Annotated in this window: 47 protein-coding genes and 6 tRNA genes (2 of these 53 cut by a window edge); 33 read left to right on the top strand and 20 right to left on the bottom strand. The window is 47.2% G+C overall.

The window, feature by feature from the left end; translation table 11 throughout:
* On the bottom strand, window positions 1-109 hold the 5' end (the start) of the coding sequence (locus SPD80_RS03585) for a helix-turn-helix transcriptional regulator (RefSeq protein WP_320828520.1). 923 nt of this gene lie to the left of the window's left edge; the window shows 109 of its 1032 coding nt (coding positions 1-109); it begins with the start codon at window positions 107-109; the stop codon falls past the left edge of the window.
* Window positions 110-234: 125 nt separating this feature from the next.
* Here SPD80_RS03585 and SPD80_RS03590 point away from each other — a divergent pair, with 125 nt between their 5' ends.
* Window positions 235-1350, top strand: a complete 1116-nt coding sequence (locus SPD80_RS03590; protein ID WP_320828521.1) for a hypothetical protein — start codon at window positions 235-237, stop codon at window positions 1348-1350.
* Between the two features lie 135 nt (window positions 1351-1485).
* On the top strand, window positions 1486-3957 hold the full coding sequence (locus tag SPD80_RS03595; RefSeq protein ID WP_320828522.1) for a M28 family peptidase: 2472 nt from the start codon (window positions 1486-1488) through the stop codon (window positions 3955-3957).
* 49 nt (window positions 3958-4006) lie between these two features.
* Here SPD80_RS03595 and SPD80_RS03600 read toward each other — a convergent pair whose 3' ends face one another.
* Window positions 4007-7075, bottom strand: coding sequence for a VaFE repeat-containing surface-anchored protein (locus tag SPD80_RS03600; RefSeq protein ID WP_320604565.1), 3069 nt, complete (start codon window positions 7073-7075; stop codon window positions 4007-4009).
* 123 nt (window positions 7076-7198) lie between these two features.
* Between SPD80_RS03600 and SPD80_RS03605 the strand changes: the two genes are divergently transcribed.
* The 4 genes from SPD80_RS03605 to SPD80_RS03620 all read left to right on the top strand — a co-directional run bounded on the left by SPD80_RS03605 (window position 7199) and on the right by SPD80_RS03620 (window position 9336).
* Window positions 7199-7273 (top strand) — tRNA-Gly (locus SPD80_RS03605).
* A gap of 53 nt (window positions 7274-7326) precedes the next feature.
* Window positions 7327-7830, top strand: coding sequence for a hypothetical protein (locus tag SPD80_RS03610; RefSeq protein WP_320604563.1), 504 nt, complete (start codon window positions 7327-7329; stop codon window positions 7828-7830).
* Between the two features lie 125 nt (window positions 7831-7955).
* Window positions 7956-9230 carry an aminopeptidase gene (locus tag SPD80_RS03615; RefSeq protein WP_407061948.1) on the top strand — a complete coding sequence of 425 codons (1275 nt, stop codon included), beginning with the start codon at window positions 7956-7958 and terminating at the stop codon, window positions 9228-9230.
* A 30-nt stretch (window positions 9231-9260) separates the two neighbouring features.
* Window positions 9261-9336 (top strand) — tRNA-Lys (locus SPD80_RS03620).
* A gap of 69 nt (window positions 9337-9405) precedes the next feature.
* On the opposite strand, the gene SPD80_RS03625 is transcribed toward SPD80_RS03620, so the two are convergent.
* The gene (locus tag SPD80_RS03625) at window positions 9406-9657 is read right to left on the bottom strand and encodes a hypothetical protein (protein ID WP_320604561.1); all 252 of its coding nucleotides are present in this window, start codon (window positions 9655-9657) and stop codon (window positions 9406-9408) included.
* A gap of 653 nt (window positions 9658-10310) precedes the next feature.
* Between SPD80_RS03625 and purB the strand changes: the two genes are divergently transcribed.
* The 7 genes from purB (at window position 10311) to SPD80_RS03660 (ending at window position 16946) form a co-directional block, all read left to right on the top strand.
* Window positions 10311-11660 (top strand): adenylosuccinate lyase, encoded by a 1350-nt coding sequence (gene purB / locus SPD80_RS03630; protein WP_320604559.1) that lies wholly within the window; start codon window positions 10311-10313, stop codon window positions 11658-11660.
* Window position 11661: 1 nt separating this feature from the next.
* The gene (locus SPD80_RS03635) at window positions 11662-12879 is read left to right on the top strand and encodes a twin-arginine translocation signal domain-containing protein (RefSeq protein WP_320604557.1); all 1218 of its coding nucleotides are present in this window, start codon (window positions 11662-11664) and stop codon (window positions 12877-12879) included.
* Window positions 12880-12958: 79 nt separating this feature from the next.
* Window positions 12959-13684 (top strand): response regulator transcription factor, encoded by a 726-nt coding sequence (locus SPD80_RS03640; protein WP_320604554.1) that lies wholly within the window; start codon window positions 12959-12961, stop codon window positions 13682-13684.
* 3 nt (window positions 13685-13687) lie between these two features.
* Entirely contained in the window at window positions 13688-15208 is a 1521-nt protein-coding gene (locus tag SPD80_RS03645; RefSeq protein WP_320604551.1) for a HAMP domain-containing sensor histidine kinase, read from the top strand.
* Window positions 15209-15261: 53 nt separating this feature from the next.
* Window positions 15262-16158 carry a phosphoribosylaminoimidazolesuccinocarboxamide synthase gene (locus tag SPD80_RS03650; protein WP_320604549.1) on the top strand — a complete coding sequence of 299 codons (897 nt, stop codon included), beginning with the start codon at window positions 15262-15264 and terminating at the stop codon, window positions 16156-16158.
* Complete coding sequence (locus tag SPD80_RS03655) at window positions 16145-16789, top strand: hypothetical protein (RefSeq protein WP_320604547.1); 645 nt, start codon at window positions 16145-16147, stop codon at window positions 16787-16789. The genes SPD80_RS03650 and SPD80_RS03655 overlap by 14 nt, the downstream gene beginning before the upstream one ends.
* 81 nt (window positions 16790-16870) lie before the next feature.
* Window positions 16871-16946, top strand: a tRNA-Arg gene (locus SPD80_RS03660).
* 66 nt (window positions 16947-17012) lie between these two features.
* Here SPD80_RS03660 and pknB read toward each other — a convergent pair.
* The 6 genes from pknB to SPD80_RS03690 form a co-directional block, all read right to left on the bottom strand.
* Window positions 17013-18848, bottom strand: coding sequence for a Stk1 family PASTA domain-containing Ser/Thr kinase (pknB, locus tag SPD80_RS03665; protein ID WP_320828524.1), 1836 nt, complete (start codon window positions 18846-18848; stop codon window positions 17013-17015).
* Window positions 18849-18925: 77 nt separating this feature from the next.
* Window positions 18926-21769, bottom strand: a complete 2844-nt coding sequence (locus tag SPD80_RS03670) for an FtsW/RodA/SpoVE family cell cycle protein (protein ID WP_320828525.1) — start codon at window positions 21767-21769, stop codon at window positions 18926-18928.
* Entirely contained in the window at window positions 21770-23176 is a 1407-nt protein-coding gene (locus SPD80_RS03675) for a Stp1/IreP family PP2C-type Ser/Thr phosphatase (protein ID WP_320828527.1), read from the bottom strand.
* A complete protein-coding gene (locus tag SPD80_RS03680; protein ID WP_320604538.1) occupies window positions 23173-23586 on the bottom strand; it encodes an FHA domain-containing protein in 414 nt (137 codons plus the stop codon). Before SPD80_RS03680 ends, SPD80_RS03675 begins: the two co-directional genes overlap by 4 nt.
* The gene (locus SPD80_RS03685; RefSeq protein ID WP_320828528.1) at window positions 23586-24779 is read right to left on the bottom strand and encodes an FhaA domain-containing protein; all 1194 of its coding nucleotides are present in this window, start codon (window positions 24777-24779) and stop codon (window positions 23586-23588) included. The genes SPD80_RS03680 and SPD80_RS03685 overlap by 1 nt, the downstream gene beginning before the upstream one ends.
* Window positions 24779-26551 carry a serine/threonine-protein kinase gene (locus tag SPD80_RS03690; protein WP_320828529.1) on the bottom strand — a complete coding sequence of 591 codons (1773 nt, stop codon included), beginning with the start codon at window positions 26549-26551 and terminating at the stop codon, window positions 24779-24781. The genes SPD80_RS03685 and SPD80_RS03690 overlap by 1 nt, the downstream gene beginning before the upstream one ends.
* Window positions 26552-26657: 106 nt before the next feature.
* Here SPD80_RS03690 and SPD80_RS03695 point away from each other — a divergent pair.
* A tRNA-Leu gene (locus tag SPD80_RS03695) sits at window positions 26658-26744 on the top strand.
* Between the two features lie 101 nt (window positions 26745-26845).
* Here SPD80_RS03695 and SPD80_RS03700 read toward each other — a convergent pair.
* Both SPD80_RS03700 and relB read right to left on the bottom strand, forming a co-directional pair.
* Complete coding sequence (locus SPD80_RS03700) at window positions 26846-27109, bottom strand: type II toxin-antitoxin system RelE/ParE family toxin (RefSeq protein WP_320828531.1); 264 nt, start codon at window positions 27107-27109, stop codon at window positions 26846-26848.
* Window positions 27106-27330, bottom strand: coding sequence for a type II toxin-antitoxin system RelB family antitoxin (gene relB / locus SPD80_RS03705; protein WP_320828532.1), 225 nt, complete (start codon window positions 27328-27330; stop codon window positions 27106-27108). The genes SPD80_RS03700 and relB overlap by 4 nt, the downstream gene beginning before the upstream one ends.
* 165 nt (window positions 27331-27495) lie before the next feature.
* Between relB and SPD80_RS03710 the strand changes: the two genes are divergently transcribed.
* The gene (locus SPD80_RS03710) at window positions 27496-28590 is read left to right on the top strand and encodes a glycerol dehydrogenase (RefSeq protein WP_320604528.1); all 1095 of its coding nucleotides are present in this window, start codon (window positions 27496-27498) and stop codon (window positions 28588-28590) included.
* A gap of 168 nt (window positions 28591-28758) precedes the next feature.
* On the opposite strand, the gene SPD80_RS03715 is transcribed toward SPD80_RS03710, so the two are convergent.
* The gene (locus SPD80_RS03715; RefSeq protein ID WP_320604526.1) at window positions 28759-28983 is read right to left on the bottom strand and encodes a DUF6724 family protein; all 225 of its coding nucleotides are present in this window, start codon (window positions 28981-28983) and stop codon (window positions 28759-28761) included.
* A 106-nt stretch (window positions 28984-29089) separates the two neighbouring features.
* Here SPD80_RS03715 and serS point away from each other — a divergent pair, with 106 nt between their 5' ends.
* Complete coding sequence (serS, locus tag SPD80_RS03720; protein WP_320828534.1) at window positions 29090-30376, top strand: serine--tRNA ligase; 1287 nt, start codon at window positions 29090-29092, stop codon at window positions 30374-30376.
* Window positions 30377-30578: 202 nt separating this feature from the next.
* Window positions 30579-30893 (top strand): hypothetical protein, encoded by a 315-nt coding sequence (locus tag SPD80_RS03725; RefSeq protein WP_320828535.1) that lies wholly within the window; start codon window positions 30579-30581, stop codon window positions 30891-30893.
* A 114-nt stretch (window positions 30894-31007) separates the two neighbouring features.
* On the opposite strand, the gene SPD80_RS03730 is transcribed toward SPD80_RS03725, so the two are convergent.
* Window positions 31008-31084: transfer RNA gene (locus SPD80_RS03730), tRNA-Arg, on the bottom strand.
* Window positions 31085-31330: 246 nt separating this feature from the next.
* Here SPD80_RS03730 and SPD80_RS03735 point away from each other — a divergent pair.
* Window positions 31331-32179, top strand: coding sequence for a MerR family transcriptional regulator (locus SPD80_RS03735; protein ID WP_320828536.1), 849 nt, complete (start codon window positions 31331-31333; stop codon window positions 32177-32179).
* Window positions 32180-32226: 47 nt separating this feature from the next.
* Here SPD80_RS03735 and SPD80_RS03740 read toward each other — a convergent pair whose 3' ends face one another.
* Window positions 32227-32880 (bottom strand): DUF1648 domain-containing protein, encoded by a 654-nt coding sequence (locus SPD80_RS03740; RefSeq protein WP_320828537.1) that lies wholly within the window; start codon window positions 32878-32880, stop codon window positions 32227-32229.
* A gap of 175 nt (window positions 32881-33055) precedes the next feature.
* On the opposite strand from SPD80_RS03740, the gene SPD80_RS03745 reads away from it, so the two are divergent.
* A complete protein-coding gene (locus tag SPD80_RS03745) occupies window positions 33056-33802 on the top strand; it encodes a DUF1835 domain-containing protein (RefSeq protein ID WP_320828539.1) in 747 nt (248 codons plus the stop codon).
* Between the two features lie 174 nt (window positions 33803-33976).
* Here the strand turns inward: SPD80_RS03745 and SPD80_RS03750 are convergent.
* Together SPD80_RS03750 and gluQRS are read right to left on the bottom strand one after the other, a co-directional pair.
* Window positions 33977-34067, bottom strand: a tRNA-Ser gene (locus tag SPD80_RS03750).
* 53 nt (window positions 34068-34120) lie between these two features.
* Window positions 34121-35107 (bottom strand): tRNA glutamyl-Q(34) synthetase GluQRS, encoded by a 987-nt coding sequence (gluQRS, locus tag SPD80_RS03755; protein WP_320828540.1) that lies wholly within the window; start codon window positions 35105-35107, stop codon window positions 34121-34123.
* Window positions 35108-35212: 105 nt separating this feature from the next.
* On the opposite strand from gluQRS, the gene SPD80_RS03760 reads away from it, so the two are divergent.
* The 3 genes from SPD80_RS03760 (at window position 35213) to purH (ending at window position 40247) form a co-directional block, all read left to right on the top strand.
* Window positions 35213-37231 (top strand): DUF2207 domain-containing protein, encoded by a 2019-nt coding sequence (locus tag SPD80_RS03760; RefSeq protein ID WP_320828541.1) that lies wholly within the window; start codon window positions 35213-35215, stop codon window positions 37229-37231.
* Between the two features lie 290 nt (window positions 37232-37521).
* The gene (gene arcC, locus SPD80_RS03765) at window positions 37522-38481 is read left to right on the top strand and encodes a carbamate kinase (RefSeq protein WP_320606023.1); all 960 of its coding nucleotides are present in this window, start codon (window positions 37522-37524) and stop codon (window positions 38479-38481) included.
* 155 nt (window positions 38482-38636) lie between these two features.
* On the top strand, window positions 38637-40247 hold the full coding sequence (gene purH / locus SPD80_RS03770) for a bifunctional phosphoribosylaminoimidazolecarboxamide formyltransferase/IMP cyclohydrolase (RefSeq protein WP_320828542.1): 1611 nt from the start codon (window positions 38637-38639) through the stop codon (window positions 40245-40247).
* 87 nt (window positions 40248-40334) lie between these two features.
* Here the strand turns inward: purH and SPD80_RS03775 are convergent, their stop codons facing one another.
* Window positions 40335-41318, bottom strand: coding sequence for a helix-turn-helix transcriptional regulator (locus SPD80_RS03775; RefSeq protein ID WP_320606025.1), 984 nt, complete (start codon window positions 41316-41318; stop codon window positions 40335-40337).
* Window positions 41319-41554: 236 nt separating this feature from the next.
* Between SPD80_RS03775 and SPD80_RS03780 the strand changes: the two genes are divergently transcribed.
* The 3 genes from SPD80_RS03780 (at window position 41555) to SPD80_RS03790 (ending at window position 45477) form a co-directional block, all read left to right on the top strand.
* Complete coding sequence (locus SPD80_RS03780; RefSeq protein WP_320828544.1) at window positions 41555-42985, top strand: APC family permease; 1431 nt, start codon at window positions 41555-41557, stop codon at window positions 42983-42985.
* 125 nt (window positions 42986-43110) lie between these two features.
* A complete protein-coding gene (gene ptcA / locus SPD80_RS03785; RefSeq protein WP_320828545.1) occupies window positions 43111-44190 on the top strand; it encodes a putrescine carbamoyltransferase in 1080 nt (359 codons plus the stop codon).
* Window positions 44191-44274: 84 nt separating this feature from the next.
* Window positions 44275-45477, top strand: a complete 1203-nt coding sequence (locus SPD80_RS03790; protein ID WP_320828546.1) for an agmatine deiminase family protein — start codon at window positions 44275-44277, stop codon at window positions 45475-45477.
* 226 nt (window positions 45478-45703) lie between these two features.
* Here the strand turns inward: SPD80_RS03790 and SPD80_RS03795 are convergent, their stop codons facing one another.
* Window positions 45704-46360, bottom strand: a complete 657-nt coding sequence (locus SPD80_RS03795) for a GNAT family N-acetyltransferase (protein WP_320828548.1) — start codon at window positions 46358-46360, stop codon at window positions 45704-45706.
* Between the two features lie 195 nt (window positions 46361-46555).
* Here SPD80_RS03795 and SPD80_RS03800 point away from each other — a divergent pair, with 195 nt between their 5' ends.
* The 6 genes from SPD80_RS03800 (at window position 46556) to SPD80_RS03825 (ending at window position 54473) form a co-directional block, all read left to right on the top strand.
* Window positions 46556-50257, top strand: a complete 3702-nt coding sequence (locus SPD80_RS03800) for a M14 family metallopeptidase (protein WP_320828549.1) — start codon at window positions 46556-46558, stop codon at window positions 50255-50257.
* Window positions 50258-50513: 256 nt separating this feature from the next.
* Window positions 50514-51179: a hypothetical protein gene (locus SPD80_RS03805; RefSeq protein ID WP_320828550.1), complete on the top strand. Its 666-nt coding sequence runs from the start codon at window positions 50514-50516 to the stop codon at window positions 51177-51179.
* 87 nt (window positions 51180-51266) lie between these two features.
* On the top strand, window positions 51267-51845 hold the full coding sequence (locus tag SPD80_RS03810) for a QueT transporter family protein (protein WP_407061953.1): 579 nt from the start codon (window positions 51267-51269) through the stop codon (window positions 51843-51845).
* Window positions 51845-53152, top strand: a complete 1308-nt coding sequence (locus tag SPD80_RS03815) for a histidine kinase (protein ID WP_320828551.1) — start codon at window positions 51845-51847, stop codon at window positions 53150-53152. The genes SPD80_RS03810 and SPD80_RS03815 overlap by 1 nt, the downstream gene beginning before the upstream one ends.
* Before the next feature lie 87 nt (window positions 53153-53239).
* Window positions 53240-53959 (top strand): LytTR family DNA-binding domain-containing protein, encoded by a 720-nt coding sequence (locus SPD80_RS03820; RefSeq protein WP_320828552.1) that lies wholly within the window; start codon window positions 53240-53242, stop codon window positions 53957-53959.
* Window positions 53960-54005: 46 nt separating this feature from the next.
* A complete protein-coding gene (locus tag SPD80_RS03825; RefSeq protein WP_320828553.1) occupies window positions 54006-54473 on the top strand; it encodes a metallophosphoesterase family protein in 468 nt (155 codons plus the stop codon).
* A gap of 176 nt (window positions 54474-54649) precedes the next feature.
* On the opposite strand, the gene trxA is transcribed toward SPD80_RS03825, so the two are convergent.
* A complete protein-coding gene (trxA, locus tag SPD80_RS03830) occupies window positions 54650-54970 on the bottom strand; it encodes a thioredoxin (protein WP_320605173.1) in 321 nt (106 codons plus the stop codon).
* 124 nt (window positions 54971-55094) lie between these two features.
* Here trxA and SPD80_RS03835 point away from each other — a divergent pair, with 124 nt between their 5' ends.
* Both SPD80_RS03835 and pgi read left to right on the top strand, forming a co-directional pair.
* Complete coding sequence (locus tag SPD80_RS03835) at window positions 55095-55652, top strand: hypothetical protein (protein WP_320828554.1); 558 nt, start codon at window positions 55095-55097, stop codon at window positions 55650-55652.
* 32 nt (window positions 55653-55684) lie between these two features.
* Window positions 55685-57406 carry a glucose-6-phosphate isomerase gene (gene pgi, locus SPD80_RS03840; protein WP_320605177.1) on the top strand — a complete coding sequence of 574 codons (1722 nt, stop codon included), beginning with the start codon at window positions 55685-55687 and terminating at the stop codon, window positions 57404-57406.
* A gap of 8 nt (window positions 57407-57414) precedes the next feature.
* Here the strand turns inward: pgi and SPD80_RS03845 are convergent, their stop codons facing one another.
* Window positions 57415-57671: the final stretch of a hypothetical protein gene (locus tag SPD80_RS03845; RefSeq protein WP_320828555.1), read on the bottom strand. It continues 412 nt past the right edge of the window; the window shows 257 of its 669 coding nt (coding positions 413-669); the start codon falls outside the window, past its right edge — the gene reads right to left on this strand; the stop codon is at window positions 57415-57417.

Genomic DNA, 57671 nt, shown 5'->3' on the forward strand with positions numbered 1-57671 from the left:
CGCTCATAAACAGCACTGCTAGAGAAGTAACACGCTCTGCCATTTGCTCATTTTTAGACAACGGTGTCCCAAAATCATCTTCTGCAAACACCTTTGTTTGTTCGCTCACGAACCCTCCTCATACGCGCATCGATTTTCTATACTGTTATATCCTTGATAGTATTAAATAATTCATACCAGTATTGTTGGCAGTACAATTAAGAGAGCAGAGCAAAAAAGAGCGGAGCTTGTTGCATGAGCAATCATACATCGCGTCACATGGCACCATCCACTGACACGCCGTCTAAAAACTCAAGTACCAAGACCGCCGCTATGAACAGTTCTTCTGACCATACCACTGCTTCTCATACTGTTGCCACTACTCCTACACCACGCCGCGATCAAAAGAAGATACCGCTTGCCATAAAGATTGGCGCAAGTCTTATTGCCGTATTAATTCTTGGCAGTGCTGGTTACTTAATTTGGCGTCATTTAACAGGTGCAGCTCAGGCAAAAGAGCAAATTTCTGCAGCTATTGCCTCTGTTTCAGAAAATGATGCTGCCATTGTTCCGCTTAACAATACCATTACATCTGACTTGGGCACCAAAACAAGTGAGGAACTTACTAAGATTAACGATGCAGCAAAAAAGAGCATCTCTTCCTTGGACGAAGCTCAAACCCATGTAAATAATGCGCGGTCACTGGATGAGTTTATGACCGATGATGAGCGTGCCGTTGTTCAAGCATTGCAGGATTCCATCGACCAGCGCCATAAGCTCATTGAAGCCGGTGCCGAGGTTCTTACCGTGGACATTGGAGCCCTCGATGCAAAGGCATTTCTCACCCAAGCTATGGAAAAAGCTGTTTCTGCAGACTCCAATATCGAGAAATCCGTCGAGGCAGCAGCGGAGTATGCAAAGTCACTTGCAAAGGAGGAGTCATCTGTAACTGATGCGCAGGTGCCTATTGAGTATGACAAAGCTGCGTTGGATGACATTACAGCTGCTCAAGGATTTGAAAACAATGCTGAGCAAGCTTTTTCTCAGGCTGACTATTCGGTATATACCAAGTATCTAGCCGCTCGCAAGGATGCAATCAATGCCTTACTAGAGGCAGACACCCATATTGCTTCTGGTGACTTTGATAAGGCACAAACAAGCATTGAGGATTACAACAAGCGTGAGGCAGCCAGTTCTGATCTTGCAAAACAGCTCCCAGAGACACCCGATGTCTTTTTGAGCGAGTCATATGATGCTGCGCTCAAGAAACCGCTTGATACCTATAAAGCCATTGCCGAGAAGCTTGCTGCAACTGACGGAAAGGTCAGAAATTATCAAGGTCTTGCAGCCGGAGGCTCAAAAAAGGCGTAGAGATTAAGGAAAATCTTCCTTATAACGGCTTAAATCGCCCAGTAAACCATTCTCCAAGTGCGGCATTTTGTTTTAGGACGTATACTCTTAGCATGACTATCAAAATGTAGTGAGAAGGTCCAAAGGAAGACTTTTATGCCGACCAAAACTAATACGTATCTTGAATACCTCGATCAGCAGACGCCCATTGCTCCTGCAAACAGCCAAGAGGAGCTTCAGGAAGCCCAGAATATCGAAGCATTCTTTGCGTCTCGTGGCTTAGAGACGACGGTTCAGGAATTTGATGCCTCTACAGCAGCTCCTATTATTAGAGCAATTATGCAGGTTACCCTGCTTGTAGGCATCTTACTTTCACATATTGGTAATACAGTCCTGTCTGTTATTGCCATGTTTATTACCTTGGCAGCAGCAGCGTTGCTCATCATGGATGTGATGGGTAAAGATATTTTTACACGCCGCACTCCTCCTGCTAAGAGCCAAAACGTAGTTGCTGTACATCGCGCTTCTGGTCCTTTGGTTTCTAAGGGCAATCGTCCTATTGTGATCGTTGCTCACTATGACACTCCTTATGAGAACTTCTTGTTCAATCCTGCTATTGCCAAGGCACAGCCTTATATTCGTATTGCAGCCATTTGGAGCGTACCTGTCGTTGCGTTTTGCGTAATTTTCCAGCCTTTTGCTATGCTCGGCGGTTTTCGAGTACTTCTTTGGGTTATAGGCATACTCGCTGGTCTTGCCCCTTGCTGTGTGGGTATTGCTACGTTGGCAGAACGTCGTATGGGTTGTACCACTGGTGCTAACGACAATAAATCTTCTATCGCGGCACTTTTTGATATTGCCGCTACCATTCGCCCCACTGAGGAAGAAAAATCTGACATGTTCCAAAAGGTAGCTGCTTCTACTGATGATGCGGATGCAGATGCAGGTGTAGCTGCCACCTCAGATGCCCCTGCTGAAGAGCCTACACCCGAGCCTGAGCCTCGTTATGAAGAAGTAGTTGGCGTACGCCATGGTGAAGAAGTACTTCGTAAGCTTGGTATGCTTCCCACTTCTTGTGAGATTGAGTATGTAGAGCCCAAGATTATTGAGTATGTAACCCCAGAGCATAAAAGTACAACCACTACTCCTCTGGCAGATTCTTTATCAGACGATGTTTCTGCGCAGGAAGAAGCAGGTTCTGATGAGCTTACCGATGCGTACAATCAGGATGAATCTACTGCGGGTAAGACTACTCGCATGAAGATGCCTGTTGCTGTAACCGATTTCTTCTCACGTGTTAAGGATTTTGCATCCAGCAAGATGCGCCATCCTGCTCCTTCTGATGTGCCTCTCGTAGAAACAACTCCCGAGCAGATGGAGGATATTACCCCTGCAGATGCTACCTCTGCTACCAAGGATGCAAAGGGTACAGCAGTGCCAGACACCACTGCAGAGAAAACCGTTCTGGCTCCCGCCTTAGATTCAGAAACTATTGCTCAACACGCAGCAACGTCTCCTTCTAAGACAACTGAGCTTCCTGATTTAAGTGCAGAAGAGCAGGTTAATCTTGCTCGTCGCGTTTCTTTGTTTGATTTACCCGACCCCTCTCGCGCAGAAGTTGATCCTCTTAGCCCTGAAGGTGTCATAGATGCACACGTTATGGCAGAGGATGATGTGCCACAGCCAGACGCTGCAAGTGATGACAATAATGGTGCGTCCGCGCTCTCTCTTGTAGAGGATGGCGAGCCAACCACTCAGTCTGCCATGCCCGCTGTATCTAAGCTTAGCGCTGATGTTATGCATCCTCTCAGCAAGGCGTCGGCTCGCAAGAAACTTCGTTTGTTTGGCAAGAAAAAGCAGAACAATGATTCTTTCTCTGAGTTCCTTGGCGTAGATGAAGACTTTAATGCCAAAACTGATGGCAACAAGATTGGTTCTTGGGATAACTTTGAAACTCAAGATAATGAGGCTAAATCTAATTCCTCTGATGATTCAGATGCTCCTAACACCTCTGACAAACCAGATACTCCTTGGAAGGGTGGCGCAACGCGCAACGCTCTATTCCAGGTAATCGAGGGTGAGGCCGGCGAGAAGACCAGCGAGTCCGATGACCAAATCACAGACGAAGACATACCAACGGACGAAGACCTTCGCGATGCTGTTTTGTCCATGTCTGATGATGAACTGCTTTGCCATGATATTTGGCTTGTTGCTCTGGGTTCATCTGCACTTGACCACGCAGGTATGACTGCTTTCTTACAGGAATATCGTAGGTCTTGCCGTGGTTCTTTTGTTATTAACCTCGATAGCATCGGTGCTGGTCAGCTAAGCATGTACACCAATGAAGGCGCTTATCATAATCGCCGTGCTGATCGTCGCTTGGTTCGTTTGCTTACCAATACTGCCAGTGACTTACACATTGATGTGGTTAAAGCGAGCCATCGCTGGGGTGATACAGACGCAACTAAGGCAATGCGTTCTTCCATGCGTTCCGTTACCCTTGCTGGCCTTGATGAAAATGGCCTTCCTGCACTATCGCATACTGCAGATGATGTAATTGAGGAAGTAGATCCAAGGCAGATTAAGAGCGTTTCTGCATTAATTTGCGAGCTTATCCGTCGTTCATAACACCTAAGAAACGGAGCCAGAGTTGGCTCCGTTTCTTTAAACGAGCCTGCTACCCCTGGCGTTTAAGATGCTTTGAGCCGCTTACGGCAAACCATCCTCCTGCTGCAAGACAGATGATAAAACCCATACTAAGCAAATCTCCCGTTTTAGGAAGTTTGATTTTCTTTTGCTGCGAGTTCTCTGGGGGACTGGTGGGTTGAGGAGGAGTTGGCGGCTTGGGAATAGAGAAACTTTGTTCCTGGTCTTCAAAATCTTCGTGGTTGGCTAGCTCAGTCTCATCCAGATAGAGCTTTTCAAATGCAACAATATCTAAGCTCGTTTGAGGCTGGTTATGTATTAAGAACGGCACTTCAATCACACCGCTTGGCTCTTCTGGAGTAAACGTTACTTCTGATAGTGGTAGCTGCTTATCTTCTAGAGCTAGTGGCTCTTGTGTTTGTTTATTCATTAACGTTCCAACTAGTTTGTATTGTTTGCCAGGTATAAGGCCAGAATAAGAAACAGTATCAATAAGCTGCAATGGAAAGTCTGTTGGGGTTTTATCTGATGTCTGCTTATTGCTGAGTTCTGTTTTTATAGCAGGAACCATAATGGTTTGCTGGCTGTTATCAAGCCGTGCATGGGTAGCAATGCATCGCGTACCTTCGCAGAGCTTTGTTTGAGCAACAAGCTTCTGTCCACAAACTGACTGCCTATCTAATTCAAACGTGACATCATGGCTTAGTTTTGCATCTTGAGCGGTAAACTCGTAAGTTTGCTCGGCGAGCGTTAAACGATAATCTTCTCCCACATCAACCAATTCGCTTTTTAACAGGTACGTTGTTCCAGGAATAAGACCATCCAGCTCTGTTTTATCCGTAAGATGCTGGGTGGTACTAAGCCCTAACATCTGCTCTTGTGTTGAGTCACAGAGTGCATGGGTCACAATGGTTGGTTTCCAAACCGTTTGCTGTGTATTTTTTGCATCATGATGCTTCACAATCTCGTGCCCCTGAGCGTCAAACAAAGAGACATACGAGACAATTTGGTTTGGAAGCTCATCGGGTTTATCAATAGAAAAATGCAAATCAATTTTGCCAGAAGCCTCTTGAGGAACGAGCTTTTCTTCACAGGTAACCGTTCCAAAAGAAGCGTCAAGCTTCTGCCCAGTATGTGCGTCAACTAAAAATGCTTTAAGCGAGTAGGAAGCACCTGTAATCAAATTAGAATAAGAGACCTGGTCCGTTAAGGTAAGAGAAGCCGTGTTACTGGTAGTTGGGTTGTCCTTGCTAGCGGTAGGAGCTGTAGTATCAGAAGATTCCTGCACGTCTGAAGAGGCAATGGTGTGGCTATGGCTTGCGTCCTCAGTAAGGTTGGTTTGAATCTTAGGCTGGAGAACACCAAACTTTACAATGGCAACACCAGATTGTGTTGTTACCTGAGGACTTACAAAACCCAGTACAACATACGGAGTATTCCCTGTTTCTTTTTTGGCAAGTACGCGGAGCATGGCCGTGCATTCAGCATGAGTACCAGGGGTTACTACATTCTTTGGTTGCTTTACATGGCCGCAAAGCATAGGTAGCACGCCAGAGCCTTTTGCAGCACTTGTGTGAGGGTCATTAGCATGCAGTCCGCTAAAGTCCCAAGCAGAGGACTTAGAGTGACCCCAAGGTAAGCTGAGCGCAAACGCTACATCATCAGCAAGCTTAATGGCATGGCCATCTGCCTCAGAAAGCTTGGCAAGTTGTTTGCCCATGTCATTCCACGTGGCTCCAGAAAGGAGCTTATCGATAAGAACTTCGGTGGATTCTTCTCCCTTATAGCCTACTGTGTTGTTTGTCCATGCATAGATGTAGGGTGCACACTGGGTGGCAAAGGCACGGAAATACGCATCATCGTAGGAAATTGTGGTGGTAAATTCATACGCATCACCAACATGCACTTTAGAAAGATCGATGGAATCAAACTTGCCCCATGGCCACATTGCCATCTCGTCCGGATTTGATATACGCGCAAAGCCATATGCTGGTGTTGCGGGGGCAAGGGTATCCATAAGTGCTTCGATAGCCTTTTTGCTCGTAATTTGGATGGTGATGGATGGCTGGGCAAAGGGAGAGAGTGCCAAAGTAAGGTTGCCGGTGTCTTTGTCGTAAAATGCGCCGTCGTGGGCACTGAGTTTATACGGCTTTGAACTACTGTCCGTAAAAACAGCAATATCGGCAAGAGATATTTTTGAAGCCTGTTGCTTTGGTAGCAATGGGATAGTTACGGTGTTGTCCAAAGAATCTACAGTAATAACTTGGGTGGCGGCCAAAGGCGTAAGGTCCGTTCGTTTACTGGTTATATGTGCTTGGAAGTGCGTTTGCAATGTGTCATCAAACTTTACGCCTACAAGCAATTGAGCCTGTATACCAAAAGCAATTTCTTGACCAGCTTTATTGGTAAACAAAGATTTTGGAATATAGGCAATACCAGTTGTTTTATCGTAAATGATACCTTGGATTAGCGTGCCCGACGTATCATCAGCAGCAAAAACCGTGTCATATATAACACCACCGTGCGTGAGTTTAGTAGCGTCAATGAAGGCAACATAATAATCGTCTGAGGCATTAAAAAGATGAACCATAGATTCATACTGGCCCACAATGGTAGCAAGGGCGGTTTCTGGATTACTCCATACGCTATCTAGCGTTGCATCCTTAGGCAGCGTAGCGGTATCCGCCAAGGTATATTTGACTGTCATGGTATGTCCAGAGTCTTCAAGTGCATGGGTGGGTGGTGACGCCCCTAAAGAACGTAGCTGTTTCATACCAAGCGAGAACAGCTTAGGTAAATCAAAAAAGGGAGATGAGGTAGGGGACGCATCGTCAGTAGCCTTGTCATGCAACAAAGCTGTATCAAGGTGCTGAGTAAGATAGTCTTCTACCTGTGGATAGATTTGGTTTTGAGTTTGTGAGGCTTCTTGATGAGCGGGACTGTTTGATGCGAGGGCTAGCGTACTACAGCGAGTAAGTGATAGCGGTGTAAGCATGCTACCAGCCAAAAGAAGGCAGACGCATAAAGATAGAACAGGGCGCGCAAGCCGCGCCAACAGCTTTTTAGCACAGCACATGGGGTGATGAAGCAGGTAAGACATGGGTTTCTCCTCTACAAAAATGGCCTAAGCCACATGCTAGAAACCATGTCGAACACGAATCCAACAACTACAAACAACCGACCCCTACCCAGAAATATGCTGTGTGATAGAATCGCTCTATACGCGGGCATCGCCAAGTGGTAAGGCAACGGCTTCCCAAGCCGTCACGCGCGGGTTCGAATCCCGTTGCCCGCTCCAAAAGACCCGTAAAGCCCCGTCTTGGGGCTTTGTTTTTGCAGTTGGGAGGTCGTATGGCTCGTGTGATGACACCCATGGCCAAGCGTCTTATAACCCTGCTGGATTCATATCGCACACCAGACGGAATGTATGAATTACCTACTACAGTTTCTGCCGAGGCGCTTATGAAGCTTGCGCTTGAGATTGGCAGAGATGAACTTTCTTTTTTTGCTAAAGCAGATGAAGTGGTGTGGGCGGTTGCACGCCATGAAGGCTACATTATTCCTGACTTTCCTCTTGACTCAAACTCTGAGGTAAAAAGCTTTTTGGAAGAGTACGGCGCCACCAATACCACTGATTGGTACATTAAACATGGACTGTCCATCATGTCAGTCACACACTTTTGGCTGTTTTCTTGTTTTATGGCTCGCAATCAGCTGTTTTGGCGCCGTCTTTTTGTTTTTAGGGCAAGTGAGGTTACTGATGCCAACTTGCTCGCAAGACGGGTACATGATGCGCTAACGTTTTGTTTGAGTAAACAAACAGGTGATGATGACCATCGTCTCTTTGCCGTGTAATATTGCTACACACAGCTTTGGCTGCGCTCTTGTTGCAGGGTGCTCAAAACCCTTTAAGGGTGTATCGATAAGCCCCAACAAGAGCTTATAAAAACTACTGTCCCAAATACGAGAGGAACACCCCTATGGCTATGACAAAGCAAGAGTGTGCCGACCGCATGGCTCATCTACAAGACGCGATTGTTGCGTATGCAAAACTGCTCGTAGAGGATGGCGCTGCAATTACGCCTGGTCAGGAACTTGTGGTTCAGTGTCCGGTAGAGGCGTATGAGTTTGGTCGTCTTGTTGTAGAGCAGGCCTATGCTGCTGGAGCTGGACATGTAACTATGATATGGGGTGATGAGCCCCTTGCGCGCCAAGAGTACCTCAATTGTCCCATTTCTTACTTTGAGACGGTGCCTTCTTGGAAGCGTGAGCAACTCAATTCCCTTGCCGAGAAGGGCGCCGCATTCTTATTTATTGACGGTGCAGATCCTATGGCTCTTGCTGGCATTGATCCTGCAAAGCCTGCTGCTGCCTCTCGTGCACGCAATGCTCAGTGCAAGTCCTTCCGTGATGGCATGGATTTTGGCCGCAACGTTTGGTGTATTGGTGGCGTGCCGGTAAAAGCTTGGGCAACCACAGTTTTTCCAGGCGTTTCTGAAGATGAGGCTATGGTTAAGCTTTGGGAAGCAATTTTAACGGTGTCTCGTTCCATTGAAGGTGACCCTCACAAGAATTGGGAAGAGCACAATGCTTGTTTTGCTAAAAACCTTGAGCTGCTCAATAGGTATAAGTTTGATGCGTTACGGTATACCTCTTCTAATGGCACTAACTTTACGCTTGGCCTCACAAAGAAGCACATTTGGGAAGGTGGCGCTGCTACAACTGTTTCTGGTACAAGATTTTTTCCCAACATTCCTACTGAGGAAGTCTTTACCACACCTGATCGTATGCGTACCAACGGCAAGGTTTTCTCGGCATTGCCTTTAGTAAGAAACGGTGCAACTATTCGTGATTTTTGGTTTGAGTTTAAAGATGGTCGTGTGGTAGATTATGGCGCTGCGGAAGGAAAGGATGTTCTTGCAAGCATTCTTGATACGGATGAGGGTGCCAAGTACCTGGGCGAATGCGCTCTGATTTCTAAGTTTACGCCCATTCGTCAGAGCGGCGTACTCTTTTACAATACGCTATACGATGAGAATGCCTCTTGTCACTTGGCTATTGGTACTGGTTTTCCTGAGTGTTACGAGGGCGGTCTTGATATGACGCCTGAAGAGTTGTTAGAGGTTGGCATTAACAAGTCTCATACTCATGTTGACTTCATGATTGGTTCCGATGACCTTACCATTACCGGCATTACTGCAAATGGTGAAGAGGTTCCTGTGTTTATTAATGGAACCTGGGCATGGAATGACTAAGCGTGATAGAATAGGCGAGCATCATTTTTTGGGCCGTTAGCTCAGTTGGTAGAGCAGGGGACTTTTAATCCCAAGGTCGTGGGTTCGACCCCCACACGGCCCACCACTTTTTGATGAGAAACCCCAGGAATCTATGGTTCCTGGGGTTTATTGTATGAAGCTTTTATCTACGTGGTTACGACATACAGAGCAGCAATGACGTGAGGAGCAAGCTCACGCAAAGGGCAACAATGGCTCCGGTCTTTTGCTTTTGCGGGGCATTGGGGTTTACAAGTGCTTCAACGGAAATTGCAACCACAAAGCAGTTCCAGATAAACCAGCGTACACCATCGGAAGCTGGTACTATGCGCGTAAAGAAGATAAGTACCAAGAGAGCCGTGAGTATTGATGCAGCTCTGGTGCCTATGTGAATGACCTTGTCTTTCATTTTAGTATTTCGACACCCCAATCAACAGTACAGATTATAAAATATTTCTATTTAATACAGCTGATGTCTCTACGGTCGGCTGGTAACCATAAAAAGGAAAAAGAGAAGAAAAGACCCAATATGAAGCATCAAGGTACCCATTTGCTCGGGTAAATATTTTCTCCAAAGATAGATATCAAGGAGACAGTCGCAACTAAGAATTGAATACGTAATGACATTTCCTATAAATGAGGGCGTGAGAAAGAGATACAGTGTGGAAGTAAATAGAGCAATACACGTTCCTATAACATAGATGGTCTTTACATGACCCGTGAAAGTGCTCTCAGGCGTGCGGTGTTCCATATCATCACCTCATTTTTATCCTTATTACAATCGAAGAGCAGTCATATCGTTACTGCTACTGATGTATCAATAAGAACAAAACTAATTCTATAGCAGACAATAAATAAAAGAGGAATGCTCTGTCAAGAAGAATGTAATGTAGTTCGGTTATGAGGCAGTTTGTTATAGCTGAATGGTAAGGAAATCTTACAATTGATATCCGTATACACCATGAATTCAGTGTAGTCCCATATTAAGGTTTTAAGGCCTTTTGAGCTCGGGGTACAATCAAAATGCACTCCAGCTTGCAGTTCGCCTCGAAAGGACAACGCATGATTGATCGCTATACCCGCCCCGAGATGGGTCACGTATTTACGCTCGAGAATAAATATGCCATTTGGCAGGAAATCGAAGTGCTTGCTTGTGAGGCTCATGCTGAGCTGGGCGAGTCTGGCATCACGCATCAAGAGGCTGCGTGGATTCGCAATCATGCGAAGTTTAATACAGCTGAAGTAGATCAGATTGAAGCAGTAACCAATCATGATGTTATTGCCTTTCTCACCAATATGGGTTCCTATATTGATGCAGAGGTACCCCAGGGTGAGCCTAAGCCAAGTCGTTGGGTTCACTACGGAATGACCAGCTCTGATTTAGGTGATACAGCTTTGTGTTATCAGTTGGTTCAGGCAACTGACATCCTTATTGAGGATTGCCGTAAGCTGGGCACCATCTGTAAGCGCCGTGCCTTTGAAGAGAAAAACACCCTGTGTGTTGGCCGCACTCACGGCATTCATGCTGAGCCTATGACATTTGGCATGAAGTTTGGTTCTTGGGCTTGGGAACTCCGTCGTAATCTTGATCGTCTTATTGACGCGCGCCGCAACGTTGCTTGTGGTGCAATTTCTGGTGCGGTGGGCACGTATTCCAGCATCGATCCGAGGGTGGAAGAATATGTGTGTGAGCACCTTGGCTTGGTGCATGATCCGCTGTCTACGCAGGTTATCTCGCGTGATCATCATGCGTACTTAGCAGGCGTTTTAGCAACCGTAGCTGCTACGTGCGAGCGTATTGCAACAGAAATCCGTAATCTGCAAAAGACGGATACGCTTGAGGCAGAAGAACCGTTCCGTAAAGGGCAAAAAGGCTCGTCTGCTATGCCGCATAAGCGCAATCCCATTACGGTAGAGAAGGTCTGTGGACTTTCGCGCATTGTAAAGTCTAATGCTCAGGTTGCTTTTGACAACGTTGCTCTTTGGCATGAGCGCGATATTTCTCATAGTTCTGCAGAACGCGTGGCTCTGGCGGATAGTTTTATTGCATTGGATCACATGTTCAATTGCCTTATTCGTATTGTTGACGGGCTCGTTTTGTATCCAGCGCAAATGATGGCAAATCTTAACAAGACACGTGGATTGATTTTCTCGTCAAAGGTGTTGCTGCACTTAGTGGATACGGGCATTACCCGTGAGGATGCCTACAAGATTGTTCAAGAAAATGCCATGGCAACCTGGCGTGAGATTCAACAGTGTGAGCCTGGTACGACGTTTTGTGAGAAGCTTGAGGCAGATAAACGCTGCAGCTTAAGCGCAGAAGAGCTAAAGCAGATTTTTGATCCGCAGTCATTCCTTACGCGTGCGGGCGTAGTGTTTGACCGCCTTGAGCAGGTAACCTTTGAGGACTAGCATGGCCAAAAAACTCCCTGGATTGACTCGCCGTACTTTTTTAAAAGGAACAGCTGCTGCAAGTGTGGTAGCGGTTTCTCTTAATACGCTTGTTGGTTGTAAAAATCCAGCAAGTGACAAAAATAAAACACCTACAGTACTGGACGATAACGCTGCCATAAGCATCTTGGACGAGTATAAGCAGGTAGACCTTCCATATGCGCAATCTGGCTCTTGGTCTTTGCCGCTGGGTACGGTCATCCATGTGGGTGAGGGCAGCTGGTTGCCTGTTATGGCAATGGGAGATACAGCAGCACAATCTATCAAGGGGTCGGTTTTCTCTACCGCATCGGGAACGTTAAGCGACGTAGTTCCTAAGTGTATTACAACGGATGGTTCGGGTTGGGTTGTATACGATGTTGCCTGTTCAGACAGTGCGTATGCGTGGGTTGAGCTCAATCTGATTACGCGTGCCTGGGTGCTTTACGCAGCTAAACTTGAAGGCGGGGCGCTTGTGGGCAATGCTTCCAAGTTGTGGGAAGCAGACAATTTGTATGATCCTCCTCAGGTAGCGGTGTCGGACACAAAGGTGTTCTGGCAGGTTATGCCCTCGGCAGAAGGCAAACGCCGTACGGAAAACTCGAGTGGATATCTGTGGAAGTTGGGTGACTCGCAGGCAACTTCGGTGGTAGAAAGTCCTGGTCGCTTTGGTATGGCTCCCTCTATTTCTGGTTCTACCATTACGTTGGCGCCGCGCGTAAGTTCCAAACAGGGCACCATGTATGGCGTGACTACCTATGATTTAAGCAATGATCTTTCATCCCAGGTAGATCAACTTGTTTTACCCGTAGGCGTTAAGCCATTTTATGCTACCCGTATTGGAGATAATTTTGTTATTTCCGTTGAAGCAAACTACAATTCAGGTGGCCTGCTTGGCAAGATGGGCACCTATATTGGCAATAATTCCGATAAGTTCATTGCACTTTCACGTGAACCTGCGGCAGTTGTGAGTGGTACAGAGGCAGGCGTTTACTTCATTAAGAGTAAGTCCTCGTATTTTGTGGTAGATACCACTGCAAAAACCTACGCTGTCTTGCCTGCAAATGATCGTGCTTTAGACTACGGAGAATATCCTGCACGTGATGGTGTGACCAAAGAATTTGTAACCTACTCAACAGTAAAGGACAAAGGTACGGGCTATCCCTCCGTTGTTATCGTGAGGTCTTTTGCGTTGTCATAGATGAAAAACTTATTAACCTGCGTTAGAATGTAAACTTACAGTGGGTTTCATATAACAATAAGTATAAGAGGAGACCAACATGTCTTCGGATGTAAAAAAGATTTTGCTCGTAGAGGATGAGAAACCAATTCGTGATGCCGTTGCAGCCTACCTAGAGCGTGAAGGCTACTGGGTTCGTGGTGTAGGCGATGGTCAGTCTGCTATGGAGGAGTTTGAGAAGCATAGCTTTGACCTTATCATCCTTGACCTTATGCTTCCTAAGCTGTCGGGCGAGCGCGTATGCCATGCAATTCGTGACACTTCTGATGTGCCCATCATTATGCTTACCGCAAAGGGCGAGGTAGAAGATCGTATTGTTGGTCTTGAGCTGGGCGCAGATGACTACCTCATCAAGCCTTTCTCGCCTCGTGAGCTTGTAGCACGCGTGCGCGCACTATTGCGCCGTGCCCATGCAGAAGCAGAGCCTCAGGTAGAAGTACTGGATTTTGGTAGCTTAGTAATTGATATTTCTGGTCATAAGGTAACTGTTGAGGGCGCTGAGATTGACCTTACCGCATCTGAGTTTAAGCTGCTTACCACTTTGGCGCGCTATCCAGGACGTGTTTATACCCGTATGGAACTTGTCGAGAAAGTCTTGGGGTATGACTTTGAGGGCTATGAGCGCACCATTGACTCTCACGTTAAGAACCTGCGTGCCAAGCTTGGCGATGATCCTCGTTCGCCCCGTTGGTTGTATACCGTACATGGCGTAGGTTATCGCTTTGAGGGTGGCAACAAGGAAGCCGAAACCACAGACGAGAAGTAGTGCATGGCTAATTTTGTAATAGGAAAAAGGGCTCGCCAGCAAAATATGGGCGAGTCCTTTTCTGACTCTAATAAAGGCGCCTGGAAGACAACTCGCCATGGCCAAAATACACGCGATACCTTTGGGACACGCCTCACCCTTGGTTTTTCTGCAACTGCCGTCATGAGCATTATTGTGTTGCTCGTGGTATTGGGTGTTGTTTGGGAGGCTCAATTCCAGCGGTATGCGCGCTCTAATATGGAGCGTGTAGCTGCGGCTACCGCTAACGTTCTTGCTCAAGAGTACGAGGCTGCGGGTGATGTTTGGACACATGATGTATTAGCATCGGTTGGTACTACCGTTGGTTACTCTACCGATGTGGGTGTGCAAGTTCTTAACAAGGACGGCATGATTATTTACCTCAATGACAAGGTTGGTCGCACAGGTTCTACCGTGCCCGCACTCAATTCTAAAGACGGAAATAACGTGGTGTCTGCTGACATTATTACGTCTGATAACGCCAAAGCCGGTGAGGTTCGTATTTGGGTTAATGGTTCAGACACGTTTCTTACCAAGAATGATGCAGACTTTCGTACCAATTCGTATATGGCAATTGGTTTGGCTGCAGTCATCGCCGTACTTATCGCCAGTGTGATAGGCTACCTTATTTCTCGTGGCTTTGCGGAGCCTATTCGCAGGATTACCTCTACGGCGCGCCTTATTCGTAATGGTGAGCTGTCTGCACGCAGCGGATTGACGGGCAAGGATGAGATTGGCCAACTGGGAGAAACCTTTGATGACATGGCCACCTCTCTCGAGAAGGACTTGCAGCTGGAGCGTCGTCTTACCAACGATGTAGCCCATGAGTTACGCACGCCACTTATGGCGATGCTTGCTACCGTTGAGGCCATGCAAGATGGTGTGCTGCCGCGCGATGATGATCGTTTGGAGACCTTGGCATCTGAAACTCGACGTCTTTCTCGTCTGGTAAGCGCCATGCTTACGCTCTCACGCATGGAAAACGGCACTGCAAAGATGAACCCCACAAAGACGGAATTAGTTGGGTTGGTACGCGGCATTGTTTCCAGTCAAGAACAGTTATTTGCCGATAAGGAATTGCGCTTGCGCTTTGTAACACAAGCGCCTAAAGAAGAAGTATATGCCGAGGTTGATCGTGACATGATTAACCAAGCGGTCATTAATTTTATGTCTAATGCGCTGCGGTATACCCCTGAAGGTGGATGGGTTGTTGTAGAAGTGGGTCAAGACCGTAACGATGTATGGATTGCTGTTTCTGATACGGGCATTGGCATTGCAAAAGAAGATTTGTCTCGCGTGTTTAGTCGCTTTTGGCGTTCTGATGCTAGTCGTGAGCGCGTTTCGGGTGGACTTGGTGTTGGTATGGCGGTTACCAAAGAAATCGCAGATAGGCACCATGGATATATTTCGGTAGAATCGGAGCTTGGCAAGGGGACTACATTTACGTTACATCTTCCGCGTGAGTATCGTCCTACTGAACTTCCGTCCGCTACAATAGACGAATAGGCTCAACCGAGCTTATCAACAGTCAATGCGTATAACGCGTAAGGAGATGGCAAATGTCAGCTATGGACATGCGTCCCGATTCTCACGGCAAGGTTCGTGACATCTACGATTGTGGTGATACGCTGCTTATGGTGGCAAGTGACCGCATCAGTGCTTTTGACTTTATTCTGCCCGACGAGATTCCCTTTAAGGGAGAAATCCTTACGCGTATTTCGGCCTTTTGGTTTAACAAGTTTGCAGACCTGATTCCTCATCACCTTATAACCATGGACACAGCTCAGTTTCCTAAGGACTACGAGCAGTATGCCGAGTATCTTACTGGCCGTGCCATGCTGGTTCATAAGGCCAAGACTATTCCTATTGAATGTATTGTGCGTGGCTATCTTACCGGCTCTGGCAAGAAGACCTATGACGAGAATGGCACGGTTTGCGGCATTGAGCTGCCCGATGGTCTGATTGAAGCATCTAAGTTGCCTGAGCCTATCTTTACGCCTTCTACCAAGGCAGAGCTGGGCGATCATGATGAAAATATCTCGTTTGAGCAATGCTGTGAAATTGTTGGCACAGATTTGGCAACGCAGATTCGTGATGCATCTTTGGCAATTTATAAGGCAGCTTCAGACTATGCTGCTACGCGTGGCATTATAATTGCAGATACTAAGTTTGAGTTTGGTGTCATTGATGGTAAGCTCACACTTATTGACGAAGCTCTTACTCCAGATTCCAGCCGTTTTTGGCCTGCGGATAGCTATGAGCCTGGCAAGGTTCAGCCAAGCTATGACAAGCAGTATGTTCGCGATTGGCTCAAGGCAAACTGGGATATGACTGGCGAGGCACCCCATTTGCCAGCCGAGGTGCTTGAGGGCACGTCATCTCGTTACCAAGAAGCCTATGAAATTATTACGGGTCAGAAGTTTGTCCCTATGAAGGAGTCACATGTCTTGGCGTGATATAGTGCAAGGAGCTCGTGAGGAGTTTGAGTCATCGCGTGCTGTTTCTACAAAGGCAGAGAAACCCGCTGTGGATGAGGAGCAAAACTCATCAAGCGGTGTCATGAAACGTTCTGTTGCTCGGGCAAAACCTGCACGTGAAGCAGCTTCTGGCGTGCGTGTTGTTGCTGCGGGTAATGGTAAGGCTTACAAAAAGTCTAGCTCAACAGCCCATCTTACTAAGGAGCAGCGCAAGGAAGTCCGTCGCCAAGAAAATGATGCGCGCGATCGTATGGTAGCCGCTGCCAACATTGTGCTTAACAAGAATGAAGAATACCGCCGTAAGCGTAGGCTTTGGTGGATACTTATTATTGTTGGCTTGGTAAGCACCGCTTTTTCTTTTGCCCTTATGTATTTGTCGCCCAAGGGAGCTTCTGCAGACTTTAGTACGCTTTGGGGTAAGGGGTCTTTAGTCACACTTGTTATTGCATATGCTGGCATTATTGCTGCATTCGTATATGATCATATTCGCATTCGTCCTTTGCGTAATTTGGCAGATTCTCGCGTGCGTGGCATGAGCGCCAAGAAGATAGATTCCATCATCAAGGATGATATTGCCGAGCAAGAAGCAAAGGGCCGCAAGAAAAAGTAGTCTTGTGGACACGGGTATGTGCACCACATCTACTCTGTGCATGATGTAGAATGTGCATGCACGCTATACGTGCTGTATAACGCCCTCGTAGCTCAGGGGATAGAGCACAGGTTTCCTAAACCTGGTGTCGGCGGTTCGAATCCGTCCGGGGGCACCAAGCTCATAAAAAAGCCGGGTATTACGCCCGGCTTTTGTCTTATAAAGAGACTTGTAGAAAGATGTCTTACGGTGTACCGCTTGAATCTGAATCACTTGTATCAGACCCGGGTTTCTTAGTATCTGAATTCGTAGTATTTGTATTAGAGTTGTCGGGCTTGTTGTTGTCGGTACTGGTAGAAGGCTTGGGGCCATTAGAGACTACGAGGTTAATCTTGCTGCCTTTAGCTACACTTCCGGTAGGAGAAGCAGAGATAACACAACCAGAGGGGATAGAGTTGCTATAGTTGTAGCTTATATCACCTACAGCTAAGCCAAGGGTAGTGAGAGAGCTCTTTGCATTTTCCAAAGAGGCGCCCTGTAAAGCGGGAACAGGTACTTCATTTGCGCCAAGAGAGATTTGATACGTTACCGTATCGCCTTCTTTTGCAGTAGAACCAGCAACAGGTGTTTGTGCTGCAATATGGCCATTTTGAATATCATTGGAATGTACAGATTCGCCCGCTTGAGCCTTAAGACCAACAGCACTTAGTGCTGCCTCTGCTTCTGCAGGTGTCATGTTAGACAAGTCTGGCACTTTAACCTTGGATGCAGGCTCGGCACCCTTAGAAATTATGAGGTTAATTTTAGTACCCTTTACTGCTGTTTTGCTCGAGTTAGGGTCTTGATCAATAACCTTACCTTGCTCAACGCTGTTAGAGTATTCCTCTTTAATACTACCTACCTCAAAGAACTTGGTATTGTTAATCTGTTGTATTGCTTGCTCTTGAGTGAGGTTAAGCAAATTGGGTACTTTTTGCATCTGAGAAGATTGGTTGCCAAAGAGTTGCCATGCAGCAAAAAGAGCAACAGCGGCGGCAACAATTACACCCATGGTAATAAACATAATATTGCGACGCTTTTTTGCACGACTGGCAGCTTGCTCAGTTGCAGACTCCATGGGAGAAGAGGAGCTGCGATTAGCGCTATTTGCACTTGGCCGATTAGCAGCAGGAATTAAAGGAGTAGCCATATGCATGGTTTGGGTTGCATTATTGCTGCTAGCTGCAGCGCCCATAACAGAGGTTGCATCGGCAACAGCAGACATACGCCCAGCAAGATAATCACGCAATACGCGAGAAAGCTCATCTGCAGATTGGAAGCGCGCAGCAGAATCTTTTTGCATACACTTAAGGATGATGCTTTCTAGCTGCTGATCTACTCGAGGATTGATTTGACTGGGCGCAACGGGCTGCTCGTTAACTTGCTTGAGCGCAACAGAAATAGCATCGTCACCTTCAAAAGGTACACGACCAGTAGCTGCCTCATACATTACAATACCCAGCGAGTAGATATCAGAGGTAGGCCCTAGAACCTTACCCTGGGTTTGCTCGGGAGAAACATAATGAGCGGTACCCAAGACGTTATTATCGGTAGTAAGATGGCTGTTCTTTGCACGAGCAATACCAAAGTCCATGACCTTAATATTGCCATCGGGCTGCACCATAATGTTTTGTGGCTTGATGTCACGGTGGATAATGTCATGACGGTGAGCTACCGATAAGGCCTGTGAGATCTGCGAGCCAATTTGTGCTACCTTGCGGCAATCCAGGGCACCATGCTTGCGAATGCCACTCTTAAGGTCAGTTCCATGCAAGTATTCCATGACAATGTAGTAGGTATCGCCATCTTTACCCCAGTCATATACCGACACAATGTAGGGGGATTGTAAAGCGGCAGCAGCCTGTGCTTCCTGCTTAAAGCGCGCAGCAAAGGAGTGGTCTGCTGCATATTGAGGAAGCATGGTCTTGATTGCTACAGTTCTACCAAGCACGTTATCAAGGCCGCGATACACAATCGCCATGCCTCCCGTGCCTATTTTGTCTTGGACCGTGTAACGGCCACCAAGAACAGTTGATGGCATTTTTTCTCCCATCCCGCTTAAGTGCGTTTAAAGTACAATTCCAATCCGTGTGCGGGGATATACCCCTAGTGTAACGGTTATGCGCCCTCCGATTGAGCCTGAAGTGCACGCGTCAAAACTTTTCCTGCAAGTTGCGCCGCAAGACCCTCAATATCTTCATTACTGGCGCCCTCAACACAAATAGAAATTGCGATAGTGGGCTTATCATACGGAGCAAATCCAATAAACAACGAGTTAATCTTGTTATTACCAACTTGTGCGGTACCTGTTTTACCAGCAACCTTTACGCCCGATACCTGAGCTGCTGTGCCAGTTCCACTGGTTACAACGTCGAGCATGGCTTCCTTAAGGGATTGAGCCGTGCCAGAAGAGATTGCTTGTCCTAAGGACTTGGTGGTGGAGCTGGTAGTAGTGGCTCCTTCTGGCGATAAAATCTTGGAAACTAGATAGGGGTTTTGGACAATGCCTCCGTTTGCAATGGCGGCTGCAATGACAGCATTTTGCATAACGGTGGATTGAGGACCAGCAGGGCTATTGTGCTCACCAACTGGCTGGCCACAGGCTGCCCAAGCAGTTTCCCATTCTGTCATCTCTGCTGGGACAGGCATAACAGATGAGACAGACGAGAAGTCCTGACCGAGCTTAGTTTCAAAGCCAAAACTCTTGGCATAAGAGACAAGACGGTCAGATCCAATCTTGGTACCAAGCTGTCCAAATGCGGTGTTAGAGGATACGGCAAGCGCCTTTTGGAGGCTAATGGTGCCATAGTCTACGTCATGATCATTGGTGACCTTGGCATTGCCAATATCCATAGAAGCAGGAGCTTCGATAGTCGTATCTAACGTGGCAGCTCCAGAATCTAGGGCGGCTGCTAAAGAAACTACCTTAAAGATGGAGCCTGGCGCATAACGGACTTGCGTGGCGCGATTAAGCAAGGCACCCGAGCCGTTATCGTTGGCGATAAGTTCACCGATTTTCTCGTAAGTAAACGTAGGAGAGCTCGCACTAGCTAAAATGGCGCCCGTATTGGGGTCGAGGATAACAACGGAACCAATGCGTCCAGCCAAGGCATCTTCTGCCGCTTGTTGCATGCGTGAATCGATGGTTAGTACGGCAGTATTACCAGGAACGTGGGCGCCAGATAAGGAATACAGCGCACTTAACCAGTTTGAATAATCAGCATGCCCCGTCAGCGTTTCATTGAGTGAGGCTTCTACACCAGTGGTGCCATAGCGTGTGGAGAGATAGCCTACCGTATGTGCCGCCATAGTTCCCGCAGGATAGCTGCGCTGATAGGTGCCATCAGCTTGCTTAACGCTTTCTGCCAGTGTCTTGCCATCGGATGTGAGGATGGCACCACGCTGAACATAAGCACTTTTTGCAATGGTGTGGTTGTTGCCAGGTTTGTTTTGATACTGTGTAGCCTGAATAACCTGAACATACGTAAGGTTTGCAATGAGAAGGGCAAACAATAACGTAAAGGTACGAATCAGCAGAGTAAGACGGTTTCCTAAAGCCACGCGGCCAAGCACACCGGATTCAGGTGTTTGCAAGCCAAAGCTTCCACGCACATGACTGCCATGAGCTACTGAGGCAAAGCGTTTGCCTGTCTGCTTAATGGTTCCGCTGCCCTGAAGTTCTTCGTTGCGGCCCGTGGCCTCATCGCCTGCTCGTAAAATAAGGCCAATAATAATAAAACTCGAAAGCAAAGAGCTGCCGCCCTGACTAATAAAGGGTAGTGTTACGCCAGTGAGCGGCATGAAGCGCGTAACGCCTGCAACAATCAAGAATGCTTGAAATGACAAAGACGTAATCAGACCAACGGTGGTAAAGGCGGCCATATCAGATTTAGCGCGTGCAGCTGTTGCGCAGGCACGAACGGCAAGCAAAATGTAAAGCAGCAAAATTGCGGCGCCGCCCAAAAGACCCATTTCCTCACCAAGCGCCGAGAAAATAAAGTCAGATTCTACAACAGGAATAAGACCAGGCATGCCGCGTCCAATGCCCGTACCAATCATGCCGCCATCTGCCAGTGAGTACAAAGACTGAACGATTTGCAGACCTTTGCCAGAAGGATCTTTCCAAGGGTCGAGCCAAATATCTACACGAACACGTACGTGCGAGAAAAGATGGTAGCACGCAAAGGCACCAAGAGAAAGAAGCACTATAGAGACTATGACATACGACATGCGTCCCGTTGTAACGTAGAGCATAACTACAAAAATGGTGAAGAATAACAGGGCACTTCCTAGGTCACGTTCAAAAATAACAACCAATAGGCTAATACCCCACATAATAAAGACAGGGGCAAGCATGCGCAGACGAGGGATAGCTAAAGGACCAATGTGTTTGGTGGAGGCACTTAAAAGCTCACGATTATCGGCAAAATAACTTGCCAGGAACAATACCACCAATATCTTGGCAATCTCGCCCGGTTGGAATGAGAAAGGTCCAAGAGAAAGCCAGAGCTTAGAACCGCCTTTCTCGGTACCAATAAGCATGGGGAGCAGTAAGAGAGCAACGCCCACAATGCCAATGGTGAACTTATATTTACTTAAGCCTTCGAGACTGGGAACAGCAATCAACACCGCTATCATGGCTGCAATAGAGACAAACAGCCAAATGAGCTGATTGGTTGCAAGATTAGGCGCGAGGCGCGTTACAAACGTAATGCCCGTACCCGAAAGCAAAAAAACAATGGGCAGCAGGGCAGGGTCTGCCTCGGGAGCATATATGCGAATAGCAACATGTGAGATGGCAAACGCAACAAACAGCGCAAGCGGAACAGTGAGCGTAGAGAGACTTACCGTAAGATGGGCATTAAGGATGTACAAGGCATACAGCAAAATTACGGGAATAGCAGCCAAACCAAGCAATAACAGTTCGGTTGTGCGCCTTGAAGGTCCAGAAATTGTTGGCATTTAGTCACCCTCTTTCGAGGTTGTTTGTGCATCTTGATCTTTTACTGTGTCCAGTTTGGAAGCCGCCTCGTCTTTTTCTTTCGTAATCTGATCACGGTAGTCTTCCACAGTTTTGCGCGCTGCTTCGGGGCCAGAAACACTGATGCCTTCTTCAAGCAGACGTTGCGTGGTTTCTGGCAGGTCTGCAACTTTAATAGACGTAGTCTCGGAAAGCGTGCTGAGTTTATAGCCAAAAGGCGCAGAGTTTACGCCCTGATAAATGGCAACAGTAGTACCATTTGTGCCAATATACCAGGAGTTTTGCACAACAAGCCATGCGCTAACCGTAAGCAGCATAATGGGGACGAGAATAGCTATGAGCCAGGTTATGAGTGCGCGGCGGCGGGCATGGCGACGAAAGATTGCACTGTCGCCATTGGTAACGTCTACCACAATGACAGTTACGTTGTCATGGCCGCCTTCTGCGAGGGCTTCTGCTACAAGGTTGTCTGCTGCTTGTTGAGGCGTAGCGCTGGAAACCGCAAGGTCTTCGATGATGCTATCGGACACCATGGAGGAAAGGCCGTCCGAACAAATAATAATGCGGTCGCCCTTCTCGATATCTAAGGTGAAGTGGTCTGCATACATATTAGGATCTGAGCCCAATGCACGCGTGATGACAGAGCGTGAAGGATGCGAACGCGCCTCATCTGCGGTGATTTCTCCGGCATCTATGAGCTCTTCTACGAAGGAATGGTCATGTGTAACACGAACAAGCGTTCCTTCATGAAGGACGTACAGACGCGAGTCACCCACATGGGCAATGGCAAGGCGATTGTTTTCTAGAATGGCAGCGGTGGCAGTACACCCCATGCCAGGCTTGCCAACACCTTGTTGAGCGCCGTCAATGATGGCAGTATTTGCTAGCTCTATTGAGGCTCCAAGTAGAATATCGTCTGCAACAGCAGGCGCATGCTCTGCAATACTGCGCACGGCAATAGCGCTCGCTACCTCGCCTGCTGCATGTCCACCCATGCCATCACATACACAAAACAGTGGTGCATGAACAAGGAATGAGTCTTCGTTGTGCTCACGTATAAGGCCAACGTCTGAGCGAGCACCCCAAGACAGTTGCAGGGTTTTGCCAGTATCTGTGTCCGAGCCAACGCGTTTCTCGACATCAATAACTTGCGTGCCAGGTGCGTTTACTGGGGCAGACGGCTGTTCTTGATCTGGTGTGCTTTTAGGTTCCGCAGGAGGAGCTGTAGGAGGAGCTGCAGGAGGTGCCACGGGCTTGGGCGGCACAGAAGTATCTGCAGCTTGCACAGGCTCAAGGGGGGCTGGTGCGGGCTGCGAAGTTTCCTCTGGAATCGGCGGATTGACGGGAGAAAACGGAGCTGTTATGTCAGGCTTGAGCTCGTCGCTCATCGGCGGCTGACCCTCATGATTGTGTCACCAATCTGCACTTCATCACTGTCACGCAAAGTAACGGGTTGTGTGATGGGATGACCATTAACGTACGTACCGTTTGTGGAGCCTAAATCTTCTACAACCAGCGCAGGCCCCTGAATAGTAAAGCGGGCATGTGTGGAAGAAACGTATGGCTCAGCAATTGTAATGTCAGATGATTGTGAGCGACCAACCACCACAGGGCCCAGTACGTCTATATGCAAACCACGTAACTGCTTGGGGCCTTTCTCCACATCAATGCACCAAATAGTAGCGTCACGACGCTGTCCACGTACCAAACCAACGCCTGTGTGAGCCACAAACGACAGAAAAATGTAGAGAAGAACAACAAGAAGAATGCGTCCAGCAAAGAGAACTAAGTCAATCATTAGTCCTCCCTGAACTCAAGCGTAGTAAGGCCAAAGGTAATCAAATCGCCGGTTCGCAAAATACATTCATCAATATCTACATCGTTAACCTGCGTACCGTTGGTGGAATTAAGGTCGCGCACGTGCCAAGAAATGCCATCAAAGCTAATTTGTGCATGGCTGCGCGAAACATTGGGGTCATGCAACACGATTGTGGCATTGGCGCGCTCACGACCTACAATGGCACCACTACCCTCCACAGGGTAGGTCTTACCGGAAATGCGGTTGATGAGAAGTGCCTGGACGGTGCGCGTTGGAGCTGCTGCGGCATGGTAAGTGCGCGCGTTGACCAAAGGAACATTGCGGCGCATGGTTTTGGGTGTATCAACAGGGGTAGAGCGTTCGGGATTTGAGGGGCTGGCGTCATGTGCAACACCAGCAGAGCCACCAGCATGTGCAGCAACGCTGGCAGCAGCACTTGCAGCACCAGCACCAGCGGCAATGTTAGCAGCCATATCTGCGGAGGCTGCATGGGCTGCAGCGGCAGATGCCTTAGGAATGATGGGGGTTGGTGTAGGCATAGGTACCGAAGAAAAGCTGGTATTAAGTACAACGGGATTGCTTGTCTCGCTTGCTGGAATAACGTTAAGGCCAGCTTCGGAATCATCCAGAGGAGTGGCAGGCTTAGGCTCAGGTGTGGGGTTTGTTGCAGGTTTTTGGTGACGGCTGTGGCTGCGACTGTGAGAAGGACGATTCGCACCTTGAGCAGCAATGTTGTTGAGTGCATCCTCAATGAACTTATCGCCAACAAACGCAGCTTCTTCCATGCGTAGACGTTCCAAAACGGGAGCCTCTACGTTTTCTGCAAAAACAGCGTATTTACCACGTCGGAGGTTGGGATCAACCATAAAGCGGACCACAGGGGTGCCTACCAGCGTAAGGTTCTTTTGGATGGCATGAGCTTCTAGCAGCTGAGACAACTCTGTTGTGATGGAGCTATAAAAAGGGCGCATTTGCATGGCATCATCTGCGGCAACCAGGATGGTAATAAGAGCAGGTGCAGTATCTACGCCATCGATTATTAAGGTTTCATTTTTGAGCTCACGCAATGCCTTTTTGGCGAGCTTCTTAAAGGAAAAAGGGGCAACTTGACCCTCTGCAGATGCGCCAAAAATGCTCGCAATACGCGACTCAAAGGTATTTAGAAAGTTCATTACTCAACCTCCAGCGGGGTGCCGGGCGTTTGGAAAACTACCGTAATCAGGCACGATAATCCAAACAAGATTACCGCAACAACCATGCTTAACATAGGGGGAGCCGACCATATACCGCCATTCTCCACCCGGATACGAACAAACAGAGTAACAAAAACAAGCAGAAGACCAATAGTATGCCCCAAAACGCCAAATAGTTTGCCACCACGGTTTACCAAGAGCGAAGCAACAAATGCTGCAAGACTAAAACCCACTACTTCGAGCAAGATTGTGGGATGCCACATCCAACGTTGGAACAAAAGACCTATGCTATCCAGAGAAAGACCACTTATGCGGGCAATGTCTGCGTATTGCGAGAATATCCAAGCTACGCAGGTGGTGCCGGCAGCATATAGGGGGCTTAAGTAGGTAGCACCAAGGTTAACGCTTGCAAATCCAGTAGAAAAAATGCTAGGAATGAGCAAAGCAATACTGGCAGTGCCCTGGTTACGGCCGATAAAAACCCACCAAACAGCACTAATGGCAAGAGCTATAAGTGCAAAGCCAAAGGTGGCGTAACTCAAGGCACTACTTGCGGTACACATGGCAGCAAAGCAGAGCGCCAATACCAAGGCCGAGCCAAAGTTAGGCAACGCAGAGCTCAAACCAGTTACAACACAAAGCAGTGCCAACTCAATGTTGCTGTTAGAGAGCTTTAAGAACGGTATGGCAAACTGAGCCACTTCACAGCTTAACGTTGCTATAGCAACGCGTGATACTAACGGTGCAAGCCAAGGAGCGCGTTCTGCTAGGGTAAGTGGCCTGCCGTGCATGACTGCACCAGGCTGTTCATCATTGGTTACCTGAGTAAGAAGTTCTGCTAAGGAAGCTTTGCCTTCTGTGGCATCGCCAAGCAGGTCTGCTGCAGCTGTGATGAACTTCTCGATAGATGACGTTCGGTTGGTGGCATCCGCGGCCAGTGCCTGCACAAACTCGTCGTACACCTGCGGGCCAAAGTCCAATCGTAGCTGTGCTAAATATTCCTCTGCACCTTTATATATAAGCTTGGCTGACGCCTCTGCGGTAGGAGCTAGGTAAGGATTGCTGCCCGTAAGTGCTTGCATTAAACATACGACCAGGGCAAAGAGATCACAGCGTTCATCTACAAGCTCACCATTAATTTGTTCAGGCGGCATATAACCAATGGTTCCGCCACGCGCGTCACCATATCCTGCTGCCGAAGCCAATGTTGCCATGCCAAAATCTGCAAGCTTGGGTGTGCCCGTATGGTCAAACATAATATTTGCGGGTTTAATATCTAGGTGCAATACGCCGTTTTCATGCGCAAATGCCAAGGCAGAAGCTATGCCGTCCAGCATATAGGCACATTCATCGCCTGTAAGGGTGCCACCCTCTACGCGGGCGAGAAGTTCGGCAAGGTTGACGCCATCTACAAACTCCATAACAAGGTAGGCGTAGTTGCCGTCCCACTCAAAGTCATACATGGTCACGATATTGGGATGTGCCAGCATGCTTGCCGTACGTGCTTCCATGAGTGCTTCTTGCATAGTAGAGGCAGAGGTTTGTAGACCATCTACCGTAGAAAGAGGCAAACACTTAATTGCTACGCGGCGTTGAAGACGCGTATCCCAACAAATTTCTACCTTGCCAAAGCCGCCATTTGCACGTGTCTCTAAAATTCGATAGCGACCAAGCAGAAGCTCAGACGAAGTATCTTCTGGGGTATGTGCCGTGCGGCGCAAGACCGTATTGGTATATGGCTGATCGTGCACGGCGCCTCCTTGTTTGTTTTAGCTGCAGTTGTGCCGTGTTTTCTAAAGTATTTTACCCTTATAGGTTGCTATGTGGCAAAACTTCGGTGTAAAATCACCTCTGCATGCGGGCGTGGCGGAATTGGCAGACGCGTACGCTTCAGGTGCGTATGGGAGCAATCTCGTGAAGGTTCAAGTCCTTTCGCCCGCACCATATGTTACGAAGACCTCTGGGCAACCGGAGGTTTTTTATTACGGGTGCTCAGCGGGTAATCGCGGGAATTATCGCAGGAAATAAGCGTAAACCAAATGCTTTTAATAGATCCTGCTCCTGTGTCCTACATCAATAAGAACTAATATAAGTTGATTGTCCTGTATGTCTGCTAAAATCCGATAATCTCCTACTCGATAACGCCATTGATCACTTCTGTTGGCAGTTAGCCCTTTGCCATGAGCCCGTGGATTTTCACAGCCCACAAGATTTTTATCAATCCATGCTTTGAGTATCTTTTGTGTTTGTCTATCGAGCTTTTTGAATGCTTTATCAAATCTAGCAGTAGTGCTTACTGCGTACCTCATAGCTTAAGTTCGTCCCAAAGTGCACTTACAGGGCGTGTTTTGAGCGTTCCAGAAGCTTTTTGAGCTTCATAGTCTTCAAACACCTTAAGATCATACTCATTCTCAATATGTGCAAGCATTGTTGTTCGGATTATTTCAGACAGGCTGCTGTTATTGTGTTTTGCATAGGCCTTAAAGATAGCAAGCTCATTATCGGGGACTCTTAAGCTAATTGTAGACATAGTCTTCTCCCATTCGTTCGTATTACAAATGTATTACGGTTGATATTTTTTGTCAATCTCAACGTCGTACCAAGAACCCGTCTTATAAACTTTCGAACGAAAGCAAATGGTATAATGTACAACAGAATTGTGCGTGGGCACATATCTATAACAAGGAGGGTTTTTATGGCACGTATTTTTATTAGTCCAAGCAAGTATGTTCAGGGTCCTGGTGAGCTTAAGGCACTGGGTGAATATGTATCTGCTTACGGCAAGCATGCTTTGGTAATCATTTCTGCCGGTGGCATCAAGCGCTTTGGTCAAACCTTGGAAGCCAGCTTTGGAGCCGCAAACCTTTCTTTTACCTATGACAACTTTAATGGAGAGTGTTCTCAGGATGAAATTGACCGCTTGGTAGCTGTATATCAGGCAAATGGCACGGATGTTGTAGTTGGTGTTGGTGGTGGCAAGATTTTTGATACTGCCAAGGCTGTTGCAAGCAACGTTGATGCCCCTGTGGTTATTGTTCCCACCATTGCGGCAACCGACGCCCCTTGCTCTGCTCTTTCGGTTATCTATACACCCGAAGGCCAGTTTAAGGAGTATCAGTTCTTTAAGTCCAACCCGAACTTAGTTCTTATGGATACCGAGGTTATTTCCAAGAGCCCCGTTCGTCTTTCTGTTGCTGGTATGGGTGACGCCCTTGCAACCTATTTTGAGGGCCGTGCTTGCACGCGCTCCGAAGCTGGTACCTGTGCAGGTGGTACGTCCACTCAGGCAGCAAACGCTCTGGCAGAGCTTTGCTACAACACGCTTATGGATGAGGGCGTAAAGGCCAAGCTTGCCCTTGAGGCTGGTGCTTGCACCGAGTCTGTCGAGAAAATCATCGAGGCCAACACGCTTCTTTCTGGTCTTGGCTTTGAGTCCGCTGGTCTTGCCGGTGCACATGCAATCCACAATGGTCTGACCGCTATGCCAGAGACACACTCCATGTACCATGGCGAGAAGGTTGCCTTTGGTACGTTGGTGCAGCTTGTTCTAGAGAACGCAGATGAGCTGTATGAGGTGCTAGACTTCTGTGTTGAGGTTGGCTTGCCAGTGACGTTTGCCCAGCTTGGCGTCTCGGACGCTTCTTACGAGCGCGTGCTTGAGGTTGCTCAGCTTGCCTGTGCCGAGAATGACACACTGGGCAACATGCCTTTCACTGTTACTCCCGAGAAGGTTGCTGCTGCTATGTTGGCTGCAGATGCTTACGGTCGTGCAGCATTGGCAGAAGAGTAGATCCAGAGCTGCTTAAAGCGTCATGCAAGTAAGCGCAAACAAGTGTACAAAACAGTGTCATAAGAGAGGTGCCAGCCTAAAGACTGGCACCTTTTTACAAATGGTAGAACTGTGCATGAGCAGTGGGTTTATATTGGCAAAGGGCAGAGCGCCTAGGTGCTGAGCTTCTTAGGCATGGGGTTTCTCGGTAGCTTCTTCATCAGAAGAGAGGTCATCAAAGATACCCCAGCTTGTATCGCCCTCTTTGCGCTCATGGTTGTAATAGCGTTTGCGACCGCGTATCTCGGAAACGTATGCCACAATTGCAAAAATAACAACACCAACACTAAGCAGACATGCTACGCCGGGACGCGTATGAAAGAGCCAATTTAAAATGTCGCCAATGGAAGCCATATGGAATGCCTTTCGATGCTTTGGAAGCCTCGCTTTGTAAGATGACATACAAGTATATACTTTAACCATCTATGATTCACTGATTTTGAGCGAGAGAGGCTTGTTGATGCTCGACATTAAGTTTGTACGAGAAAACCCTGATGCTGTAGATAAAGCCTGCGAGTCTAGGCAAAATGCACACTGGGACCGTGAGCGTTTTTTTGAGTTGGACGAGCAACGTCGTGCAACTATTGCAGAAGTAGAGCAGCTGCAGGCCGAGCGCAATGCCATTTCTAAGCAAATCGGCCAGCTTATGCGCGAGGGCAAAAAAGATGAGGCTGAGGCAGCAAAGTCTCAGGTTTCTGCCAACAAAGATCGCATTGCTCAACTTGACGAGAAGCGCGGTGTTGTAGAAGACGAGTTGTTTGCTTTAGTGGCCGCCATTCCCAATATCCCTGACGAAACAGTTCCTTATGGTAAGGATGACTCTGATAATCCTGAGGTTCGCAGCTGGGGAACTCCTCGCGAGTTTGATTTTGAGCCTCAAGCACATTGGGATTTGGGCCCTTCTACGGGCATGATTGATTTTGATCGTGGCGTAAAGTTGGCGGGTACTCGTTTTTATTTGTTGGGTGGTATGGGCGCTCGTATGGAGCGAGCTCTTATCAACTTCTTTATTGACATGCACGTAAAGGCAGGTTTTAAAGAGTGGTGGACTCCCGTTATTACCAATCATGATTCTTTGTTTGGCACTGGTCAACTTCCTAAGTTTGATGAAGACTTGTACCATGTAGAACCTAATCTGTACTTGATTCCTACGGCAGAGGTACAGCTTACCAATATCCACCGTGATGAGATTTTGGATGCTAGTCAGCTGCCTTTGATGTATACCGCTTTTACGCCCTGCTTCCGTGAAGAGGCAGGCTCTGCTGGGCGCGATACCCGCGGTATCATTCGCGTTCACCAGTTTGACAAGGTAGAGATGGTCAAGTTTGCCAAGCCAGAAGATTCCATGAATCAGCTTGAGTCTATGGTGGCTGAGGCAGAGGCTCTCCTTCAGGCTCTGGGTCTTCCGTATCATGTTGTTACTTTATGCACGGGCGACATTGGTTTCTCGGCACGCAAGTGTTATGACATCGAGGTATGGTTGCCTAGCTACAACGCATACAAGGAGATTTCTTCTTGCTCTAACTGTTGGGATTTCCAGGCGCGCCGCGCTAATATTCGCTATAAGGATCCCTCTGAGTTTAAGGGCACCCGTTTAGTTCACACCCTTAATGGCTCTGGTCTTGCTGTTGGTCGCTGTATGGCTGCTATTATGGAGAACTACCAAAACGCCGATGGTTCCATTACCATCCCCGAGGTTCTTCGTCCGTATATGGGTGGTATCGAGAAAATCCTGCCTGAGGCATAAATTGTAGTTTTCATTAGCACAGATTTTTCCTGGCTGTTTATATCCTCTTTGCTGCATATGCGGTGAAGAGGATTTTTTTAAACAAGAAGGAATGCGGTGTTTTGCATATGAGCGGCGGAGCAAATTAAAGAGAAAGACTAGAACATATGTTCTGAAATTGCTATACTGTAGATAATAAAACATAAGAGCACGGGGGTTGAGCATGGACCAAAAGTTAGAAAGTGTGTCGGTAAATAAAGCTGGAGATTTAGAGATTAAAGAAGAGCTTTTTGGACCAAACGTTATGGACATATATGAATCTAAGCAGTATGAGCATGGCATTACTATCAAAAAAGACAAAGTTCCCTTAGTTGCTGCAGTGCTTGGCAATGTGCAGGATGATATTACTGAGGTGGTATTTAATAAATTACGAGATACAGAGTACTATCTGGCTGATTTAATGGACCTGTTGGATTGTAAACGTATTACGTATACATATACTGCCCAAGCGGATGGAGTTACTCACTTCAGACCTTAAGATCCCTAGCTGTTAAGGGCGTCAGATGGGGCTATATCGGAAGGATAGAACGCAGCAAGGGGGGATTCAAAAAGTAATAAAAAGCCAGGGGTAACCCTGGCTTAAAAATACAACTGGTGCGGCGTACAGGATTCGAACCTGTGACGTCCTGATTCGTAGTCAGGCCCTCTATCCAGCTGAGGTAACGCCGCGTCCGTGTGCTTAACTATATTGCCACCAGCCCTAGGGGGTGTCAAGCAAGAATTCAAATTTTTTGAATATTAGGTAGTGCTAGGTAAATAAAAAGTTAATCCCTTGTTCATAACATGCGAAGTAAGGTATACCGTGCATTTCATATAAAGAGAAACAAAGATGCAATTTCATATTGACCTGCCCATTAGGGACAATGGCATCCTTTAAATCAGCGAAGTTTCGACGTGGCGAAAGGCTGGTATTTCATGTTACGAAGTGAAGTGCAGAGCAAAACTGGTTTAACAAGAAAAGCTATTGAATACTATGAGGAAAAAGGCATTATCAAACCTCAAAAACTGGACAATGGTTACAAGGACTATAGCAACAACGACTGTGAGCTTTTAGCTCATGTTTCTATATTACGAAAAATTGGAATGAGCGTACCTGAAATTAAAGAAGTGTTACGTTGTGGTAGCGCTGCACTTGCTTCAATGCTTAGAAAAAAGCAATACCAACTAGATATTGAAGAAAAGAAGAGTGCGATTCTTGAGCTTATCGTAAAAGGTGAAGACCAGAAAAAGATACATGAGAAGCTTCAGCAGCTAGAAAAAGAAGAAACTATTTACGAAAAATTACAAAGTGCGTTTCCTGGGTTCTTTGGGCAACTGTTCTTTCTAGCGTACCAGCCATTTTTAGATGAGCCCATTAGGAAGAATGGAGAAGAAGCATATGCACAATACATACGCTTCTTAGATGCATTACCTCCTTTTAAAGTAACCAAAGAAGAGCAAGAGTATATTGATAAAAGCAGTTCCTTTTTTGACAGGGCAGGCATAAAGGAGTTTCATAAAAATAAAATTAATGCTATTGCTAACATGGAGCTATGGTTAGAAGAAAACAAAGATAGCATTTCACAATATGAAGCGTACAAACAGAGTGAAGAGTATCAGAATAGTCTGTTCAAACAGGTTCAGGATAAATTACAAAACTATATGACAGAGAATAACTACTACGAAGTAGCGATACCGCTTATAAGAGCGTTTAGCAAGAGTTATGATGCTTATTATCAACAGTTGATTAAAGCAAATGACACCTACGTAAAGATGAGCAACTAAAAGTACTCATGTCATGGTACAAAGTGCCAAAAACAGCATCTTTTAACCTATACGTGTTTCTTTGGTTTTCCGTAAGCTATGGCTGTGTTTACTACAACTAGGAATATAAACAGGCCAATCATTACGTAGGTAGCCATATAACCTTGTAGTATAAAACCACAAACAACCGCCTCTACTATTCCAACAATAGCAGTAACAAGTCTACATGCACGCATTTGGTTTTGAGACAAGGGTTTCCTAAATGGTAGACCTATAAGATGTTGAGTTGGTAAGAAAGATGCAATAAAAATTATCAAACCAGGAAGTATATAAAGACTTGATAATAGTCTGGAAGAATCGTTATCACTTCCAGCTAATACAAGATGAATCCATACGGCAGTAATTGCCAAGCAGCATATAAAAACAGCAATCCCCGAGAAATATATCGAAGAGAATGTATTTCGAAAGTCAGAAACAATCGTTTGCTCTTGTTGTAAAAAATTTTTTAATTGTGCAAGAAAAACAAGACAAAATATAAGTGATAGTCCCGGCAGGGAAAACATCTCGTATTTTGATCCCCAGCGATTAACAATAGCATTAGCAGACCAATGAGCTGGAATCGTATCGGGAATGTGCGGCCAGAAGTATAGTAGGACACAGAGCGGGAGTGCGGCTACCAAGACAAATAGCATTACGAGAAGAATACGATTACGAAGCTTCATGGGATCTTGCTTTCGAGCTTGCTAAACCAATAGTTTTATAACTCTAGTATATCTATATATATACTTACTCAATAATCTTATAATGTAAGTGCTTTAGATGCTGCTAACGATACAGCTTTTCTCAAGCCTACTAGTTTCCAGTGAGCCTGCAGTATCTCTCTAATAAAGGATAGATATGCTCGTAGATGTTTGTTTTGATAGCACAAGTGAAAGCACGCTTAAACTTGCTGCACGAGAAGGCTACCCACTAGGAGAAATAGTGGTTTTCCCAGATGATGTATGTTTTGGTGCTATTAACACTATGGCTCCTAAAAAGAGAATGTCAGAATTAAAGCAGCGAGGATATAGCATCAATCAAGATTTTGAGACGCAGTACGAAGCTTTTCTTAACGCCATAGCACAGGCAGAAGCACTAAGAATATGGATGCTTCCCTATCCTTATGCAAAGCTTGGTTTGTTATATATAAGTTCTCTGGCAGATTCACAGACAAAGCTACAGGGCATCAAAGGCATAGAGCTCGTTACTCCATCAATACTATGGCTTGATGACAAGCATGTTAATACCACGTTTTTAACCGAGCTTATCGACGCGGTCTTTGATTTAGAACAAAAAATCTGTGCACAGCAGTGGCAAGAGCTCGTAAGAGAAAATGCGTCTTTTCGCATTATGGTACAAGGCATTCCAACAAGCTGTAATGAAAACGTGCTCGATGAAGAAATCATTGCCTTTTGCAAAAAGCATTCTGCGCTTATGGCTTGTAAATCGACTGGTAGAGAAGCCAAGAGAGAAGAAAGACAGTATGTTCTACAAAACCTTGCGCTTAGTCTTTCGGAGCACCTGTCTACAAAGACAGGTGGCATGCTTAATCCAGACTTCTATCTTTTTCGTATTACAAACCTTCTGGAAAAGGGTTTGATATAAGTCAAGCCTGTAAGAGTCTATAAGCCTAATTTTAAAGCAGGCATTGATTAATAATTGGCTAATTTAGTGAGATTCTATGCAGTCTTATGGCACGTTATGCCAGATTAGATATTTTTCAGTAAGTTAAAACAAAGCGTCTACCAGCAAAAACGCTAGTAGACGCTCATAATGTTCTGGCGGAGAGCTGGGGATTCGAACCCCAGATAGGATTGAGTCCTATACTCGCTTAGCAGGCGAGCACCTTCAGCCTCTCGGTCAGCTCTCCAAATAGTGGTGCATACGAATAATACCCTACTATACCAATTTTTGTTAGGGCAACTATGAGTTTGTATCAAAAACTTCAGACGTTACGACAATGTCTTGACAACAATCTGGAAGCGCATGCCAGCTAAAGTTAGGAAGCAATTCATTTGGCGTAACCGCAGTTCCTCGTGGAACCAATCCTGCCAAGTGAGCAAGAAACCCAATAATCTGCTGTGGTGTCACGCCACGTGCTTTTAGAGCACCAAGGTCAAGGTCTTTATTACGCTTAGAAAGACGATGCCCATCCGGAGCAATCAACAGAGGAATGTGAGCATACTGGGGGTGTGGTGCACCGAGCAACTCCTGCAAATATAACTGCCTAGGAACCGAGCTCAATAAGTCATTACCGCGCACAATTTGGTTAACACCCATGAGTGCATCATCAAGAACAACGGCAAGTTGATAGGCGTATACTCCATCTCCACGCTTGATAATAAAGTCACCACATTCAGTGGCAAGGTTTTGTCGATACTTGCCTTGTAGCAGGTCAGTAAAGCTGTATACCGCAGATTTGTCAGTATTGCTTGGTACGCGCAGGCGGATTGATGGGGTTTTATCGACAGCTTTTTGCTTACGCTGTATCAGTGATAGCGTGCGGCATGTGCCTGGATAGATATACGTTCCATCGCATGCATGAGGGGCAGATCCTGTATGGAGCTCTGCTCGCGTACAAAAACAGGGGTAGGTGTAGCCTGCAGCGGTAAGTGCGGCAATAGCTTGGTCATATATCTTAATACGGTCGCTTTGGAAATAAGGGCCCTCATCCCAAGTAAGGCCAAGCCACATCAGATCTTCCATCAGGGTGCGGGCGTGTTGTTTGCTGGCAGCTCGAGGGTCAATGTCTTCAATGCGTAAGATAATGTTTCCGCCAGCGCTTTTTGCGCCTAACCAAGCCATAAGCATGGAAAACACATTTCCTAGATGCATGCGGCCAGAAGGCGAGGGCGCAAAGCGGCCAACTACGGCTGTGTTGTTGGGATATGTAAATGTCTGGAACTGCATGCAAAGTATAGTAGCTCACTCAGCAAGTTAGATGAAACTGCAGGCAATATCGTATACAGTTAGAGTAGTAATAAAACACCGTTCGCTCTATGAGACGGGAGCTTCATGAAAAAGCACTTTAGTTTTGTGCGGGCATCGTTTGCTCTAGCGCTGTGCTGTTTGTTGACAATACCAGCGGTTTTGTTTGGATTGCCAAGCCAGGCACTTGCAAAAGATTATAGGATTGATCAAGTAAACATTAATGCTACGGTCAATCCTGACGGTTCTATGGACGTAGTGGAGAATCGCACCTTTGACTTTGATGGCAAATTTAATGGTGTGTACTGGAAGATTCCTGAGGGAACATATAAGGGACGTGCCATTACAGTTACAGACATCAAAGCAGGACTTGCTCAGCAGGGCTCGTTAACCCCATCCACTCAGTTTGAGCAAAACGATTCTGAAGACAACCAAACCTTCCAAGTTCTTAGCGAGAATGGCGTCAAGCGCGTTAAGATTTTTTATCAGGTCCGAGATGAAAAACAGTCGTATCTCATTAGTTATCGCATCAATAACGCAGTTTCCGCTTGGTCGGATTGTGCAGAGCTGTACTGGAAGTTTGTTTCTGATGGCTGGGATGTTCCTTCAAATAAGGTAACTTGTACCATCCACCTACCAGTTCCAGAAGGTCAAACCGTTATTCCAAAAGATAATGTTCGTGCTTGGGGGCATGGTGCTCTTACTGGTACCGTTACCCAATCAGAGGATAAAAAGGGCGTTGTTTTTAAGGTAGATACGGTTGGTTCTTCTGAATTTGCTGAGTCTCGTATTACTTTTCCAACAAGCTGGGTGAGCGGTGTTACCGCTTCTTCAGAGGCTAAATTGGATAGCATTATTGCTGAAGAGACGGCTTGGGCCAACAAAGCTAATCAAGAGCGTCAGCGGCTTCGTGAGCAACAGCGTCAGCGTGAAGCAACTACGCGCCATTTTGCAAATGTGCTCACACCAATTTTTGTTGTGGGTGTTCCTTTGGTATGTGTCTTGATGGGGTTCTTTGCACATGCAACCTATGCACGGTATCGCCGCTTGCATGATCCTCTGTTTAAGGGTTCTTATTTCCGTGATGTTCCCTCGAGTGATAACCCAGTGGTGTATTCCATTTTCCAAAACAGCGGAAACGTTAAAAGCAAGTTCCTCACTACAGCAATTATGCAGTTAAGTGCTAAAAAGGCTTTGCGTATCGATAAAATCGAGGGAGAATACGGTGGTTCTTCTTGGGCGCTTACGGCACTTAAAGACTACGATGATTTGTCAGATCCTATCGATCGCGCAACGTATAAGTTCTTATTTAAAAAGGTTGCTCAAGCAGCGCAGCATAGTAATGACGGCGCGCAAAAAACACTTCTTATGAGTGCCCTAGAAGAGGTAGCAAAGGAAGATTCCGAGAATTATACGGAATGGATAAACTCATGGAGTGCCAAGGCAGAGACAACAGCCTATGCCAAAGGCTATTTTGATGATACCCATAGCAATAGGGTATGGCTCATGATTCTTCTGGGCATTCTTGTTCTTGTGGTCTCTTTCATTCTTATGATTGCGGCGCTTCCCTTTATTTTCTCGGATTGGGGCAATCTGCTTGGTTCATTTGCATGGTTGTGGCCCCTCTATGCTGTATTAGTAATTGGTACGGTTGCATGGATTGGCTTCCAAGCACATAAGATGAGAAGCCTGTCTGCTGAGGGCGTGGAGCTGAATGCAAAACTACAGGCTCTTAAGCGGTGGTTTAGTGACTTTACGCGCCTTGACGAGGCCGTGCCTAATGATGTTGTTTTGTGGAGCAAGCTTCTTGTTATTGCGGTAGCTCTTGGCGTTTCCAAGAAGGTACTCGAGCAAATTAGAGTTGCGCTACCGCGCTATGTGGATGACGTGGATACCATTCCAACGTTTATCTGGTTAAACAGCTATGGTTGGGATGATCCGCCGCTTTCAAGTCTGGATCACAGTATTACAAGTGGTGCTATGGCAAGCGCTATTGCCTCATCATTAGACTCGTCTGGTGACGGTGACTTTGGTGGCGGTGGCGGTGGCTTTTCCGGCGGAGGCGGAGGAGGCTTCGGCGGCGGTGGCGGCGGAGGTGCATTTTAAGCACTTTTAGTGAAGTCACTACCGTTCGCCCATAAAGGGTTTTCTCGGTAAATATGTTATAAATATCGTCATTTTTACAGTTTTATGCACGATAGGTAATAAGGGGATGGCCGGTTTACAAAAGCTGGTATCCCCTTATGTTTTTGAGGGTAATACCGTTCACAGGCGTGCAAAATATATCGAATTGTTTTACAGTAGCTACGCGCTATTATTCTGTGTTGATAGCGCGTTTTGTTTCGCGCCCATTCGTGCAGTGCGAATGGACAATCCGTCGATCTAGAGGAGACACAATGGCTAAGTCTGGCGCAAGCCGCGTCGTCATCGCCCTTGGTGGCAACGCTCTTGGCAACACCCCTGAAGAGCAAATTGAGCGCGTTCGCAACGCTGCTCCTATCCTGCTTAAGGTTATTGAGCAGGGCAATGAGATCATTATTACCCACGGCAATGGCCCTCAGGTTGGCATGATCCAGAAGGCATTTACCTACGCAAACCAGACTGATGAGTCCATCCCCACCATGGATCTTCCTGAGTGCGGTGCTATGAGCCAGGGCTACATTGGCTATCACCTGCAGCAGGCAATTGGTGCAGCTATGCACAAGTCTTACAAGCGTTGGCACGTTGCTTCTGTTGTAACGCAGATTGAGGTAGACCCTGACGATCCTGCATTCCAGAACCCCACCAAGCCCATTGGTGCATTCCTTACCAAGGAGCAGGCAGACGCAGAGATGGCAGCTCATCCTGACATGATCTTTGTAGAGGACTCTGGCCGTGGCTATCGTCGCGTAGTTGCTTCTCCTGAGCCTAAGAAGATTGTAGAGAACGAGTCCATCCTTAACCTTTTGGACAATGAGTTCATCGTAATCGCTTGCGGTGGCGGCGGCATTCCTGTAGTTCGTGACTACAGCGATAAGGGCGCCTATAAGGGTCAGGCTGCAGTTATCGATAAGGACATGGGTGGCGAGCTTCTGGCTGAGGATTGCTCCGCAGATACCCTGGTTCTTCTTACTGCTGTTGATCACGTTGCCATTAACTTTGGTAAGCCTGATCAGAAGGATCTTGAGGACATCACCACTGAGGAGGCACGTCAGTACCTCGAGCAGGGTCAGTTTGGTAAGGGCTCTATGGAGCCTAAGGTTCGCGCTGCAGTTAAGTTTGCAGAGAGCCGTCCTGGCCGTACCTGCATCATTGGTTCTTTGGACAAGGCAGCCGAGGCTATGGCTGGTCTTTCCGGCACTCGCATTCACGCCTAAAATATGCTTGCATAAAGCAGGTTTTACCAAGAGGTTCGTCGATTTTGGCGGACCTCTTTGCGTTTCATAGCTGTGAATTTACCTATATAAGCTGCATCGCTTTTCTCGTCCACGTTACACTACTACTAGGTAAACTGTGACCTAAGGGAGGCCCCATGGCAGACATGCCCATTAAGAGAGCGCTCGTTTCGGTAACTGATAAAACCGGCGTTGTTGAGTTTGTAAAAGCGCTGGAAAACGAGTTTGGGGTCGAGGTGATTTCCACAGGAGGTACCGCACGCTTGCTGGCAGAGGCTGGTGTGGCTGTTACACCCATCGAGCAATACACGGGATTTCCTGAGATGATGGATGGGCGCGTCAAGACGCTGCATCCTAAGGTTCATGGTGGTTTGTTGTGTCGCCGCGCTAATGCACAACATGTGGCAGACGCCGTAGCTCATGACATTGGCATGATTGATTTAGTCTGCGTTAACCTGTATGAATTCGAGAAAACTGTTGCCAAACCCGATGTAAGCTTTGCAGATGCAATTGAGCACATTGATATTGGTGGCCCTTCCATGCTGCGTTCTGCAGCAAAAAATAATGAATCCGTAACGGTTGTAAGTAGCCCTGCAGATTATGACAGCATTTTGGCAGAGATGCGTGCTCATGCGGGTGTTACAACGCTCAATACCCGTCGTGCGCTTGCGCTTAAGGCATACGCTACCACAGCTGCGTATGATACGGCTATTTCTACTTGGCTTGCCGCTCAGCTTGCCACCACTCCAAAAACCTCTGAAGAAGTTGCGTCTGAGTTTCCCGAGCAACTGCTCATTACTGCCGCTAAGGAGCAGGATTTACGGTATGGCGAGAACCCCCGTCAGGCTGCTGCATTTTACGTAGATCCTCAGGCTCCCGAGCATTCGTTAGCCCGTGCACAACAAATCCAAGGCAAGCCTTTGTCTTATAACAATCTGTTAGATACTGATGCAGCATGGGGTGCTGTTCGTGAGTTTGATGATCCTGCTGTTATTATTCTTAAGCATCAAAATCCCTGTGGTTCTGCAACGGCAAAAGATGTGACCACTGCGTATGACCGCGCGTTTGCGTGCGACCCCGTGTCTGCTTTTGGGGGCATTATTGCAGTAAATCGAGAAGTGCCCCTGTCATTAGTAGAGCACTTTGCAGATAGTAATAAGCAGTTCGTTGAGGTAATGATTGCCCCAAGCTATACACCCGAGGCGCTTGAGCGCTTGTCTAAGCGCACCAATATGCGCGTATTAGCAACTGGTGGGGTAGACCGCACCATTGGCCATGAGATTCGTACCGTAGATGGTGGCTTGTTGGTGCAAGATATTGATCACGTAGATGAAGACGTAGCAAGCTTTACGGTTCCTACTAAGCGCCAACCTACAAAGGCAGAAATGGATGACCTTATATTTGCTTGGAAAGTGTGCAAGACCGTAAAATCCAATGCAATTTTGGTCGCCAAGGATAAAGCGGGGCTTGGTATGGGGCCTGGCCAACCCAATCGCGTTGATGCTGCTTTGTTGGCTTGTGAGCGTGCTCAGAAAGCGTGTGAGCGTATGGGTGTTGAGGCAACGGGCTTAGTGGCGGCTTCCGATGCGTTCTTCCCCTTCCGCGACAATGTAGATGTGCTGGCAAAACATGGTGTGACGGCTATCATTCAACCTGGTGGCAGCGTGCGCGACGATGAGTCTATTGCAGCCTGTAATGAGTATGGCATTGCCATGGTCTTTACGGGTACTCGCCATTTCCGCCACTAAAGACGCGCTTGGTATATATCATGCAGAGGCTCTGCATGGGTGGTAGGGTTTGCTGTATGCGCTTGCTTGTACGTAACCGCTTTTGAACTAGCTGGCCCAAAAATCCTTACGCAGAGCTTCTCGGTTGGCTTGTCCACATTTCTTCATGATGTTGTGCAAGTGCGTTTTAATAGTGCCTTCGGCCAAAATAAGCTCATTGGCAATTTCTCGGTTACTTTTTCCTTGCATGGTGAGGCCGAGAATCTCTCGTTCGCGTTTTGATAAGCCATGGGCAGCTGCATAAGCAGGAAGACGGTCTTCAATGTGGCCGGTAAGGCGATTGGCTTCGCCTTCATCTGTTTTTGCCTCGGGAGGCTCATTAAAGTGCAAGCTTATGATTTCGAAGGCGGGGCGCACGACGGTATAAGCAAGGTACAGCATCATGATATTCTCGGAAAAATTACGTGACGAGAGGAATAATGCTGCAAAAATACTGTCTGGTCCAGGAATAGGCAGGTCAAGAATTACAAAGGTGTCCTCAATAAGGATGCCTACAATCAAGATGCTTAGAATAATCATCATATGAGTGCGCTTGGTAATGCGCTGCTGCATAATCTCATCATTGCTCTTATGGTAGCGGTATCGTGCATACACCAGGCATGCTATGAGTGAGATTTGTCGCATGGTGTAAAACAGCCACTGTCTTAGGGCGCCGTAAGGCATGGTTGCAACAATAAGCGTGCACATAATAATAAAGACAAGAGCGGGAATGAATACCGCACGCAGATGGTGCACATCAACAATATCGAGGACAACATACCAGAAGCACGATAGTATTGCTGCGCCAATAAGAATGCGAAATGCAGGGAAGTCAATGCTGTAGTAATTAGAAGGATTGATGCTAGAGATATTTTGCACCATCCACTCTGAGCCAAAGATGCTGGCAAGTTCCGCAAAGTAAAAAATAAAAAACAAGGCTTGTGGGATATAGCGGTTTCGGTGGGAGACCGCCCAAGCCGCCCCGCAAATACTGGCCGTTGCAATGCAGATAAAAAGTAACGCAATTGTATACACAAAGAAGAATAAACTCATGTCAATCTTCTCTCTACTCCTATAAACCCCCCAATTATTGTTAAGTCTAGCTTACGTATACCGAGCCGGTAGCAATAGTTTATCGAGGTTTAAAAACCGTCAGCATTCATAAACTCAAATGACCTGGACGCAAAAGCCTGTGAGTTCCATCGTTATAGATGAAAGTGTGCGCACAAATAAGCGCATGGTAACTATGGGGCGAGCCCTTTTGAACCCTTTTGAAAGGAGGTTGCACAATGGAGAAGAAAAAGTTCAGCTTTATAAGCGTAATTCTTTCCGTTATTTGCGTTGTGTTTGTAGCGGAAGCTGCAGCACCCGCAGCAGCCATTGGCAATGCACAGTTTTTCTGGTGGGTCTTTCTTATCATCACCTTTTTGCTTCCTTACGGTATGGTTGTTGCTGAGCTTGGTACTACCTACGACTCCGATGGTGGTCTGTACGATTGGATTCGTGAAGCATTTGGCGATAAGTGGGGTTCTCGCGTAGCCTGGTATTACTGGATTAACTATCCTTTGTGGATTGCTTCCTGCGCAACCTTGTTCCCCGATATTCTTGGGATGGTATTTGGCATTGAGTTTTCTTTGATTGCCAAAATGGCCATTGAATTGGCATTTGTTTGGGTAGTTGTTGTCATGTCCTTCTCGAAAGTGTCTGACTCTGAGTGGATTCTTAATGGCGGCGCAGTTATTAAGGTGGCTATCGCGGTTGCTGTTGGCGCGCTTGGTATTTGGTACGCCACCCAAAACGGCTTTGCTTCCGACATGTCTGCCCAGACGCTGCTTCCCAGCTTTGATAGTTCTGCGCTTACTAACCTGTCCATCATCCTGTTTAATTTTATGGGTTTTGAGGTTGTTTGCACCTTCGCTTCTGATATGGAGCATCCCGAGAAGGACATCCCCAAGGCAATTATTCTTGGCGGTCTTGCTATTGCGGCCATTTATCTATTTGCATCTTTTGGTATTGGTGCAGCTATTTCTGCCGATGCAATCGATCCAGACTTTGGCATGATTGTTGCCGTTCAAACTATGGTAGGCAATTCGCCTATCTTTGGCATCATTGCTATTGCATTCTTGCTTACCCTGTTTGCCAATATGGCCTCTTGGTCCTTTGGCGTTAACTTTGTTGCCGATTATGCTGCTAAGCATGGCAACATGCCTCAGGTGTTTGCTCGCGAAAGTGCAAAGACCGAGATGCCCAATGGCGCCGCTATCGTAGATGGTGTTGTGGCTTCTTTGGCCTTGTGCCTGCAGCTTATCCCCAATGAGACCATCGCTAATAATATCTTCTGGATGCTTTTCTCGATGAACGTAGTATTTTTGCTTATTAGCTACATTCCTATGTTCCCCGCATTCCTTAAATTGCGTAAGGTCGATCCCAACCGCGAGCGCGTTTTTAAGTTCCCCTTTACGGGCGCTATGCAGATGATAGCTTTGGCTGTTCCTGCGATTGAGCTGGTGCTGTGCATCATTGCCACCATTGTATTCCCCGTCTTTGAAGGAGACTGGAGCTTCCTTATTGGCACGCTGGTGTTCATTGCGCTTGGCGAGGTAGTACGCGTGTGGTCTGCTCGTGGTCGTAAGGTTGCATACCAGGGTTTAACGCCCGAGCTCGCTGCTCAGCGTCTTGCTGATGAGGCTGCTCAACCTACTGAAAATACCGAGGAGTGAGCAACTTCTTCTCAGTGTTCCTGTCCGATGTAATGGTTTAGCCGCTGTCTATCCATTATTAATTTTAATAATGGATAGACAGCTCCAAAAAAGAAAAAAGGCATCAAAGTAAAGGAGAGTATCTCATGACTATGCCCAAAGATTTTATCGACACAAATGACTTCACTAAAGAGCAGATTCTTGCTATTGAGGATCTTGCTATTGCAATGAAGAAGGCCATCAAAGTTGACGGCTACTATCCTCACCTGCTGCGCAACCAATCGCTTGGCATGATTTTCCAGCAGGTATCTACGCGCACCCGCCTTTCTTTTGAGACAGCCATGACCGACCTCGGTGGCCATGCACAGTTTTATGGCCCTGGCACCATTCAGCTTGGTGGCCATGAATCCCTGGGCGATACCGCTCGCGTTATGGGTTCTTTGCTCGACATCATGATGGCTCGCGTAAATCGTCACAAGGATGTGGCAGGCCTTGCGGAGGGCTCAGCGGTTCCCGTAATTAACGGCATGTCTGAGTTCAACCATCCAACTCAGGAGATGGGCGATCTTCTGACCATGCTCGAGAATCTTCCCGAGGGCAAGTCTATCCAGGACTGCACCTTGGCATTCATTGGTGATGCAACCCAGGTCTGCGTTTCCTTGATGTTTATTGCTTCCAAGATTGGTATGCACTTCGTGCAGTTTGGGCCTCAGGGTCACCAGGTGTGCGACGGTGGTTTGCACGTGGGCACCAAGGAGGAGCGTGCGGCGTTTGGCCGCCAGCTCATGGAGATTGGCGAGAAAAACTGCAAGGAGTCTGGCGGCACCATTGTTATCTCTGACGACATTGAGTGCATCAAGGGCGCAGACTTTATCTACACTGACGTATGGTATGGCCTGTATGATGAGGAGGAGTCTGGCGAGAATTACATGGACGTCTTTTACCCCAAATATCAGGTAACCATGGACATGATGAACTTTGCTGGTCCTCACTCCAAGTTCATGCACTGCTTGCCCGCTACTCGCAATGAGGAAGTAACCGATGAGGTTATGGATGACCCTGCGCGCTCCTTGTGCTGGGATGAGGCAGAAAACCGCAAGCACTCCATCCGCGCTCTTCTCGCCACGCTGGGCAAGCGCACCCCGCTTAATGACGAGGATGTCGAGTACTCCGCTAAGGCAGAGCTTCATGCTGCTCTCGATAAAATCAACGAGCTCCAAGCATAACGCTTGCCGCGCACTGTCTACCAGATGCCGGAGGCACAAGGCTTCCGGCATGTTTTTGGAATCAAACAACCAAGGAGGTTCCACATGCGTACTATTACAGAATCTGAGTCCACGCCTAAGGCTGATGGCTTCTTCATGCCTGCAGAATTTGCTCCTCAAGATCGCGTTTGGATGGGCTGGCCTCATCGTACCGATACATGGGCAAACGGCGCTAAGCCTGCTCAAGAGCAGTATGCGAATGTAGCTCGTGCAATTGCAGAGTTCACCCCTGTTGTTATGTGTGTCAATCAGGTTGACTATGCAAACTGCAAGGCCGTGTTCGAGAATGACGAGAACGTAACTGTTCTTGAGATGACCACCGATGATGCATGGTTCCGTGATACTGGTGCAACCTACGTCATCAACGGCAAAGGCGAGAAGCGCGCTAACCACTGGCACTTTAACGCTTATGGCGGCATGGTTGATGGTCTGTATTTCCCTTGGGATAAGGATGAGCAAATTGCTCTGAAGATGGCTGAGTTCTCTGGAGTGCGTCGTTATCGTCCCGATGACATGATTTTGGAGGGAGGCTCCATTACCGTTGATGGCGAGGGCACCGTTATCGTTACTGATCAGTGCTTGTTGTCTCCCGGTCGCACTGCTTCTGCAGTACGTGTAGACGAGCCCGAGGCAGGCATTTGGCCTACCTTTGCTCTTAAGTATCAACCTTGGAGCGAGGAGCTTCGTGAATATATGACCGAGCACCTCAAGCAGTATCTGGGTGTCGAGAAGGTCATCTGGGTTAAGGAAGGCATTGATCCCGAAGAGACTAACGGCCACATTGACGACGTTGCCACCTTCGTTGCGCCTGGTGTTGTTGCAGTTATTTGGACCGACGATCCCGACTATCCTTTCTATAGCCAGTGCCATGCAGCATATGAGACTCTTTCTAATGCAACCGATGCCAAGGGTCGTAAGCTTAAGGTATACAAGCTTCCCATGCCCGTTAACCCACTGTTCATGACTCAGGAGGCTTGCGATTCTATTGATATTGATGAGAACGCAGAGCCTCGCGTTCCCGATGAGCCACTCATTGCTTCTTACATGAACTACCTCGTAACCAATAAGGGCGTTATCACGCCTCAGTATGGTGATGAGAATGACGCGCTTGCTCTTGAGACCCTCCAAAAGATTTACGATGAGACCTGGGGTGAGGGTGAGTATAAGGTAGTAGGTGTACAGTCTGAGCAGGTCGTATACGGCGGCGGTAATATCCACTGCATTACGCAGCAGGAGCCCAGTGCTTAAACCCAACACTTAAGCCCAGTGCTTACATGGTGGCCTGACCATATAACACAGCTAGCATACCTTGCTATGGTAAGGGCCCTTCGCACAAATAAATAGCCTCCCATTTCTTAGGCAGTTCATGCACGAGAAATGGGAGGTTTTCTTATGCGTTGGACCCTTTTTACGTGCTGTTTAAAGTGCGGATATGTACGGGTGCGTGTGGATACGTACAGATACGTACGGATACTTACGCTAAGAGAGCTCCATACAGATAGCTTGCCCAGCCCGGATCGTTTGGGTCCGGGTTTTCTTGAATGCGCTGCATACCACGGTGTTCATAAAAGCACCAGTTAGAAGCGCTATCGGTGGTAAGGAAAAAGCCAGCAGCACCAGCTTCTTTAAAGAGTCTTACCATGCCATCCACCAGTTTGCCCCCAATACCTTTGCCGTGCAAAGCAGGTTCAAGCATAAGCAAATTGAGCTCTGCTTGTGCATAGGGGTTGTCAGGATTATTGACGATAAAATCATCGGCTAGTTTGTGCTCACGTAAATCACCAAATAACGCCCCTTCAAGGGTGCTGTTGCCCGTCTCCTCTACACGCTTGTTACCACGTTCAATAAGTTCCTCAAGGCGCGGGCGCCAACTTTCCACGATGGTTTGCTTGCCATGGGGACTCAAACCGCCAAGGCAAACACCTACCACTACACCGTCTTTCTCGGCAACATAAGCAAGGGGAGAGCGCAAAAGCGATCCTGCCAAACTAAGAGAACCACACAGAAGCTTATCGTCGGGAAGCTCCACGTTATTAGTCCAAATGTGGGTGTACAAAGTGGCAACGTCTGTGAAGTCATCCTCTGTAAACAGGCAGTACGTAATGCCTAAGTCATTGATTTTCTCGCCCATATGTGCTCCTTTGCGACCTTATGCCATACGGTCTTTGGCATGTTTTGTTGGTATACCTCAACCACTCACCCATCATAACCGGTCGGTTGCCGAACGGGATAGATTGCGCATTATATTCTTCACGGAGTTTCGATAAGTTTTATACGTATGCGTTTTTGTTTTTTCGTAAAGGAAGCGAAGAAAGAAGGTGAGTACATGGCATCCCAACACAACAGGAAGAAGGCTGTTGTTGCAGCTCTCGTCCTCAGTTTAGGTCTTGGAACTGTAGCAGCTCCCCCGCTGGCAAATTTTGTGAATCAGCGTGCTTTGCTCATTGCAACGGTTGCTCAGGCCCAGACAGTCGGGAAGTTCGAACGTACTGACGCAAAGGCAGTTGCCGGACAAAAGGTGGGCATCTCCATGACGGAGGAGCGTTCCTATAAGGCAACCGTACCTACAAAGGCTGCTAGTGTAGAGGAGCTCCAGCAGCAAATTGATGCCGGTAAGGTTACGTGGACTCTGTCCCGCGACAAGGGCATTATGGATCCAGAAATCTACCCCAAGCAGTATATGGGTGGCAAGCTGGATGAGTGGAAGACCGTTGCTGTTAAGGTAAGCGGAAGCCCCAAGATTGCTTCTCAGCCTATGTTTAGTGACATCACTATGAGGGCAGAGGAAGTTGATGGTACGCCCAGCATCGTTCTTACCTTTAACAACAAGCTGCTCTTTGGTCTTGATGGTATTGACGTACGCGCCCGTGCTACGGTGCGTTCTGCCATGTATGACTATACAGGCACCTTCAAGCTTGCATGCTCAGTGGATGGAACTGAGCTGTACAGCACTGACGTTGATGTTCGTCCTTATGACGAGTACCGCACTCAGGAAGAGATTTATAAAGAGCTGCCTGAGCTAGTGGCACAGGCCAACGCCAATGGTATGTATGCAGAGATTCGTGAGCTGGGTAAGACGGTGCAAGGGCGTCCTATTCAAGCTGTCTTTGTTGCTAAATCTAAGGCTGATTTAGACAATTACCAGGCACTTAAAAAGCGCATGGAATCTGAGCCTGCAAAGGTTCAGGAAGAGGTAAAGGCAGGTACGCTTAAGTATAAGGTACCTGTTGTATACAGCAACGTTCATGCGGATGAGATTGTAGCTGTAGATGCAGTCATGCAATTTATGCGTGACCTTTCTACGGGCAAACCTCTTGAGTACAAAACCATAACTAGCCTTACCGATGCTGGTAAGCAAGAGCTTGCTACCGAGATGTCAGCAGATGGCAAGGTTTGGTCTGATCTTATTAAAGATAAGGTTACTGGCGTTGGTTACCTGCGCGGTGATGGTGGCGGTGGCAGTGTTGCTTCTGCAGACCTTTCTGAGGAGCAGCTTGATAAGTACTACAACAGAGAGACCAAGACCTTTGATCCCTCTAAGCTGCTGGATGACATGTTCTTTGTACTCATTCCTTCCGAGAATGCAGATGCTCGCGAGGTAAATGTACGTACCAATGCCAATGCATTTGACCTCAACCGTGACAACACCTATCAGACACAGCCCGAGACTCAGGCAATGTCTGGTTTCTTGTCTCAGTGGAACCCCCTGTCTTTGCATGAGGTTCATGGCTACTATGAGCAGTATCAGGTAGAGCCATGCTCTCCTACGCATGATCCCAACAACGAGTATGACCTGTTTATTGACACGGCACTCGCTCAAGGTGAAGCCTTTATGGCTGCTTCTATCTCTAACAATGAGACCATCAATTCCGTACAGATGCCCATGCGCGACTATCTGAAGAAGCAAAGTGATGGCTCTAAGTATTGGGCAGAGCCCTTTGATGATATGTCTACGAGCTATACCCCTCAGTACGCTATGATGCACGGTACCAATGCATATACCGTTGAGGCTCCCTCGGCAAACGTAGATGCCGTGTATGCGCTTGAGTACGGCTTTATTGGTAATGCAGACTTTATCGCCGCCAACAAAGATCGCATGTTCATCAATCAGCTTGAGCGCTTCCGTCGTGGTATCGAGAATATCGACGCAGACGCTATTCGTCCCTACTATGTAGATCAGTATGATGTTGCTGGTGCTGAGGCAGACCTCTTCCGTCCTCAAAACAATGAGAACCACAATTTCTTCCCTGAGTATTACGTCATTCCTATGGATGCCAAAAACCAGCAGGACCGTGCAGCTGCAAGCAAAACTATTGCCTTGCTTTTGCACAATGGCGTAAAGATTGATCAACTTACCAAGGAAGTTACCGTTGGCGATAAAACCTATGCTGCTGGAACGGTTATTGTTAACATGCGCCAGGCAAAGCGTAATATGGCTAACTGCGTTCTCTATCCCAACCTCGTCATTTCTGATTGGGCACAGTACACGCTGTATTCTGAGCCTGTTACTAACTTCGCTGAGTTCCGTGGCTTTGACATGGACACCATTCGCAAGGTTGGTGCTTTTGCAGCAGAGTCCATGGAGCAAATAACTGAGGCTCCTAAGACCGCTACTGTGTCTGAGGGTCAGGGTGCTATCTCCATTATTAAGAATAATGGTCTTGATGCTATTAACGCAGTAAATGCCCTGCTCAAAGATGGTAAGGGCGTTGGCCTTATTACTGAAGGCGACCATGCGGGCAGCTATGTTGTAGCAGCGTCTGACCTGACGGCAGTTCAGGACAAGTGGACCTTAGATGTGGTTAACACACAAGACATGCCTAAGGCCAAGAAACTTGCTAACAACATTAAGGTATACGTTCCTGTTGGAAATTCCGACTTTGTGACCGACGCAGACGGTAACGAGGTCGGTATGAAGGGATACAAGAATCGCCTTAACACCGAGCGTGGTTGGGATATTTTTGCCCTTCAGACTCAGATGGGCTTTGAGCTCACTACCAACCTGGATGAGGCTAATGTTATTGTTGGCTCCCAGTATCCCGTTAACGCAGATGAAGTAGTGGCCAAGATTAAGGCTGGTACTCCTTATATTGCGTACACCGCAGATGCCATGGGCTTCCTTAAGGAAAGCAATCTTATGCCCGGGTTTGCAGGCGTGCCTGATAATGACTGGTGGGGCTTTGACGCTTTGAGTAAGGTTGAGTTCCCCGAGAAGGACATCATTACTGATACCTATGCAAATGAAGGTGACTTCAAGATGTATGGGTACGGTGGTGGTTACATCACCGATGTTCCTACTGGCGGAAAAGTTCTTATCAAGACCACTCAGGATGAACCTCTCGAGGCCTTTATGACCAAGGAGGCTATCCAGAAGTATAAGGGCTCTATTCAGGCTATTGATTATCAGCAAAATGGTGTAAACGTAGCCGTCTTTGCTAATACCTTGGTAAACAAGGCTCACCAGCAGGATGACTATCGCTACCTCACTGCAGCTCTGTATTCCAAGCTTACGGGCGAGGACTTTGTGATTGACAACCCCACTCCTGCCTACAAGATGATTAAGGAAACCCCTGAGGTTAAGCAGGGCGATACCGCATTGTTTGCTTCTGATGCTCCCTTTAACAAGTTTAAAGAAGTACAGGTAGATAATGAGATTGTAGATCCTAAGTTCTATACCGCAGCTGATGGTTCTACCGAGATTACCCTAAGCGGGGACTTTACCAAGACCCTTGCTTTGGGCGTGCACTCCATCACTATTGTTTCTAATGATGGTCAGGTAAGTGGCAAGTTCACCGTTGTTAAGGCAGCAGATCCCAACAATCCCAACAATCCTAACAACAATAACAACAAGCCTCATGCAGACGATAATAAGCCTGGCACCAAAAAACCTGGCACGCACAATCCCTTTGGCAAGCTGCTTCCCAAGACGGGTGATTATGCAACTGCAGCAGTACCTTTCATTTTGGTTGGTGCGGCTGTAGCTGGTGGAGCTGCCTATTACTTCAAGAAAAAGGGCGGAAAGAAATAAGCCACGGTGACTAAGTGACTAATTTCTTGCAAGGCGTGTAACGTTTGGCACAAGCAAACCGAGTCAGAGACATGTGTTTCTGGCTCGGTTTTGTTTGTTGGAAGTCGTTGCAAGAAACCGCTTACCGTTGTTAGACATTTTTATTCGTATGCTGGCTACAATATCGATATTGCATTTTGCAACGTAGTTGTCATGCAAACAACAGAGTCATGCAAACAACAGAGCGTAGGTATATCTATTTTTGGCGGGAGTAAAGATGGATCAAACGGCAAATCAAGCTTTTGAGCTGGGAACTCCAGCAATCGTATGCCGCTGGCGCTTATGCGCATCAACGCTTCCATTAGAGAACCGCCTGCTTCGTGCCTTAGGTAAACGCAAGATACACAATGAGCCCGTGTCGCGCAAACTGCTTGCATGGGCAAAGCAGCACTTGGAATGGACATTGTGCAGCGGTTCTTCTGAATACCCCGATGGCACGCTTATGGTTGTTATTGATGAGGATGGCCAGGCAATTATGTCGGTAGGCCCCTATGTAGCTTTGGAGTCAAACAGCCTGAGCGCGCTTATCGATCGTGCTCGCCTTTCGTATGTGGAGGCGCAAAAGACCTGTGTTGCACCAGAGACGCTTTGGGTGGTTAAAAACGAGGTGCTCTATGCTGGCGTAGAGCCTGGTAGGTTTATCTCAGGCGTTTCTCTGCTTGTTGCAGATTTAGCCCGCACACTGGGTATTCCTGTGGTGTATGATCCAGACGTGGTGGAAAAACTTGCACATAAGCAGATGGCCTTTGATCAAGTCTTTTTATGTTCAGATGAGCATGGTGTTGTGGCTGCTGATGGCTATAACACAGGCATGGCACAAAAGTTTGTAAGCAGTTATCACACCTTATTTGAAAAACAGCGTAAAAAGATGCAGACAAGGTAAGTCCTTGGTAAGGCGTCCTCCTTTAGGCTTTAGGAAATGACGGCTAATGCGTTAAACTGGATGAGTTGTCTGCTAAAGGAGTTCACTTTGTCGAGTATACAAAAGACTACACGCCTTGCACGTATTGGCATGATTGCTGCGGCATACGCAGCTGCCAGCATTATGACGTTACTGTTTTTGAGCGGTCTTGCTTGGGGGCCCGTGCAATTTAGAGTTTCAGAAGCACTTGTGGTACTTGCGCTGTTTACTGTAGATGCTGTTCCTGGCTTAGCGCTTGGCTGTGTAATTGCAAATGTGGTCAATGTTGTGCTGAGTGGCTCAGGCGCTCTGGGTCTGTTTGATGTAGTCTTTGGTTCATGCGCCACACTTTTTGGCGCTTGGATTACCTGGCGTTTGCGTGATAACCCCAAGCTGGCGCTGCTTGGTCCCGTGCTAGCAAATGCTCTTATTGTCTCGGCATATTTGCCAATAATTCTTGCCGGCCTAGGTTTTTATACCATTCCGTTTACTTCTATTTCTCTTGAGGGCACCTATCCATTTATGTACTTGTTTGGCTTTATTGCTACTGGCCTTGGTGAGGCCGTGGTGCTCTATGTTTTAGGATTACCTTTGGCTACAGCGCTCAGTAAAGCCTCTTTTATTCAAAAAATGAAGGAAGAAGCGTAATGCGTCGACTTGACGAGCATGGATACCAAATACTTTTTATAATTGCGAGTATCTTAGGTAGTATCACAATTTTGTTTTTATCCTATGCACTCGTTGAGGATATGGATCTTGAGTCAATACTTATCGTTCTTATAGCTATAAGTTCAATTCTTATTTTGGTACTGGGTGGTATTTTTTATCCACAAGAGATTAGAACGAATACTACTCGTCAGGTTTTACATGCGGCATATCATATATCCGAAGTGCTGCAAAATGGACTTACGTACAGCAACGCTAATGCTATCTGTAAGATTTTGCTTAAATATGCAGATGCGGATGCTGTAGCCATTACAAATACGGAGGCCGTTTTAGGATATGAAGGACAAATGGCTTCCGAGTATCCTTTAGGTACACCCATTCATACGTCGGCAACAAAAGAGGTTTTGCAAACGGGTGTTACTACGCTATTTAGACAAATTGCCACTACGGGTGCTTCGGGTACCCACACTATTCCTGCGGGAATCATTGGCCCTCTTATAGTGCGCGATAAGGTCATAGGCGTTGTAAAGTTTTATTATCATAATCCCCGCAAGGCAAATCGAACACAGTTTGCGCTGGTTAAAGGCTTATCAAACCTGCTTTCTATCCAGTTGTCTGCCGAAGAACTGGAGCGGCAGGCAGAGCTTACTGCTAAAGCAGAGGTCAAGGCCCTACAGGCACAAATCAATCCTCATTTCTTGTTTAATACGCTTAATACTATGGCGTCACTCACCAGAACGAATCCCATGCGTGCTCGTACCTTATTGCGTGAGTTTGCAACGTTTTATCGGCAAACCTTGGAAAACTCAGAGGCGCTCATTTCCATAGAGAAGGAATTGGAGCAAACACGCCGGTATTTGAGTTTTGAGCATGCTCGCTTTGGCGAAGACCGCATCATAGAGCGTGAATATATTGAGCCTGGTTGTGAACAAATCCAAGTACCAGCATTTATCATCCAGCCTATCGTAGAAAATGCAGTGCGTCATGCCATGCGTGATGATGGACCGCTGCACATCGATATTCACATTGCGACTGAAGGAAATGACATTCTGATTTCTGTGACGGACGATGGCTTGGGTATGGACGAAGAGGCGGCCTCTCGTTTGGCAGGGGAGCCCGTCAGTCCTGATTCTACAAGCGAGAAAGGCACAGGCATTGCCATGCGTAATGTTCAAGAACGTATCGAGCATATTTTTGGTGCTGATTCGGGTATAGAGATAATGTCACGCCCAGATGAAGGCACGAGCATTTCTATCCGCCTTGCCAATGCAGTGGCAAATAAACTCTAAGCGGTATGAAGTTTGCTATTATTAGGTGTTGTGTCAGTTACGTATGAGTTTGTTACCTAACTGAGATTGCTAGAACGGAGTACGTATATGCTTTCTGCGATGATCATTGATGACGAAGCCCCAGCACGTTCTGAGCTTAGTTACCTCCTCAAGGAGACCGGTCGCGTAGATTATATCGTGGAAGCCTCTAATGCTCGTCAAGCTGTAGAGAAACTCATGGAGGGCCGCGTAGACGTCCTGTTTATGGACATCTCCATGCCAAAAACCACAGGTATGCAGCTTGCAGAGGCTATGCAAAAAATCAAGAATCCTCCTGCCATAGTGTTTGTTACGGCTCATAGCGAGTACGCGCTTAATGCTTTTAATGTAGACGCCGTGGACTATCTTATGAAACCAGTAGAGAGTGAGCGTTTGACGCAAGCTCTTAACAAGGTGCAAAAGCGTTTGGCTCCCGCCACGGAAGGGCATACCGCTATCGAGCGTATTCCTGTCGAGAAGGCCGGTCGTAAAGTTCTTGTTCCTGTAGACACCATTCGCTACATTGAGGCAAAGGATGACTATTCCTGTATTTACACAGATACCGATAGGTATTTGTCTACTACCTCATTAGCTCAATTGGAAAACAAGCTGTCTGCACACGGGTTCTTCCGAGTACACCGCGGTTATATTGTTAACTTGGAGTACATCGAAGACGTAGCAGGCGTTTCTAGTGGTAATTTACAATTGGGGTTGAGTGGCATTACTGACAAGAAAATCTCTGTTTCTCGTCGCCGTGTTGTTCAGCTCAAGCGTACGCTCGGCATTTAACTGCACATAAGCGGTAGTGGCTTTAGTACCATAACAAAGGCATATCATGGCTAAAAATGAGATTTCCATTGGCGTTGTGAGTGACACACATGGCATGTTATCTGATGCATTGTTGGCAGAGCTTGCCACTAATGACTATATCGTTCATGCAGGAGATATTTGTTCTACCAGCAACTATGATAGTCTCTGCAAGATAGCACCGCTGTATGCCTGTCTTGGCAATAATGATGGGCGTTATCTCTATGGTCCTCATGTAGGCAAGATTACTCGTTTTGTATTGGGAGGCTTGCGCTGGCAAGTTTGTCATTATCGCGAGATGCTGGATGTAGATAGCTGTGACATTGCAATTTGCGGCCACACCCACAAGCCTTTTGTAGAGCATACAAAATCCAACGTGTTAGTCATGAACCCTGGCAGTCCTACCTATCCTCGCACTATGATGGGTCCTACCTGCGGAAAGATTGTTGTATCAGAAGGAAAGATTATCTCTGCTGATATTGTTCTTCTTGATTAACGTGTGTCTTACAGCCTGCAGAGGCAGTATGTCTGCTTAAAAGCGTAAGAGAAAAACGACCGTCCGTTTAAACAGGCGGTCGTTTATGTCCGAGTCATATGTGCTCAAGCAGCAAGGCAGATAGATAGTCAATTCAAGCTGCACAGCAGGTACATACCTAAAAATGCCTCAAAATCTTAGAGGTTCTCGTTAATTTCTTTAATAAGAGCAGCCTTAGGCATGTTGCCTACCATCGTATGAACAGGCTGACCATTCTTAAAAAGAATCAAGGTTGGAATAGAAACAATGTGGAACTTAGTGGCCAAATCTGCCTCATCATCTACATTGCACTTACATACCCTAATGGTATCTGCCATCTCGTCAGATACTTCCTCAACAACGGGACCCAACGCACGACAGGGGCCGCACCAAGTTGCCCAAAAGTCTACGAGCACGGGCTTATCGCTGTTTGCTACCAATGTGTCAAAAGTAGCACTGGTTACTTTCTCAGAAGCCATAGTTCCTCCCATTCGATACGGGCAAGTCCACCCGTAAAATGTTTAGCTGAGGTTTTTGTACCCAGCTCGCCAAAATTATGACGCGCGGTACAATTTGTTTTAGTCAATTTATGATTGGAATGTGATGGCGCCTATGTCAAACAGCCGAGAAACCCGTCGTGCAGCGTATGTTTCCAAGGCATGTGCTGAGTTTGAGGCTCTTGCAGAGCGTGGCGTGTATATGTCTGGTAACGCCGCAGCGTCCGTTGTACTGCTTAAAGGTGAGCTCACTGCTGCAGATGCAACGCAGCTCTTTTCTGGACCAGATGGTGTAGCGCTGCGTGCCGCACTTGAACAGTTGGGGTATGCGCCTCAATCGTGGGGTGGTCTTGCAAGTTGCACGGTCGGCGGTATTCCCCTTAATCCAGCAATCTTGCGAGAAGCTCTGTGTGCGTTTGGCCCAGATACCATTATTATATGTGATGAGGCAGCAGCCCAGGTTTTTCGTGAAGCGTATGCAGATGAACTGGCGGCTTTACCAGATATTACACAAGCTATGTTGGATAGAGGAGTGGTAGCTTTGCTGCTGGGTATGCGCGTTCTTAACCTGGGAGGATTTGAAGCCTCGCTATCAGACAAGGCATCCAAACTCAAAATGTGGCATGCTCTTAAGCAGCTCCCTGCTTTGGGCGAGCCTTTTTAATGCAGCAAATCCTTGAATGAAAGGTAAGTCATATGTCAAACATCACCGCACCCATCAAAAAACCCGTCGACGCAACACAAACAGCCGCATGGGCTTCTCTGCAAGCACATTTTGATACGGATTTTACCCAGCCTAACCTGCTCAAAACGTGGTTTGCTCAGGACCCAACACGTGCAGAAAAGCTAAGCTTTACCGTACATGACCTGCATTTTGACTTGTCTAAGAATCTACTTACTCCCACAACGCTTGCATTGCTTTGCCAGCTTGGTCGCGAGGTTGGTTTAGAAGAGCGCCGCGATGATATGTTTGCTGGTAAACACATCAATACTACCGAGGATCGTGCGGTGCTCCATACTGCGTTGCGCCGTCCTGCACAGCAGGCTGGTACGCTTGTGGTAGACGGCCAAGATGTTGTGGCCGACGTCCACGAGGTGCTGGACCGCATGTACGCGTTTGCCAATAAGGTACGCTCTGGTGAGTGGAGCGGTGTTACTGGCAAACGTATTAAGACCGTAGTTTCTATTGGCATTGGTGGCTCTGACCTTGGACCCTTCATGATGTATGAAGCACTCAAGCCCTATGCAGATGCGGGGATTGCCTGCCGTTTTGTGTCCAATATCGACCCGACTGACCTTGCCGAGAAAACCGCTGATCTTGACCCAGAAACTACATTGGTCATCGTGGTTTCCAAAACCTTTACCACGCTCGAAACGCTCACTAATGCGCGCGGAGCCAAGGCATGGTTGTTGGAGTCCCTGCGTTCAACTGGTGCAATTGATGCCACCCCTCAGGCAGCTGCCACGGCTATCGAGCGTCACTTTGTTGCTGTTTCTACCAATCTTGAGTTGGTTAGCGAGTTTGGCATCAACCCAGATAATGCCTTTGGTTTTTGGAACTGGGTAGGAGGCCGTTACTCGGTGGATTCTGCGGTTGGCCTAGCACTTATTTTGGCGTTTGGTCCCAACCGCTTCCAAGAACTTCTTGCTGGCTTTGCCGATATGGACACCTATTTTGCTACCACACCGCTCGAGAAAAACGTGGTTGCTTTGATGGGCTTGCTTAACGTGTGGTATGTAAACTTCTTTGGAATGAGTTCTCACGCGGTATTGCCCTATGATCAGTATCTCCACCGCTTCCCAGCATACTTGCAGCAACTTACCATGGAGTCTAATGGTAAGTCCGTTCGTTGGGATGGCACTCCGGTTACTTCTGATACGGGCGAGGTTTTTTGGGGTGAGCCTGGTACAAATGGACAACATGCGTTCTATCAGTTAATCCATCAAGGAACACGCAAGATTCCTTGTGATTTTATTGCCTTTGTAAACCCTGTACATCCAACGCGTGATGGCGAGCAAGATGTTCATGAGTTATTCTTAGGCAATTTCTTGGCACAAACTAAGGCGCTTGCTTTTGGCAAGACAGCAGATGAGGTCCGCGCTGAAGGTACGGCAGAGTGGATGGTTCCTGCCCGCGTATTTAGTGGTGATAGGCCTACTACCTCCATCTTTGGTGAGGCACTTACGCCGCATGCGCTTGGAGAGCTTGTTGCCCTCTATGAGCATATTACTTTTGTTGAGGGCACAATCTGGGGTCTTGATTCGTATGATCAATGGGGGGTAGAGCTGGGTAAGCAGCTTGCAAAACAAATCACCCCTGCATTCCATGACGATGCAGCACTTGCGCAGCAAGATGCGTCCACGCGTGCTCTTATAGAGTTTTATCGCACTAAGCGTAAGGAGGGGTGCGGCGCGTAACGTGGGAACTACCGCTGTACAATCTTGCGCCCAACGTAAGCAATAAAGTCCTCATCACTCATGGGTTTGCCGTCCATACCTGTAATAGAGCCGCGCAAGAAAATGGCATCTTCGGTTGCTTCGCGATCAGCAAGTGCCTGTGCATAGTTGTCACGGCGCCAAAAATCAAAGGGATTCCCAAGGTCAAAGTGAGTGATAAGCACAATAAGATGGTCGGTCACTAAGATACGGTCAAACTTCTTATAGGATTGGTTTAAGACTTCAA

This window comes from Atopobium sp. (assembly GCF_034113385.1).
Taxonomy (GTDB): domain Bacteria; phylum Actinomycetota; class Coriobacteriia; order Coriobacteriales; family Atopobiaceae; genus Atopobium.

Coding starts and splice junctions, on each gene's coding strand:
- serS (WP_320828534.1), top strand. CDS start 29,090: ATGCTCGACATTAAGTTTGTACGAGAAAACCCTGATGCTGTAGATAAA.
- SPD80_RS03685 (WP_320828528.1), bottom strand. CDS start 24,779: ATGAACTTTCTAAATACCTTTGAGTCGCGTATTGCGAGCATTTTTGGC.
- arcC (WP_320606023.1), top strand. CDS start 37,522: ATGGCTAAGTCTGGCGCAAGCCGCGTCGTCATCGCCCTTGGTGGCAAC.
- relB (WP_320828532.1), bottom strand. CDS start 27,330: ATGTCTACAATTAGCTTAAGAGTCCCCGATAATGAGCTTGCTATCTTT.
- SPD80_RS03675 (WP_320828527.1), bottom strand. CDS start 23,176: ATGAGCGACGAGCTCAAGCCTGACATAACAGCTCCGTTTTCTCCCGTC.
- SPD80_RS03635 (WP_320604557.1), top strand. CDS start 11,662: ATGGCCAAAAAACTCCCTGGATTGACTCGCCGTACTTTTTTAAAAGGA.
- pknB (WP_320828524.1), bottom strand. CDS start 18,848: ATGCCATCAACTGTTCTTGGTGGCCGTTACACGGTCCAAGACAAAATA.
- SPD80_RS03610 (WP_320604563.1), top strand. CDS start 7,327: ATGGCTCGTGTGATGACACCCATGGCCAAGCGTCTTATAACCCTGCTG.
- SPD80_RS03625 (WP_320604561.1), bottom strand. CDS start 9,657: ATGAAAGACAAGGTCATTCACATAGGCACCAGAGCTGCATCAATACTC.
- gluQRS (WP_320828540.1), bottom strand. CDS start 35,107: ATGCAGTTCCAGACATTTACATATCCCAACAACACAGCCGTAGTTGGC.
- SPD80_RS03835 (WP_320828554.1), top strand. CDS start 55,095: ATGGCGCCTATGTCAAACAGCCGAGAAACCCGTCGTGCAGCGTATGTT.
- SPD80_RS03655 (WP_320604547.1), top strand. CDS start 16,145: ATGTCTTGGCGTGATATAGTGCAAGGAGCTCGTGAGGAGTTTGAGTCA.
- SPD80_RS03805 (WP_320828550.1), top strand. CDS start 50,514: ATGGATCAAACGGCAAATCAAGCTTTTGAGCTGGGAACTCCAGCAATC.
- SPD80_RS03680 (WP_320604538.1), bottom strand. CDS start 23,586: ATGATTGACTTAGTTCTCTTTGCTGGACGCATTCTTCTTGTTGTTCTT.
- SPD80_RS03815 (WP_320828551.1), top strand. CDS start 51,845: ATGCGTCGACTTGACGAGCATGGATACCAAATACTTTTTATAATTGCG.
- SPD80_RS03775 (WP_320606025.1), bottom strand. CDS start 41,318: ATGAGTTTATTCTTCTTTGTGTATACAATTGCGTTACTTTTTATCTGC.
- trxA (WP_320605173.1), bottom strand. CDS start 54,970: ATGGCTTCTGAGAAAGTAACCAGTGCTACTTTTGACACATTGGTAGCA.
- SPD80_RS03650 (WP_320604549.1), top strand. CDS start 15,262: ATGTCAGCTATGGACATGCGTCCCGATTCTCACGGCAAGGTTCGTGAC.
- SPD80_RS03710 (WP_320604528.1), top strand. CDS start 27,496: ATGGCACGTATTTTTATTAGTCCAAGCAAGTATGTTCAGGGTCCTGGT.
- SPD80_RS03820 (WP_320828552.1), top strand. CDS start 53,240: ATGCTTTCTGCGATGATCATTGATGACGAAGCCCCAGCACGTTCTGAG.
- purH (WP_320828542.1), top strand. CDS start 38,637: ATGGCAGACATGCCCATTAAGAGAGCGCTCGTTTCGGTAACTGATAAA.
- SPD80_RS03725 (WP_320828535.1), top strand. CDS start 30,579: ATGGACCAAAAGTTAGAAAGTGTGTCGGTAAATAAAGCTGGAGATTTA.
- SPD80_RS03745 (WP_320828539.1), top strand. CDS start 33,056: ATGCTCGTAGATGTTTGTTTTGATAGCACAAGTGAAAGCACGCTTAAA.
- SPD80_RS03825 (WP_320828553.1), top strand. CDS start 54,006: ATGGCTAAAAATGAGATTTCCATTGGCGTTGTGAGTGACACACATGGC.
- SPD80_RS03645 (WP_320604551.1), top strand. CDS start 13,688: ATGGCTAATTTTGTAATAGGAAAAAGGGCTCGCCAGCAAAATATGGGC.
- SPD80_RS03670 (WP_320828525.1), bottom strand. CDS start 21,769: ATGCCAACAATTTCTGGACCTTCAAGGCGCACAACCGAACTGTTATTG.
- SPD80_RS03790 (WP_320828546.1), top strand. CDS start 44,275: ATGCGTACTATTACAGAATCTGAGTCCACGCCTAAGGCTGATGGCTTC.
- SPD80_RS03615 (WP_407061948.1), top strand. CDS start 7,956: ATGGCTATGACAAAGCAAGAGTGTGCCGACCGCATGGCTCATCTACAA.
- SPD80_RS03640 (WP_320604554.1), top strand. CDS start 12,959: ATGTCTTCGGATGTAAAAAAGATTTTGCTCGTAGAGGATGAGAAACCA.
- SPD80_RS03780 (WP_320828544.1), top strand. CDS start 41,555: ATGGAGAAGAAAAAGTTCAGCTTTATAAGCGTAATTCTTTCCGTTATT.
- SPD80_RS03740 (WP_320828537.1), bottom strand. CDS start 32,880: ATGAAGCTTCGTAATCGTATTCTTCTCGTAATGCTATTTGTCTTGGTA.
- SPD80_RS03590 (WP_320828521.1), top strand. CDS start 235: ATGAGCAATCATACATCGCGTCACATGGCACCATCCACTGACACGCCG.
- SPD80_RS03735 (WP_320828536.1), top strand. CDS start 31,331: ATGTTACGAAGTGAAGTGCAGAGCAAAACTGGTTTAACAAGAAAAGCT.
- SPD80_RS03760 (WP_320828541.1), top strand. CDS start 35,213: ATGAAAAAGCACTTTAGTTTTGTGCGGGCATCGTTTGCTCTAGCGCTG.
- SPD80_RS03800 (WP_320828549.1), top strand. CDS start 46,556: ATGGCATCCCAACACAACAGGAAGAAGGCTGTTGTTGCAGCTCTCGTC.
- SPD80_RS03600 (WP_320604565.1), bottom strand. CDS start 7,075: ATGTCTTACCTGCTTCATCACCCCATGTGCTGTGCTAAAAAGCTGTTG.
- SPD80_RS03715 (WP_320604526.1), bottom strand. CDS start 28,983: ATGGCTTCCATTGGCGACATTTTAAATTGGCTCTTTCATACGCGTCCC.
- purB (WP_320604559.1), top strand. CDS start 10,311: ATGATTGATCGCTATACCCGCCCCGAGATGGGTCACGTATTTACGCTC.
- pgi (WP_320605177.1), top strand. CDS start 55,685: ATGTCAAACATCACCGCACCCATCAAAAAACCCGTCGACGCAACACAA.
- SPD80_RS03795 (WP_320828548.1), bottom strand. CDS start 46,360: ATGGGCGAGAAAATCAATGACTTAGGCATTACGTACTGCCTGTTTACA.
- SPD80_RS03700 (WP_320828531.1), bottom strand. CDS start 27,109: ATGAGGTACGCAGTAAGCACTACTGCTAGATTTGATAAAGCATTCAAA.
- ptcA (WP_320828545.1), top strand. CDS start 43,111: ATGACTATGCCCAAAGATTTTATCGACACAAATGACTTCACTAAAGAG.
- SPD80_RS03595 (WP_320828522.1), top strand. CDS start 1,486: ATGCCGACCAAAACTAATACGTATCTTGAATACCTCGATCAGCAGACG.